This is a genomic window from Desertihabitans brevis (assembly GCF_003327535.1).
GTDB classification, from domain to species: domain Bacteria; phylum Actinomycetota; class Actinomycetes; order Propionibacteriales; family Propionibacteriaceae; genus Desertihabitans; species Desertihabitans brevis.
This window is the reverse complement of the sequence record NZ_QOUI01000004.1, coordinates 171,442-226,641: the sequence shown is the minus strand read 5'-3', so window position 1 is coordinate 226,641 and position 55,200 is coordinate 171,442. Positions and strand designations below refer to the sequence as shown.

The window sequence follows — 55,200 nt, the reverse complement described above, 5'->3', positions numbered from 1 at the left end:
ATTCTGCGACATGACTCTCGTCCTTCCTGATTGGTATGTAGTACGCAATATATCGCGTATCGCACACAGCACCCGAGGTCGGCGGTTTGTTCCCGGAGTGGTTCCTGTGTCCAATATGTTGGATGCCGATCCCTCGCGAGGCCACGCCGGTCGACCGTTCCCTGCTCCGCGACGACGTCTACGTGCGGCTCCGCGACGCGATCGTCGACGGCACGTTCGCCCCGGGTGAGCAGCTGCGCGACGTCGAGCTCGCCGCCTGGCTCGGCGTCAGCCGGACCCCGGTCCGCGAGGCGCTGCTGCGGCTGGGCGCCAACGGGCTGGTGGTCACCTCCCCCGGTCGCTCGACCGTCGTCAGCCAGATCGACGAGAAGTCGCTGCGCGACGCCCGGGACGTCGTCGCCGCCATGCACGAGCTCGCCGTCCGTGAGGTCGCCGGCACGCTCGGCGCCGACGACATCGAGGCGATGCGGGCGGCCAACCGGCGGTTCGCCGACGCCATCGCGCGCGGCGACGTCGCGGCCGCCCTGCAGAGCGACGACCAGCTGCACGCCGTGCCGGTGCGGGCGCTGGGCAACGCCGCGGTGGAGCAGGTGCTCAGCCAGTTCGGTCCGGTGGTGCGGCGGGCGGAGCTGGCCCGGTTCGGCGTCGACGGGTTGGCCTCGGTCGAGCGCCACGAGCAGCTGATCGCCCTGTGCGAGTCCGGCGACGCCGCCGGCGCGGCCTCCGCCGAGCGGGACACCTGGCGCAGCCTCCCCACCACCATCCGCGACGACTGAGCGGTGCACCTCAGGTCGTCTTCACGGTGCCGCCGTCGACGGTGACCTCCTCCCCGAGGACCGAGCCGGCGGCGTCGGAGACGAGGAAGCCGACCACCTCCGCGATCTCCTCCACCGGCGCCAGCCGCCCGTCGGGGACGCCGCCCAGGGAGTCCAGGAGGAGCGTCATGCCCTCCTCCTCGCTGACGCCGCGGGGCGACCTGCACCAGGACGTCGAGCCCGCCGTCCTCGGTGACGGCGTCGGCGACCACCTCGGCGGCGTCCGGACGGGTCACGTCGGCCTGGACGACGCGGGCTGCGCGGGTCGAGCCGGGGGTGGAGCGGCCGACGGCCACCACCTCGGCGCCGGCGTCGGCCAGGCGGTCGACCACCGCGGCCCCGAGGCCGCGGGTGCCACCGACGACGACGGCGCGGCGGCCGGTCAGCGCGAGCGGGCGGGGGTAGCGGGACGGCGAAGAGATGTCAGACATGGCGCCAGCGTGGGGTCTCCCGCCGGGAGAGGGTCAAACCTCTGACGGGGAGGCGGTGGAGCGGATGACGGGAATCGAACCCGCATTCTCAGCTTGGGAAGCTGATGTTCTGCCATTGAACTACATCCGCGAGACGCCGCGGCGGGGACGGAGCCCCTGCGTCGCGGCGACACTCTAGCGCATCGCCTGCCTGGGTGGCGTCCCTGATGCGGCCCGGATCGGTGCCGCTCCCTGCTGACGACGACCACTCCTCGGCATAACGTGGGGCCGTGCAGAACTCCGTCCAGCCCGAGCGCGGCGAGTGGCCCCTGCTGTCGGCCCCGCCGCAGACCCCGGACGTCCGCGACCCCGACCCGGCCAGCCGCCCGGCCCCGCGTCCCGGGGCGCTGCGGGCCTCCGACAGCGACCGGGCCAAGGTCGCGGCCGTGCTGAGCACTGCCTACGCCGAGGGCCGGCTCACCCACGAGGAGCACGAGGAGCGCCTCGACGCCGCGATGCGGGCGCGCACCTTCGACGAGCTGATCCCGCTCACCGACGACCTGATCCCGCTCGACCGGCCGCTGCCGAGCACCTCGAGCCCGGCCGGCCCGACCGTCGACCGCACCTCCCCGTCGGCGTCCCCGGACCGGATGATGGCGATGTTCAGCGGTTTCGAGCGCAAGGGTGTCTGGCGGGTGCACCGGCAGAACCAGCTGCTGGTGATGTTCGGCGGCGGCGAGATCGACCTCACCGAGGCGACCCTGGAGGGCGACGAGATCGAGATCAACGGGCTGGTGATGTTCGGTGGTCTGGAGATCACGGTGCCCGAGGGGATGGCGGTGCGCAACGAGACGATGGCCGTCTTCGGCGGCAGCGAGGTCAAGGTGCCCGCCGCACCGCCCGGGGCGCCGACGCTGGTGCTGCGGGGGCTGGTGATGTTCGGCGGCATCGAGGTCAAGCTTCCGAAGGCGGTGCGCAAGAAGCTCAAGAAGGGCGGCCACACCGGCCACGGCTGCGGCCGCATCGACCGATAGCCACCGTCGGACCCCGCCACTAGGTTGGGACCCGTGGACCAGCTCTTCGCGCCGCCCCGCACCGACTGGCAACGCATCTCCCCCCGGTGGCAGACCTACTCCCTGCTCGGCACGGTGATCGGCTGCGTGCTGGTCTCCACCATCCCGGCCGTGCTGGTCGGCGTGCTCAGCGACCAGTGGTGGATCAGCGCGCTGATCTGGGGCGTGTTCGCGGTGATCGCGGTGGTCGACCTCGCGCTGCTGCGCCGCCGCTGGCGGGCCTGGGGCTACGCCGAGCTGGAGGACGAGCTCTACATCACCCGCGGCGTGATGTTCCGCCGGCTGACCGTGGTGCCCTACGGCCGGATGCAGGTGGTCGACGTCACCACCGGCCCGTTCGAGCGGGCCTTCGGCCTGGCCACCGTCAAGCTCGTCACCGCCAGCGCCAGCACCGACGCCACCATCCCCGGGCTGACCGCCGACCAGGCCACCCGGCTGCGGGACCAGCTCACCGAACGGGCCGAGGCAAGGCTGTCCGGGCTGTGAGCTCCACGCCGGAGACGCCCCCGACCGGCCCCGACCGCACGGCCCCGGGCCCCGTCCCGCCCGGCGCGGGGGCCCAGCCGCCCGCGCAGGTGGACGCCGAGGGCAAGACCTTCGAGCGCCCGCACCCGCTCACCCCGCTGATCCGCGGCTGGGTCGTCCTGGTGGCGATCCTGGTGGCGGTCGGCCGGGAGCTGGTGCCGGACGGGGACGGCGAGAGCTGGCTGACCGACCTGGCCGGCTCGCTGCAGTGGGTGCTGCTGGCGGTGGCGGGCGTGTTCCTCGTCGCGGCGGCGGCCGGGTTCGTCACCTGGCGGTTCACCCGCTTCGTCATCGACGACGAGGAGCTGCGGATCGAGACCGGGGTGCTCACCCGCCGCTCGAAGAAGATCCCGTTCCAGCGGCTGCAGTCGATCGACGTCACCCAGCCCCTCGCCGCCCGCATCTTCGGGCTGGCCGAGCTCAAGCTCGAGGCCGGCGCCGGCGACTCCGGGGCCAGCCTGAGGTACCTCGGCCGGGCCCGCGCCACCCGGCTGCGCGACTACCTGGTGCAGCGCGCCACCGGCGAGCAGAGCAGCATCGCCGAGGAGGGGCCGCAGGCCAGCGCCTGGACCGACCTCAGCAGCGCCGACGAGGTGCTCGTCCGGCTCAGCCCGCGCCAGCTGGTGCTCGGCTTCCTGCTCTCGCTGGACTTCCTGCTGCCGGCGGTGGCCCTCGTGGTGGGGCTGGTCGTCACCGGCGTCCTCGGCGTGATCTTCTTCGCCCTCGGCGGCATCATCCCGCTCGGGATCGCGCTGCTGACCACGGTGAGCATGTACCTGGTCAGCCAGTTCAACTACACCCTCTCCCGCAGCGGGCGGGGGCTGCGGATCTCCCGCGGCCTGACCAGCCTGACCAGCCAGTCGGTCCCGGTGGACCGCATCCAGGGCCTGTCGATCGGGCAGCCGGCCACCTGGAAGGCGCTCGGGCTGTACCGGGTGCGGATGGACGTCCTCGGCCACACCAGCAGCGGCGAGGACGGCAACCAGCAGAGCGGCGCCAAGAGCTCGCTGCTGTTCCCGGTCGCCACCGAGGAGCAGGTCCGCACGGCGCTCGCGGCGATCATGCCCGAGGTCGACCTGGCGGCGATCGAGCTCCACCCCTCCCCGCGCGGCGCCGCCTGGCTGCGGCCGTGGAACTGGTGGACGCTGCGGCACGGCTGGGACGAGCGGGTCGTGGTGACCCGGCGGGGCTGGCTGTACGCGATCACCGAGGTGGTCCCGCACGCCAAGACCCAGTCGGTGCGGCTGACCCAGGGCCCGCTGCAGCGCGCGCTCGGGCTGGCCACCGTGAACGTCGACACCACACCCGGGCCGGTGAACCTGGCGATCGTGCACGTCGACCCCGAGCACGCCCGCCGGACGGCGCTGAGCCAGCTCGACCGGATGCGCGCCGCCCGCGCCACCGCCGCCCCGGGCAGTGCCGCCGGTCCGGTGCTGCGCCAGCCCGCGGAGGCAGACGAGCCGGACCCGCGTGCCCCTCAGGCGCCGTCCCCGCCGGGAGAGCCGACCCGCTGACCCGTCACCCCGGTGTCGGCGGGGTGCTCTAGGGTCGGACCCGTGAGCAAGCCCGTTCTCGGCATCGACATCGGCGGCTCGGGGATCAAGGGGGCCCCGGTCGACCTCAAGAAGGGTGAGTTCGCGGCCAAGCGGCTGCGCATCGACACCCCCGGGGAGTCGACCCCCGACAACGTGGCCGAGGTGGTGGCGCAGATCGTCGAGCACTTCGCCGACCAGATCGGCGACGGCCCCATCGGCGTCACGGTGCCGGCGGTGGTCACCCACGGCCGCACCCGGTCGGCGGCCAACATCCACGCCTCCTGGATCGACTGCGAGGCGGAGAAGGTCTTCGAGGACCGGCTGCAGCGCGACATCTACCTGGTCAACGACGCCGACGCCGCCGGCGTGGGCGAGGTCCGCTACGGCGCCGCCAAGGACCACCCGGGGCTGGTGCTGCTGACCACGCTGGGCACCGGCATCGGCTCGGCGATCATCCACCGCGGGGTGCTGGTACCCAACTCCGAGCTCGGCCACCTCGAGATCGACGGCCACGACGCCGAGAGCCAGGCCTCCTCCGGGGTCAAGGACAAGCTGGGCCTGTCCTACGAGGAGTGGGTGCCGCGGCTGCAGCGCTACTACGAGGTGGTGGAGAAGCTGCTGTGGCCCGACCTCATCGTGGTGGGCGGCGGCGTCTCCAAGGACCACGAGCAGTTCCTGCCGCACCTGCGGCTCAACTCCCCCATCGTGCCGGCCGCGCTGAAGAACAAGGCCGGCATCATCGGCGCCGCCTGGCTGGCCGCCGACCGCCGGGCCCACCCCGAGCCGGTGCTGGACTACCAGACCCCGGGCGAGCCCCGGGTGTCGAAGGCGAAGGCCTCCAAGAGCTGACGCCCCCGGGCGTCACATCCGCCCGGCCTCCGGCCATCACATCCGCTCGGGGGCCTCGATGCCGAGCAGGTCCAGCCCCGCGGCGAGCACGTCGCGGACGGTGACGCAGAGCGCCAGCCGGGACGCCCGCACCTCGCCCTCGCTCCTGAGCACCGGGCACTGCTCGTAGAACACCGACAGCGCCCCGGCCAGCTCGTAGAGGTAGGCGCAGAGCCGGTGCGGCTGCAGGGTCTGCCCGACCTCGGCCACCGTCTCGCCGAAGCGGGTGAGCAGCAGCGCCAGGGTCTGCTCGGCCGGCTCGGCCAGCACGGTGACCGCCTCGCCGACCTGGGCCTGCTCGGCCTCGGCGCGACGCAGCAGCTGGCAGAGCCGGGCGTGGGCGTACTGCAGGTAGGGCCCGGTGTCGCCGACGGTCTGCACCATCCGGTCCAGGTCGAAGACGTAGTCCTTGACCAGGCTGTTGGACAGGTCGGCGTACTTGACCGCGGCCAGCGCGATGGGACGGGCCGCCCGCTCCTCGGCCGCGTCCAGCAGGTCGGCCAGCTTCATCGTGCCGCCGTCGCGGGTGCGCAGCCGCTTGCCGTCGGTGCCGAGCACCATCCCGTAGCCGACGTGCTCGGCCTGCACCCGCTCGGGGAGGAAGCCGGCCTTGCGGGCCACGGCGAAGACCTGGTTGAAGTGGAAGGTCTGCTCGCTGCCGACCACGTAGAGGATCCGGTCCGCCCCCAGCTCGCCGACGCGGCGGCGCACCGCGGCCAGGTCGGTGGCGGAGTAGCCGAAACCGCCGTCGCGCTTGCGCACGATCATCGGGGCGTTGAAGCCCTCGACGAAGACCACCAGCGCGCCGTCGTCGACCACGGCGGCGCCGCTGGCCTCCAGGTCGGCCACCACCCGCGGCAGGTCGTCGTTGTAGGTGGACTCCCCGGCCAGGTCGGCGTCGGTGAGCAGCACCCCGAGCCGGGCGTAGGCCTCGTGGAATCCGGCCAGCGAGATGTCGATCAGCTGCCGCCAGATCGCCAGCGTCTCCTCGTCGCCGGACTGCAGCAGCACCACCCGGCGCCGGGCCCGGTCGGCGAAGGCCTCGTCGGCCTTGAAGTGGTCGTTGGCGCGGCGGTAGAGCTCCTCCGCACCGGCCAGGTCGAGCGCGGCGACGTCCAGCTGCTCGTCGAGGATCTGCTCGACCAGCATCCCGAACTGCCGGCCCCAGTCGCCGATGTGGTTCTGCGCGACGACGGTGTGGCCGAGCGCGCGCAGCACCCGGGCCAGGCAGTCGCCGATGATGGTGGAGCGCAGGTGGCCGACGTGCATCTGCTTGGCGACGTTGGGCGCGGAGTAGTCGATCACCACGGTCTGCGGCGGCTGCGGCTCGACCCCGTGCCGGGGGTCGGCGCGGACCTCCGAGGCGGCGGCCGCCAGCACGTCGGTGCGCAGCCGCAGGTTGATGAACCCGGGCCCGGCGATCTCCGGCGTCTCGCACAGGTCGGACAGGTCGGCCTGCTCCACCAGCCGCTGCGCCACCTCCCGCGGCGGACGTCCCTCCGCCTTGGCCAGCCGGAGGGCGACGTTGGACTGGAAGTGCCCGAACTGCGGCTTGGTCGCCGCGCGCAGCTCGGGGTCGACGCCGGCCACGGCCTGCAGCCGTCCGCTCAGCGTGTGGGGCAGCGAGGACATGGCGGCCATTCTTCCACGCAGGTCGGGGTGCTCCGGCGCTCCGCCGGCCGGCCGGACGGGTGCCGGTCTTGGGTCGGTCGGCGAGGATGGGGCCGTGCCCGTCGTCCCGCACCGACCCGCTCCGCAGCCCGAGGCCCCGGGCTGGCAGGAGCCGGTGCGCTGGAGCCAGGACCGGCCGTGGCACGACGTCCGGCTGGAGCCGTCCCGCCGACCGGCGCGGTCCGAGCCCGGGTCGTCCGCACCCGCGGCACCCACCCCCTGGCCTGGGCCGCCTCGAGCCCGGCCGATCCCCCCGACCGCCGCCGTACCCCCGCGACGTCCGCCCGCGCCGACCCTCCTGATGGACCGGCCGTCCGCACCGGAGCCGACGACTCGGTGGGATGCCCCGCCCACCCCACCCGGTCCGGCCCGCACCTCCCGCTGGCGCCGGACACCGCCGGCACCGGCACCCGTCCGGTCGCGGCCGGCACCCGGGCGTCCGGCGTCCCCGCTGGCGCCCGCACCCCTCCGGCGCCGGACATCGCGGGCCGCCTCGGGGCTCTCGCTGGTGCTCACGCTCCTCGCCTCCCTCGCGGCGGCGTGGGCGGTGCTGCACGGCGCGACCGCTGCCTCCGACGGGAGGGAGGGCGTCGCGCTGGCGATGGCCGTCCTCACCGGCTGCGTCGTGGTCGCCGGCACCGCCCTGGTGGTGGGCGTGATCGCCCTGGCCCGGGAGCGTCCACGGGGAGCGGCCCTGCTCGCCCTGCTCGCGTCGCTGGTGCTGCCGTGGGTCGGGCTGGCGACCGGCGTCCTGCTCGCGGCGCCGGAGCTGGGCGGCGACCCGGGCGAGCCGGCCCGCACGTGGGAGCGGTGGATCGAGGGGCTGGCGTTCCTCGGCGAGCCGGGCACGCTGGTCGGGTGGCTGCTCTCGCTGCTGCCCTGAGCCGGGCCCGCGGCGTCCGCACGCCGACCCGGTGACGAGCGGGGCGAGGGGTACTGAAAGGGTTCAGGCTGGAACCCACCACGACGAGCAGGAGGTCCCCGATGACGCAGGTTCCCCACGTCTCCCTCAACGACGGCACCACCATCCCCCAGCTCGGCTTCGGGGTGTGGCAGGTCAGCGAGGAGGACATCGTCCCGTCCGTGGCCGCCGCCCTGGAGACCGGCTACCGCCACATCGACACCGCAGCGATCTACGGCAACGAGGAGGGCGTCGGTCGCGCCATCCGCGAGTCCGGCATCCCGCGCGAGGAGCTGTACGTCACCACCAAGCTCTTCAACAACCGGCACGCCGACGCCGAGGTCGCCATCCAGGAGAGCCTGGAGAAGCTCGGCCTGGACCGGGTGGACCTCTACCTGATCCACTGGCCGGCGCCGAGCCAGGGCCAGTACGTGCAGGCCTGGGAGTCACTGGTCACGCTGCGCGAGCAGGGCCTGACCACCAGCATCGGCGTCTCCAACTTCCACCGCCACCACCTGCAGGAGATCATCGACGCCACCGGCGTCACCCCGGTGGTCGACCAGGTGGAGATCCACCCCTACCTCACCCAGGAGCCGCTGGTCTCCGACATCCGCTCCTTCGGCATCGAGGTCGAGGCCTGGACGCCGCTGGGCCGTGGTCCGCTGGAGGACCCCGCCATCACCCAGCTCGCCGAGAAGGTGGACCGCACGCCCGCCCAGGTGATCCTGCGCTGGCACCTGCAGAAGGGCTACATCGTCTTCCCGAAGTCGGTGACCCCGTCCCGGATCAAGGCCAACTTCGAGGTCTTCGACTTCGAGCTGGCCGATGAGGACATCGCCACCATCGACGGGCTCAACAAGAACGAGCGCACCGGCGGCGACCCCGACGCCGGCTGACTCCGGCGTCCTTCCGACGGCCCCGGGCACTCCGCCCGGGGCCGTCGTGCGTCCTGCCCAGCACCGGCCAACCCTCCACCCACGCTCGAGGCCTCCGGCACCCCCTTCACCCGGCGTCCCGCGCGGCCTACTGTTCGCGCGTGATCCCCCGTCGCCACCTCCCCCGCCTCGCGCTCGGCGCCACCGCCGGCGCCGCAGCCCTCACGGCGTTCCCGACCGCCGCGCACGCCGCCGACCGCGTCACCCTCGACCGCTGGACGTCCGAGACCGACTGGAAGCGCGGCAGGGGCTCCGGCACCGGCGTCCGCGCCGGCAACGTCGAGTTCGACCGGGCCACCTCGACCAGCACCTACACCGACCCGCACACGAGGACGAAGCGCACCTACGACGTCGCCACCTGGACCTCGCAGACGAAGAGCCCCGGCGCCACCACCGAGCTGGTCGCGTCCTGGAACGCCCACACCCAGCCCGGCACCTTCGTCGAGATCCGGGTCAAGGGGACGACCACCGGCGGCGTGGCGACCAGGTGGTACGTGCTCGGCCGGTGGGCCGAGGGCGAGAGCAGCGCCGACATCCGCCGCACCTCGGTCGGCGGGCAGGGCGACCGGCACGCCAGCGTCGCCACCGACACCCTGGTGATGGCCGACCGGATCGCGCTGAAGAGCTACCAGGTGCAGGTGCGGCTGCACCGGCCCAAGGGCACCACCGCCCGCTGCTGGGTGCGCGGGCTGACCGTGGCGACCTCGGCCATCCCCGACCGCACGAAGGTGGGGACGTCCGCTCCTACCGGGAGGGCCGCCCGGACCCTGGCGGTGCCCACCTACTCCCAGCAGGTGCATGTCGGGCACCTCCCCCAGTACGGCAACGGTGGAGAGGCCTGGTGCTCACCGACGTCGGTGGCGATGGTGCTCGACTACTGGAAGCTCGGGCCGTCCTCCTCGACCACGGCCTGGGTGGGCAGCGGGCATGCCGACCGGCAGGTCGACCACGCCGCGAAGCGCTGCTACGACTACGCCTACAAGGGCACCGGCAACTGGCCGATGTGCACCGCCTACGCCCACAACGAGGGCGCGGACGCCTTCGTCACCCGGCTGCGCTCGCTGCGGGAGGCCGAGGCCTTCATCGCCGCCGGCATCCCGCTGGTCGCCTCGGTCTCCTTCACGAGCGCGGAGATGACCGGCGCCGGCTACAGCACCGCCGGCCACCTGCTCGTCATCGTCGGCTTCACGAAGTCCGGTGACGTGGTCGTCAACGACCCCGCCTCGCACCTCAAGAAGTCCAACAGCCAGGTCCGGACGACGTACAAGCGCAGCCAGTTCGAGAACGCCTGGCTCCCGAAGTCCGGTGGGCTGGTCTACGTCATCACCAAGCCCGGCACCAAGCCGCCGTCCTCCCCCGGGAACTGGTGAGCCGCACCCCTCAGAGCAGGGTGCGGAGGCGCTCCAGCTCCTCGGCCGGCATGCCGTAGCCGTGCTCGGGGGCGGGGTAGGCGCGGCTGCGGACGTCCTCGGCGTAGCGGCGGACGCCGTCGGTCATGGCGTCCTGCAGGTCGGCGTAGCGCTGCACGAACTTCGCGCCCTTGCCCTCGCGGATGCCGAGCAGGTCGTGGAAGACGAGCACCTGTCCGTCGGTGGCCGGGCCGGCGCCGATGCCGATCACCAGGGTGTCGGTGAGCTGGGGCAGCAGCAGCTCGGTGAGCTCGGACGGGATCGCCTCGAGCACGACGGAGAAGCAGCCGGCCTCCTGCAGCGCCCGCGCCTCGGCGACGATCCGCGCGGCCGTGGCGGCGTCGCGGCCCTGGGCCCGGTAGCCGCCGAGGGCGGTGGCGGTCTGCGGGGTGAGCCCGACGTGGCCCATCACCGGGATGCCGGCGGCCAGGATGGCGCGCACCCGGGAGATCCGCTCGGGGCCGCCGCCCTCCAGCTTGACGGCGTCCGCGCCGGCCTCCCTCACCAGCCGCAGGGCGCTGGTGACCGCCTGCGCGTCGGAGACCTCGGTGGAGCCGAACGGCAGGTCGACGACCAGCAGCGGCGTCCGCAGCCCCCGGCGGGCCGCCCGGGCCAGCACCAGCATCTCCTCCAGCTCGACGCCCACGGTGGAGTCCATGCCGAGCACGGTCATGGCCCCGGAGTCGCCGACCAGCACGATGTCGACGCCGGCGTCCTCGGCCGCGCGGGCGCTGGGGAAGTCGTAGGCGGTCACCATCACCACCGGCTCACCGGCGCGCTTGCGGGCCGCCAGCTCGGGCAGGGTGATGGGCTTGCGGGCCGTCCCGCCCGGCGACACCGACCGCACCGTCGACATCAGCGCCCCGCTCTCAGGCGTCCGCGGTGAGCAGCACGCCCACCTTCTCGTCGACCTCGAGGATGCGGTTGCTGGTGCGCTCGACGTGCACCACCCGGGGGGCGTAGGTCTCGAGGTCGGCGCGGTCGTACTGGCCGTAGGAGATGATGATGATGGTGTCGCCCTGGTGCACCAGCCGGGCCGCCGCCCCGTTGACCTTGATCTCGCCCGAGCCCCGCTCACCGGCGATGGTGTAGGTCTCGAAGCGGGCGCCGTTGTCGACGTCGACGACGGCCACCTGCTCGAACTCGAGCATGTCGGCGGCCTCGAGCAGGTCGGGGTCGACGGTGATCGACCCGACGTAGTGCAGGTCGGAATCGGTCACCGTGGCGCGGTGGATCTTCGACTTCAGCATGATGCGCTGCACGGTCGGCGTCCTCCTGTGAGCAGTGCGGGGCGACGGTCGTCGCTCGACCTCCTCAACCCTACGACGACACGCCGGTATTCCGCCCGCCGAGCGGGTCAGGCTGAGGACGCAGGGATCCTGCGCCAGGGTGCTGCTCCGCCGGACCCGCCGCCGCACCGTTGTGCGGGTGGAGTCGCCGGTGGGCGTCACCCTGGCGCAGAATCACCGCGGCGGCTCAACCAGCTCGTTGTCGATCAGGCGGACGGGCCCGACGGGAGCCGCGACGACGACCAGCACCGGACGCCCCTCCGTGCGCCCGACCGGCTCGAAGGTGTCGGGGTCGACCACCTCGAGGTACTCCGGCTCGACGCCCTCGCCGCGCATCACTGCCCGGCCGGCCTCCGCGGCGGCCACGGCGTCGGACTCCCCCGCCGCCAGCCGGGCCACCACGGCGTCCAGGCCGTGCCGCAGGGCGAGCCCGCGGATGCGGTCCGCAGCACCCAGACGGACGTTGCGGCTCGACAGCGCCAGGCCGTCGGGCTCGCGGACGGTGGGCACCGTCTCGATCCGCACACCGAGGTCGAGGTCGGCGACCACGCGCCGCACCACGGCGACCTGCTGGGCGTCCTTCTGGCCGAACCAGGCGACATCGGGGCGGACCATGCCGAACAGCTTCGTCACCACCAGCGCGACCCCGTCGAAGTGGCCGGGCCGGTGCGCGCCCTCCAGCCGTCCGCTGACGCCGCCGACCGAGACCGTGGTGGCGAACCCGGTCGGGTACACCTCGGCCACCGCAGGGGCGAAGAGCAGGTCGACGTCGGCGCCCTCGGCGAGCTCGGCGTCGCGCCCCTCGTCGCGGGGGTAGGCGGCGAGGTCGCCCGCGTCGTCGAACTGGGTCGGGTTGACGAACAGCGACAGCACCACGACATCGGCCTCCGCCCGGGCGGCCCGGACCAGCGCCAGGTGCCCCTCGTGCAGGGCGCCCATGGTCGGCACCAGCCCGATGGTGCGGCCGGCGCGGCGGTGCCCGCCCAGCGCCGCGCGGAGCTCGTCGACGGTGCGGATGGTCTGCATCAGCGTCCTCCCCTGCGGGCCAGCGCGGTGGTGCGCTCGACCATGACGTCGTACAGCGGCAGCTCTTCGGGGGTGCGTTCGGTCACCGCCGCCCGTTGCCGCGCCACGGTCTCGGCGTCCCCGCGCGCCACCGGACCGGTGAGGGTCTCCGCGCTGCCCGTGCGCTCCCAGTTCTCCACCGTGGCGCGGACCAGCGGCGCCAGCCGCTCCCGCGGGACGCCGGCGGAGGCCGCCAGCCGCTCCGCGCCGTCGAGCAGGGTGAGCAGGAAGTTGGACGCCACGCTGGCCGAGGCGTGGTAGGCCGCGCGGTCCTCGTCGGCGACCGTGACCGGGAGCAAACCCACCGCCTCCGCGAGCGTGGTCGCCAGGGCGAGCGCGCGCGAGGTCGTGCCGGCCACCGCGGCGGTCGCGCCGGTGAAGGTCGCCCCGCCGGTCGGCACCGTCATCAGCGGGTGCACCGAGAACGCCTCGTGCGGGGCGAGCGGGGCCAGCGTGGTGGCCCCCGAGACGTGCCCGACGAGCCGTCCGGGACGCACGGGCAGCCCGGCGGCCACCTCGGCGATGGCGGCGTCGGGCACGCAGAGCAGGACCACGTCGGCGGTGGGGACGCCACCGCGGCCCAGGGGGCCCTCCACCTCGACGCCGGCGGCGGTCAGGGCGGCGGCCAGGGCGCGGCCCATCCGGCCGGGGCCGACCAGCGCCAGCGGACCCGGAGGCGGGGACGAGGTGGACACCGGGGCACCGTAGTCGGTCGGGCGGGGGCGGCGATCGGGTGGCCAGCAGATCCGCCCTTCGACAGGCTCAGGGCGCTGGGGTCGGGTCGGCGCGCGGGTGCGGGTCAGGAGGACGGGGAGTCGTCGGAGGGAGGCGGGAAGGGGTCGGTGGGTGGGAGGTCGGTACGGCGGGAGGCGCGGGCGACCATGAAGGCGCCGACCGGGATGGTCAGCAGCTGGAACAGCGCGACCAGGGCGACCAGACCGAGGTCGGTGCGCAGGCGCAGCGCGACCCCGAGCAGCACCAGCAGGACGCCGAGCACCTGCGGCTTGGTGGCGGCGTGCATCCGCGTCAGCAGATCGGGGAAGCGCAGCATGCCGAGCGCGGTGGTCAGGCAGACCAGGGCGCCGAGGGCGATCGCGACCAGCCCGGCGATGTCGAGCACCTGCTCAACCACGACGACCACCCCCCTCCGGCCCCTCGCGGTCCGGTGAGGTGGCGGCGTCCTCGACGGCCGCCGCGCGGTCCACCGGCACCTCCGGCCGTGCCGCGGCGGGCGACCCGGGCGCCGGCTGCGGCCCCGCCGGGACCTCCTCCTCCGGGTCGGGGTCCTGCCCCGCCGCGCCGAGGTGGCCGTCCTCCGGGGCGTCCCGGCCCCGGTCGTGGTCGCCGGCGACGAAACGGGCCACGGCGACCGAGCCGACGAACCCGGTCAGCGCGAGCGAGACCAGGACCGGCAGGGTCGTCGAGCTGCGGCTGCTGGCGATGTGGAGCGCCAGCCCGCAGACCAGGATCGAGATGAGCACCTCGGTGGAGATGGTCCGGTCCAGCACCGACGGGCCACGCACCAGCCGGACCACCACCAGCAGGGCCGCGACGGACAGCAGCAGCGCGCTCCCGCCGATCAGCGCCGTCTGCAGACTCACCGGACCTCCTTCGCGGTGACCGGGGTCGAGGCGTCCGGCGCCTGCAGCCCGAAGGCGTGCATGACCCGGCGCTCGGTGTGCAGCACCCGCTGCGCCACCTCCAGCCGCTCGTCGTCGGTGTGGACGGCGATGGCGTGCAGCCGCATCCGCCGCCCGGCCAGGTCGACCACGACCGTGCCGGGCACCAGGGTGGTCAGCTGCGAGGTGACGGTGCGCAGCAGGTCGTGGTCGCAGTGCAGCTCGACCTCCACCTCCGACCCGCCCGGCGGTGGACCCGGGCGCACCGCCAGCCAGGCCACCTGGGCCGAGCCGACGAGCAGGTCGCGGACGAAGGCGCCGGCCAGCACCAGCACCGCCCAGGGCCGCGGACGCAGCCCCAGGGTGAGCGCGGGCAGCGGGAACACCAGCAGCACCAGCACCGACACCACCACCCCGCCGACGACCACCAGCGGCGTCACCGCGCCCCACATGGCGGTCCAGACGGCGGTGAGCAGGAGCACCGGCACCAGCTGCACCCGGTCGCGGATCACGGCACCTCCCCTCCCCCGAACACCAGGGCGACGTAGCCGTCGGGACGCAGCAGCTCGGCCGCGGCACGGTCGGTCACCGCGAGCAGCGGGCCGGCGGCCACGGTGAGCGCGATCCCCACCAGCACCAGCGCGGCGGTCGGGGCCACGACCCCCGGGGCGAGCGCGAACCGGCGCTCGTACCGGCGCTCCAGCCGGTTGTCCTCGGTCACCGGGGCCACGGTGGGCGGCCGCCAGAACACCCGCGACCAGACCCGGGAGACGGCGTACAGGGTGAGCAGGCTGGTCAGCACCGAGCCCACCAGCAGCGCGACCACCAGCGGGGTGGGCTGCTCGGCGCCGGCCTGCAGCAGCCCGACCTTGCCGAGGAACCCCGAGAACGGCGGGATCCCCCCGAGGTTGAGCGCCGGCACGAGGAACAGCACCGCCAGGCCCGGCGACATCGTGGCCATGCCACCCAGCTTGCTCATCGAGGTGCTGCCACCGCGCCGCTCGATGAGCCCGGCCACGAGGAACAAGGTGGTCTGGATGGTGATGTGGTGGGCCACGTAGTAGATCGAGGCCGACAGCCCGGCCGGCGAGGCCAGCGCGACGCCGAAGAGCATGTAGCCGATGTGGCTGACGAGGGTGAACGACAGCAACCGCTTGACGTCGTCCTGGGCGACCGCGCCGAGGATGCCGACCAGCATGGTGAGCAGGGACGCCCACAGCAGCAGGTCGGGCAGCGGGCTGCCGGGGAACAGCAGGGTCTGGGTGCGCAGGATGGCGTACACGCCGACCTTGGTCAGCAGCCCGGCGAACACCGCCGTCACCGGCGCGGGCGCGGTCGGGTAGGCGTCGGGCAGCCAGCCCGACATGGGGAACACCGCGGCCTTCACGGCGAAGCCGGTGAGCAGCAGCACCTGCAGGACCAGCGCCGTGGCCGGCTCCAGCTCGGCCAGTCGCACCGACAGCTGGGCCATGTTCACCGTGCCGGTGGCGGCGTAGATCATCGCCAGCGCCATCAGGAACACCGAGGACGAGGCCAGCGAGACGAACACGTAGGAGATGCCGGCGCGGACCCGGTCGATGGTCGCGCCCAGGGTGAGCAGCACGAAGCTCGCGGCCAGCAGCATCTCGAAGCCGACGTAGAGGTGGAACAGGTCGCCGGAGATGAACGTCGTCGACACGCCGGACAGCAGCACCAGCAGCGTCGGGTGGAAGATCGGCACCGGTGCGTTGCCGCCGGACTCGCGGTCCATGGCGCCGCGGCCCTGGCCGATGGCGTAGAGCAGCACCGCGAAGGTGACGGTGACCGCGACCAGCACCATCAGCGCGGTCAGCCGGTCCACCACCAGCGTGATGCCTTGGGGCGGCAGCCAGCCGCCGACGGTGACCAGCAGCCGACCCTGCGTGTCGGCCCCCCACAGCAGGGTCACCGCGATGACCAGCACCAGACTCATCGTCGTCACCGACACCGCCCGCTGCAGCCCGGTCCGGGTGCGCACCACCAGGGCGATCCCGGCCCCGACCAGCGGCAGCAGCACCGGCAGCGGCACCAGGGCGGTCAGCAGCGTGTGCAGCATCTCATCGCTCACAGCGCGCCCTCCTGCCCGGGTCGGCGGGCCGGTGGCTCGGGGGTGGACGGGTCGGGGTCGACGTGGTCGGGGCGATCGGCGTCCAGGCCGGCCGCGGCGTCGTCGCTGCCCGGCACACCGGGCTCGGCTCGCTTCCCCGGGGCGGACCCCGGAGGCGCCGCATCGGGATCAGGGTGGGTGCCGTCGTCCTCCTCCGGCACGGTGCCCGGCGGTGCCTCGTCGGGGTCGACGTGGCGCGGGTCGGCGCCCGGGCCGCCGTGGAAGTCGCTCTCCGACATGTCGTTCTCCAGCGCCCGCAGCCCGATCCGCGCGTCCTCGGGGTCGTCCTCGACGACGTCGCTGCGGCTGAGCTGCCAGCTGCGGTGGGCCAGCGCGAGCACGAACCCGGTCATCGCCAGGGTGATGACGATGGCGGTCAGCGACATCGCCTGCGGCAGCGGGTCGGCCATCGGCTGCGACTCGTCGCCCAGGCCGACGATCGGCGGTCGGCCGCGCGGTCCGGCGGCCACCACGAAGAGCAGGTTGATGCCGTTGCCGAGCAGCAGGAACCCGAGCAGGGCCCGGACGACGCTGCGGGCCAGCAGCAGGTGCACCCCACAGCCGACCAGCAGGCCGGCGAGCAGGCAGAGCAGCAGGTTGGGCGTCACCGGCCGACCCCCTCACCGGCGGAGAGCCGGCCGGCGACCGCGGCGTCGGCGTCGCCCTGGTCCGAGCCGACCTGGCCGGGCTCGCTCGGCCGCGGCTGGCGGTCCACGCCCTGCTCCTGCTCGATCTGGACGTCCACCTGCCCGCCCAGGCTGCGCAGCACGTCGAGCACCAGACCGACCACCACGAGGTAGACGCCGATGTCGAAGGCGACGGAGGTGACCACCTTCACCTCGCCCAGCAGCGGGACGTCCCAGATGAAGGTCCAGGTCTCCAGCACCAGCCCACCGGCGAGGATCGAGACCGCGCCGAACCCGGCGGAGAGGAACAGCCCCAGCCCCATCAGCGCACCGGGGGTGACGGGTACCGCGGCCTGCAGCTCTGCGCGTCCACCGGCGAGGTAGCGCATGGTCAGCCCCAGCCCGGCCACGATGCCGGCGGCGAACCCGCCTCCGGGCAGGTTGTGCCCGGCCAGCAGCAGGTACACCGACCACACCATGATCGTGTGGAACAGCAGCCGGGCCAGCACCTCGAAGACGACGGTGCGGCGCCGCTCCGGCACCTGGTCGGCAGCCGGCAGCCAGGACCGGCTCGCGGTGGTCGGACGGACCTGCTGGCGCCGCTGCACCCGGGCCTGCCGGAGCCGCTCGTTGTGCTCGTGCACCTCGTTGCCGCGGACGTAGACCAGGCTGGCGATGCCGGTGGCCGCCACCAGCACCACCGACAGCTCACCCAGGGTGTCCCAGTTGCGGATGTCGACGAGGATGACGTTGACGATGTTGTAGCCGCCGCCGAAGTCGACCGCGGTGACGTCCATGCCCGCCGAGGCCGGGGTGGCGGTGCGGGCCCCGGCCGCGATCAGCGCGACCACGGTGGCCATCACGCCGGCCCCGGCCCCGATCACGGTTCGGACGGCGCGCTGCTTGCGGGTGGCGTCGTCGTTGAACCGTCCGCTGAACCGGCGGAGCACCAGCACGAACACGACCAGCGAGACCGTCTCCACCAGCACCTGGGTGAGCGCCAGGTCGGGTGCACCGTGCAGGGCGAACAACGCCGCCACGCCGTAGCCGGTGATGCCGACGGCCAGCACACCGCGGAACCGGCGCCGCGAGCGCACCGTCACCAGGGCGGCCACCCCCGTCACCGCCACCACCCCGACGTCGGCCGGCGAGGCCCACAACGTCACCGACTCCGGCCACGGGTCCGCGCCGGAGGCCAGCCCGACCACCAGCGCCCCGAGGGTGACCGCCACGGTGGTGCCCAGCACCAGCCCGAGGGAGAGCGGGAGCGACCCGCGCTGCACCCCGCCGGTGACCTCGACGGAGAGCCGGTCCAGTCCGCGCATGAGCAGCCGGTAGCCGTGCTCGGCGGCGGGCACCCGGGGCACCACCGACTGCCCGCGCTCGACGGCCGTGCGGCCCCACACCAGCAGCGCGCCCAGACCGAGGGTCAGGGCCGACAGCCCGAGCGCGGGGGTGAACCCGTGCCACAACCCGAGGTGGACGTCGTGCCCGGCGTGCGGCATCAGCTCGGCGTAGCCCTCCAGCCACGGCTCGACCAGCGTCGACAGCGGACCGGCCAGCAGGGAGAGCCCGGCGAGCAGGGCCGGCACCCCGACCAGCAGCACGGCGTCGCGTCCGGGCGCGTGCACCGGGGTGTCCTCGATGTCGCGGCGGCGTCCGAAGGCGCCCAGGCTGAACCGTGCGCTGTAGGCGACGGTGAGCACCGAGCCCGCCACCAGCACCGCCAGCAGGACGGTGTCCGGCAGCCCGCCGCCCTCGGTGGCGCGGGTGAGCACGGTGTCGTAGGCCATCTCCTTGGAGACGAAGCCGAGCATCGGCGGCACCCCGGCCATCGACCCGGCGGCGATCACGGACGTCCAGAGCAGCAGGGGCATCCGGCGTCCCAGCCCGGAGAGCTCGCGCAGGTCGCGGGTGCCGGTGAGGTGGTCGACGGTGCCGACCACGAGGAACAGGCAGCCCTTGAACATGGCGTGGGCCAGCAGCAGGGTGAGCGCGGTCAGCCCGCCGTTGTAGCCACCGAGCCCGGCGACCACGGTGAGGAAGCCGAGCTGGCTGACGGTGCCGTAGGCCAGCAGCAGCTTGAGGTCGTGCTGGCGCAGCGCCCGGTACGCGCCGATGAGCATGGTCAGCCCGCCGACGCCCAGCACCACCGGCGCCCACACCGGCTCCTCGGCGAAGCCGGGGGCCAGCCGCGCCACCAGGTAGATGCCGGCCTTCACCATCGCGGCGGCGTGCAGGTAGGCGCTGACCGGGGTGGGCGCGGCCATCGCCCCGGGAAGCCAGAAGTGGAACGGCACCTGCGCCGACTTGCTCAGCGCCCCGGCGAGCAGGCAGACCACCGCGGCCGCGACCAGCGGGCCGGACGGCGGGTCGGCGAGGACCTGCGAGATCCGGTAGGTGCCGGCGGCCTCCCCGACGAGCACCATCCCGAGGAGCATCGCCAACCCGCCGAAGGTCGTCACCACCAGCGCCTCGGTGGCCGCCGCCCGCGACACCTTCGAACCGGGGCGGTGCCCGATCAGCAGGTAGGACAGGACGGTGGTGGCCTCCCAGAAGATGTAGAGGACCAGGAGGTCGTCGGTGAGCACCAGCCCGAGCATCGCCCCGGCGAAGGCAGTCAGGCAGCCGGCGAAACGGCCGAGACCGGGTTCGTCGTCGTCGAAGTAGGCCGCGCAGTACAGCAGCACCAGGGCCCCGACGCCGCCGACCACCAGCACCATCAGCCAGGCCAGCGGGTCGAGCACGAAGGCCAGCTGCAGGTCCAGGCTCGGCACCCACGGCAGCACCAGCTGCGGCGGGGACGCCGAGTGCGCGGCGCCGGTCTGCGCCAACGCCCAGACGGCGGCCGCGGCCGGCACCGGGGCCAGCAGCAGGAAGGCGCGACGGCCGAGCCGGGACACGAGCCAGGGCGCGACTGCTGCTGCCACGGCGTGGGCGAGCAGCAGCGGGATCACAGATCTCCTGTCGCAGAGGGCGGAGCGGCCATCCTAGCGGCGGTCAGCCGCTGCGGCCGAGGACGTGATCCGGAGGCGGCGGCGTCGACCGCGGCGGCCGGACAGCGGTCCGGAGGGTCCTGCCGCGACGGCACCGCCCGCAGAGGCGACCCGGCCGCGCGAGGGTCAGGAGGGGGCCGGCTGGCAGCGGGGGCACCAGTAGCTGCGCCGCTCCTGGCCGGGCGGGCCGAACTCCTCGGTGGCGATGAGGGTGCCGCACCGGCGGCAGGGCTTGCCGGGACGCTCGAACACCCAGTGCTCCTCCCCGCGCCGGCGCAGGCCGGTGGTCACCTGGTCGTGCTGCAGCTTGTTGGCCTCCAGCAGGGCGCGGGCCCGGCGGACGACGGCGGGCAGGTCGGGCACGTCACCGACCGGGGTGCGTGGGTGCAGCCCGGAGAGGAACAGCGTCTCCGCGCGGTAGAGGGTGCCGATGCCGGCGAGGTTGCGCTGGTCGAGCAGGGCCTCACCGATGGTGCGCCCGGGGTGGTGGCGGAGCCGGCGCAGGGCCTCCTCGGCGTCGAAGCCGGGGTCGAGCAGATCGGGGCCGAGGTGACCGACGACCTCGTGCTCGGCGTCGGTGCGGATCAGCTCGACCACCGGGATCCGCAGCCCGACGCAGGTGTGCTCGGCGCTGGCCAGGATGATCCGGATCTGGTCGGCCGGGCCGGGCAGCCGCTCACCGGCGCGGCGGATCCGCCAGCCGCCCTCCATCCGCAGGTGGGTGTGCAGGGTGAAGCCGTTGTCGAAGCGGGTCAGCTGGTGCTTGCCGCGCGCCACCACCCCGGTGCAGGTCACCCCCACCAGGTCGGCCGCGGCGAGCTGCGGCACCCGGAGCTCGGCCCGGGTCAGCCGACGTCCGCGCAGCGCGGCGTCCAGCCGGAGGCAGGCCAGCCAGACGGTGTCACCCTCGGGCACGAGTGCGTCCCGGCGGCAGCCACGGCGCCAGCGCGAAGCCGAGCAGCACCAGCCCGGCCACCGTGGCGGCGGAGCCGGCGGCCGGTGTCCAGCCCGCGAACCGGGCGATCCCGCCGGCGAGCGCCACGCCCACCAGCGCCAGCCCGAGCCGGCGGAACAGCGGCACCCGGAGCACCGCAGCCAGCGGCCAGAAGTGCACGCCGACGACGAGGACCACCCACAGCACCTGCAGGTCGGGGTAGCCGACGGCCCGCAGCACCGCCGCACCGGCGACGAAGGCCACCACCATCGCCAGCGTGGTCACCAGCCAGCGGACCTGCTGGCCGCGGCCGGGCGGCCCGTCCGGCCCGGGACGGGCGGGGGTGCCGAGGACGACCGCGGCGAGCACGGCGAGGAAGCCGACCACGCCGAGGACGCGGGCCGCCGTGTCGACCGGCACCGGCAGGGCACCCGCGTTGACCAGCACGAACGACAGCCCGCCGACCGCACCGATCGCCGAGCCGACCCGCGTCCCGATCCCGCCGGGTGCCACCGGTCTCAGAGCTGGCCCTGCTCCGGCGTGCCGGCCGGGATCGGACGCAGCCGGGTGACCTCGACCGGACGGGCCAGCAGACCCTCCAGGCTCTCGTTCAGGGTGGCCACCGCACCGCCGGAGCCGTGCACATCGAGGTACTCCTCGCTGGACCACTTCTCGATCATCACCACGGTGTCATCCGGCGCGCGGTGGATGGCGTAGAGCTGGCACCCCGGCTCGGCGTGCACGGCGGCGATGGCCGGGTGCAGCGCCTCGACCACGGCATCGTGCTTGCCGGGCAGCGGGTGGAAGTAGGCGGTGACGACGACGGGCTCGGACATGGCAGCAACCTAGCCGCTGCCTACAGTGGGCGCGTGCCCGGTCGGACCCGCCTCCTCACCAGCGTCGCCGGGGTCGGCGTCCTCGGCTGGGCCGCGGCCTGCGCCGGCGTCGCGCTCGGCACCCACCGGTGGGTGCACCGCCCCGAGGACGTCCCGCCGCGGGAGGTGGCGGTGGTGCTCGGCGCGCAGGTGCGCGAGGACGGACAGCCCTCGGGGTTCCTGCGGGGACGCCTGGAGGTCGCCGCCGCGCTGGTGCGCTCGGGCACGGTGCAACGGGTGCTGGTCTCCGGCGACGACGGGTCGCACGGCGAGGCCCGCGTGATGCGCCGCGAGCTGGTCGCGGCGGGCGTCCCGGCGGAGGCGGTGACGGTCGACCCGCACGGCTACGACACCTACGACACCTGCTGGCGGGCGCGCCACGTCTACGGGCTCGACCGGCTGGTGCTGGTCTCGCAGACCTACCACCTGCCGCGGGCGGTGGCGACCGCCCGGGCGCTCGGCATCGACGCGGTCGGGGTCGGCGACGACTCGGTCCGCCACCACCGCCGCACCTGGCGCGAGGGCGTGGCGCGCGAGCAGCTGGCCCTGCTCAAGGCGGGGTGGGACCTGCTGAGCCGCCGGCCCGCCCGCTCGACCGGGCGCTGACCCCCCGCGTCCGGCTCAGGACCGGTGCGCGCGGTACCAGCTGATCAGCGCCCGGGTGGACGGGTCGGTGGCCGCCAGCGCGTCCGCGTCCCCGGCCACCGCCGGGGTGAGGTCCTTGGCCAGCTGCTTGCCGAGCTCCACGCCCCACTGGTCGAAGGAGTCGATGCCCCAGACCACGCCCTGGACGAAGGTGATGTGCTCGTACAGCGCGATCAGCTGGCCGAGCACCGACGGGGTGAGGGCGGCGGCCATGATCGAGGTGGTGGGCCGGTTGCCCGGGAACACCCGGGCCGGGACGACCGCTTCGTCGGTGCCCTCGGCCCGGACCTCCTCCGCCGTCTTGCCGAAGGCCAGCGCAGCGGTCTGGGCGAAGAAGTTGGCCAGGAACAGCTCGTGCACGTCGGCCTCGCCGTCGCGCTGGGGGTGCGCGGTCTCGGCGAAGGCGATGAAGTCGGCCGGGATGAGCCGGGTGCCCTGGTGGATCAGCTGGTAGAAGGCGTGCTGGCCGTTGGTGCCGGGCTCGCCCCAGAAGATCTCGCCGGTGTCGGTGCCGACCGGGCTGCCGTCCCAGCGCACGCCCTTGCCGTTGGACTCCATGGTCAGCTGCTGCAGGTAGGCCGGGAACCGGTGCAGGTACTGGGCGTAGGGCAGCACCGCGTGGCTGTGCGCGCCGAGGTGGTTGGTGTAGAAGACGTTGAGCAGCCCCATCAGCGCCGGCACGTTGCGACCCAGCGGGGTGGTGGCGAAGTGCTCGTCCATCGCACGGAAACCGGCGAGGAACTCGGTGAACCGCTCCGGGCCGATGGCGACGGCCAGCGACGTCCCGATCGCGGAGTCGACCGAGTAGCGCCCGCCGACCCAGTCCCAGAAGCCGAAGGCGTTCTCGGGGTCGATACCGAAGTCGGCCACCTTGTCGAGCGCGGTGGAGACGGCGACGAAGTGCTTGGCGACCGCGTCGTCGGTGGCGATGCCGCGGGAGGCGAGGGTGTCGAGCAGCCAGGAGCGCACGAGCCGGGCGTTGGTCAGCGTCTCCAGGGTGCCGAAGGTCTTGGACGCGACGATGACCAGCGTGGTCTCGGGATCGAGGTCGGCGACGGTCTCGGCGCTGTCGGTGGGGTCGATGTTGGAGATGAACCGGCAGGTCAGGCCGTCCTGGACGTAGGGCTTCAGCGCCTCGTAGGCCATCACCGGGCCGAGGTCGGAGCCGCCGATGCCGATGTTGACGACCGTCTCGATGCGCTTGCCGGTGACGCCGGTCCACTCCCCGCTGCGCACCTGGTCGGCGAAGGCGTACACCTTGGCCAGCTCGGCGTGCACCTGGGCGACGACGTCCTCGCCGTCGACGACCAGGGAGTCGCCCTCGGCGCGGCGCAGCGCGGTGTGCAGCACCGAGCGACCCTCGGTGACGTTGATCTTCTCCCCCGCCAGCATCGCGTCGCGGCGCCGCTCCAGACCCACCTCGTCGGCCAGGTCGAGCAGGGCGCGGATGACATCGGGGGTGAGCAGGTTCTTCGACAGGTCGACCCGCAGGTCGGCGGCGTCGAAGGAGAGCTGCTCGGCGCGGTGCGGGTCCTCGGCGAACCAGCGGCGCAGGTCGGGCTGCAGGTCGGCGGCCAGGGCGGCCAGCCGGGTCCAGGAGTCGGTGGTGGTGACGTCGACCGGGGTGTCCATGGTGGCGAGCGTAGTGGCGCCGCCGGACGCTGCCCCGGGCCCCTCGGGCTCGGTGTGGCGGCACCGGGAGCGCTCCGGCTCCCCGGGGCATGGCGGCCCGTCGCCACCCGCGTTGAGCACTGCCGCGAGCGGGCGGTGCTCCGCGCCGCGTCGCTGCCCGCGCGGAGGACCGCGGCGAGTAGGCGGCCCTCAGGCCGGACGCCCGCCCGAGGCCGCAGCGGCGCCGCGAGTGGGCGTCCCTCAGCTCGCAGGTGGGTGCCGCTCAGCGCCACACGACCTGCGTCGAGCACCGCCGCGAGTGGGCGGTCCTCGGGCCGGACGCCCGTGCGATGCCGGATCGGCGCCGCGAGTGGGCGCCCCTCAGGCCTGGCGCCCGTCTGGCACCGGAACGGCGCCGCGAGTGGGCGCCCCTCAGCTCGTGACGGGCCTCCGGCCGCGAACGGTGCAGCGAGTGGGCGGTCCTCGGCCTTCCGCCACCGACTGCCATCAGGAGCGCCGCGGGTGGGCGCTGCTCAGCGCCCCACTTTCACCCCCACCCAGACAGCGCCGCGGGGGACGGCGACCCTGTCCCGCCCTCCGCCGACGGGACCGACGCCACCGCCCGCCCGGGACGGGAGCGGCAGCGGCGCGGTGTGGGAGGGTGCGGCTGTGGAGCCAGCAGCCGAGGCGGCGCGGGTCCGGCGGGCCCGGCCGGAGGAGTCGTCGTCGCGCCCGCTCGGGACCGGCCTGGAGTCGGAGTTCCGGGTCGACCTGGAGCGGCTGCGGTTCGCGCCCTCGTTCTCGCGGCTGGCCGAGGTGACCCAGGTGGTGACGTCGGCGTCCACGCCGGGCGTGGTGCACAACCGGCTGACCCACACCATCAAGGTCTCGGCGGTGGCGCGGGCGATCGCGGTCGGGCTGTGGAGCAGCGCCGACCCCGACCTGCTGGACGACCTGGGCGGGCTCGACCACGTGGTCGCGCAGGCGGCGGCGGTCGCCCACGACATCGGCCATCCCCCCTTCGGCCACCTCGGCGAACGGGTGCTGGACCGGCTGGCCCGGACCCGGTTCGGACTGGCCGACGGGTTCGAGGGCAACGCGCAGACGTTCCGGATCATCACCGAGCTGGAGGTGCTGGGCCCGGGCGACGAGGGGCTCAACCTCACCACGGCCGTCCGCGCGGCCGTCCTCAAGTACCCGTGGGGACGCTTCCACTGGCCCGACCCGCACCCCAGCGCGTGGCCCGAGCCGCCGCGGGGCGCCACCCCCTACCGCGACCGGGTGGACGTCGCCGCGGCGGGAGCAGCGGCCAAGTTCAGCGCCTACGTGCCGGACCTGGCCGAGATGGTCGACGTGCTGGCCGCGTTCCCGATGGTGCCGCCCGGACGTCAGACACCGGAGTGCGCGGTGATGGACCTGGCCGACGACATCGCCTACTCCCTGCACGACCTCGACGACTTCCACCGCTCCGGCGTGCTGCAGTTCTCGCTGGTCTCGGCCGAGCTGCGGGAGTGGACGTCCCGGCGCGCCGAGCTGGCCGCGCTGGAGGCCGCCGAGCTGCGGGCTCGCACCCGGATGCCGGGCGCCGGGCTGGAGCGGCTGCGCCGCCGGCTGGCCGGCAAGGACGCCTGGATCTTCGACGAGGACGCCTTCACCGAGGCCGTCGCCACGGTCGGGGAGGAGTTCGTGGACGGGGTGCTGGCCGTCCCGCACGACGGGTCGATGGCCGCCGAGCGGGCGCTGTCGGGGTTCACCAACCAGTGGATCGACCACTTCGTGTCCTCGGTGCGGCTGGTACCCGACCCGCCGGTGCGCGGCGCCACCGTCACGCTGACCACGCTGGCCTGGCACCAGGTGGCCCTGCTGAAGTTCGTCCACCAGCACTTCGTCCTCAACCGGCCCGACCTGGCGATGCAGCAGCGCGGCCAGGCCGCGGCGGTCACCTCGCTGGTGACCGCCTACGACGAGTGGCTCTCCGACACCGCCGACGCCGGACGGGCGCCGCGCCGGCTGGTCGACCTGGTCGAGACCGCGGCCGAGGGCTACCGCCGGACGGCGCGGGAGCGTCCGGAGTGGCTGGACCACCAGACCGACGAGTCGGCGCTGACCCGGATGTCGCGGGGTCGGGCGATCTGCGACTACGTCGCCTCGCTGACCGACGAGCAGGTGGTCGACCAGGCGTCCCGGCTGCGAGGTGACGGCGGCCGGCTCTGGCCCTCCGGCGGGTTCTGAGCTGTCGGCTGTCAGCGCCCGGGCGCGACCGCGGCGGGCGCGACCCGGCGGGCCGCGCGGTGGAGCTGGTCGGCGACGCGGTCGATGCCGGCGGCGAGCCGGTGCCGGGCCCGGACCAGCGGGTCGGCGGCCGGCTCCTCGGCGCGGCGGCACGCGAGCGCCTCGGTGAGGGCGTACCGCTGGGCGGCGCGGCGGCTGAGAGTGCGGTGGTCATGGACGTCCAGGGGGACGAGCACGGGGATCCTCCTCGGATGGCTGGTGGCGGGTGCTCAGGGTTCGGCGGGGAACCCGCGGGCGAAGACGAGGACGGGTTCGCGCTGCCGGCCGTCGTCGGGGATCTCGCGGCCGGCCCACCGCTCGAACAGCGCGATCAGCTCCTCGCCGAAGGTGGCGAGCTCGTCGTCGGTCATCCGGAACCAGCTCTGGATGGCGAAGCTGGTGTCGTGCTCCCAGCTGCCGGGGGTGGTCGGGTGGTCCTGCCGGCTCTGGGCCCGTTCGAACTGGCGCGCCAGCTGCAGGTTCTCCGCGGCGAGCGCGGCGTCGACGGCGTCCGGGTCGGACATCTGGTCACGCGACCAGCGGGTCCGCCGTCCGGCCCGTCGCCACCAGCGCTCGCGGCGGTCGCGGGCCAGCTCGGGCGCCTCCTCGACCAGGTTGGCCTCGGCGAGCACCTTGAGGTGGTGGCTGATGCTGCCCACCGCCTGGTCGAGCCGGTCGGCCAGCATCGAGGCGGTGCTCGGGCCGTCGACCCGGAGCGCGTCGAGGATGCGGCTCCGGACCGGGCTGGCCAGGGCGGCCAGCGCCCGGGCCTCGGTGAGCAGGTGGTCCTGCGGCTCCGGCGTCATGGTTCAAGAGTAGTTGTACAAGACCGCTTGCACAATGGACCTTGTCCGTGATGTTGGGAGCATGACGAAGGCTCCTGCCCCGGCGGGGACAGGAGCCTGGTCGGCTGGACGTCGTCGCGGGACGTCCGGGGCCCGCGTCAGCGGGTCCTCAGCTCAGCGCAGACCCATCGGGGACTGACGCTGGGCGGCCAGCAGCAGCTCGTTGCGCATCGACGGGTCGGCCCCGGCGATGGCCTTGTCGAGCGAACGGGCGTGGCGGGCGGCGACTCGACGGGCACGCGCCAGCTCACGACGGTTACGGGCGGCACTCACCAACGACATGACGGACTTCCTCTTCTTCCTCGTGCGGACGCGGGGCGACGGCCCCGCACGGGGTGTAACTGTACTTCATGGTGCAGTTATTCCGCACGTGCGTCGCGGTGACCCCCGTCTCAGCCGGGCCTCGGAAACGGGTGGTCGCAGGAGGCCGGGACGGGAGAGGCTGGGGCCCGTGCCCCGACTCGTCACGTTCACCGGTCCCCTGGCCGCGGGGAAGAGCACCGTCGCCGCCCTGGTCGCCGCCCGCCGCGCCGCGGACGGTGGACGGGTGGTGCTGGTCGACGTGGACGAGGTCGCCGCGACGGTGCAGGGAGCCGGGGTGGGCCCGCTCGGGCTCTGGCCGGCCGCGCACGTCGCCCACGCCGCCCTGGTGGCGGGCTGGTTGCGGACCGGGGTCGACCTGGTGGTCAGCGACGGGCCCGGGTTCGAGCCGGAGGAGCAGCAGACGCTGGCCGATGCGCTGGCGCCCGGCACGGACGTCCTGCGGGTGCTCGTCGACGCCCCGGTCGCCGTCACCTGGCCCCGCGCCCAGGCCGACCCGACCCGGGGCGTCTCGCGCGAGCACGGCTTCCACCACCGGCTGCACGAGCGCTACCGCAGCGTCGTCGACGAGATCCCGGTCGACCTGCGCCTCGACTCCAGCCGGCTGAACCCCGACCAGATGGCCGACGCCGTGCTCGCCGTGCTCTGACGCCGACGCAGACGACAGGGGCGGCCGGGCATCCCGCCGACCGCCCCTCCCCCGGGTGCCCGGGCGCGCCCTCAGCGGGCGGTGAGCAGGTCCTCCAGCCCGACCCGGCGGTAGAACTCGGCGCGGACGCGGTCGCCGACGGCGTTGACCACCGCGGCGCCGTCGTCGGCCGGGTCGACGTGCACCCGGAACGGGCGCCGGCCCTTCTCGGCCCCGACCAGCGCGACCACGGCCCGCGCCACCTCCTGCGGGTCCTGGTCGTCGGGGGCGAGCTCGGCCAGCCGGGCGGCGACCTGGCCCATCAGCCCCGCGTACTCGGTCTCGTAGGCCGCGGCCACCGTCTCGTCGGTGGCGTGGCCGGCGTTGGCGAAGTGGTGGGTGCCGACGGTGAAGGAGCCGGGCACCACGATCGAGGTGTCGACCCCGAAGCGGGCGAGCTCGGCGGCGTAGCTGACCGCGAGCGAGTCCATCCCCGCCTTGGCCGCGAAGTACGGGGCGAGGTAGGGCGGCGTCCCGCCGCGGGTGCTGGAGGAGCCAATCCAGACCACGAGGCCGTCGCGCTGGGCCCGCAGGTGCGGCAGCACGGCACGGTTGACCCGCTGGGTGGAGAGCACGTTGACCTCGTAGACCTCGGCCAGCTGCTCCGGGGTGAAGGCCTCGGTGGGCCCGAGCACCATGTGCCCGGCGTTGTGGACGACGACGTCGAGCCGGCCCGAGCGCTGGAGCACGGTGGCCACGGCGGCGTCCACAGAGGCCTGGTCGACGACGTCCATCTCGACGGGGTGCAGCGCGACGCCGTGCCGGGCCGCGTAGGCCGTGGCGTCGGCGGCGGCGCGCTGGTTGCGACCGGCGAGGTCGCGCATGCCGGCGTGGACGGTGTGGCCGGCGTCGGCCAGGGCGCGGACGGTCATGGCTCCGAAGCCGCTGGAGGCGCCGGTGACGAGCACGGTGCGCGGGGTCGGAGCGGTGTGGGTGGTGGTGTCCATGTCGGTTCCTTTCGTGTGCTGGGTGGAGGAGCGGTGCCGCTCAGGCGATGCCGCCGTTGACGTAGAGGACCTGGCCGTTGACCCAACGGGCCGGTCCGGCGAGGAAGGCGACGGCCTCGGCGATGTCGGCGGGCTCACCGAGGCGCTCCAGCGGCGGCTGGGCGGCGAGCCGGTCGACCACCTCCTGCGGCTTGCCCTCGAGGAACAGCGGGGTGGCGGTCGGGCCGGGCGCGACGGCGTTGACGGTGATGTCGCGGCCCCGCAGCTCGCGGGCCAGCACCATGACCAGCGCGTCCACCCCGCCCTTGGTGGCGGCGTAGGCGCCGTAGGTCGGCAGCGCCAGCTTCACCACGCTGCTGGAGAAGGCGATGACCGCGCCGCCGCGGCGCACCCGGCGGGCTGCCTCGCGGGCCACCACGAAGGTGCCGCGGAGGTTGGTGCGGTGCATCCGGTCGAACTCGTCGAGGTCGAGGTCGACCACCCGCGACAGCCGCATCGAGCCCGCACTGTGCACCACGACGTCGACGCCGCCGAGCTCGCGCTCCACCTCGTCGAACATCGCGGCGACCTCGGTCTCGTCGGCGACATCGGCGCCCACGGCGAGGGCGGTGCCGCCACGGTCGCGGACCGTGCCGACGAGCTGCTCGGCGCGGTCGCGGTTGCCGGCGTAGTGGACGGCGACGGCGAGACCGTCGGCGGCGAGCCTCTCGACCGAGGCCGCACCGATGCCACCGGAGGCGCCGGTGACGAGGGCGACGCGCGGGTCGTGCTGGGTGTCGGAGGTCGTGCTCATGGGAGTTCTCCTCTCGTGTTTGTGTACGCTGAGTCCATATAAGCAGATATGTACGCAGCGTTCAATAGGAGGAGACGGACGATGGCGCGTGGCCGGCGACCGACCGAGGAGGTCAGGGAGGACGTGCTGGCGGCAGCGGGGGCGCTGCTGCTGCGGGAGGGCATGGCCGGGTTCACGATCGAGCGCGTGGCGGCCGAGAGCGGGGCCAGCAAGGTGACCATCTACAAGCTGTGGCCCTCGAAGGGCGCCCTCGCCCTCGAGGGCTACTTCCGCACGGTGGAGCCGGTGCTGGCGTTCCCCGACACCGGCGACCTCGCCCGCGACCTGGCCGAGCAGCTGCACGCCTTCGTCCGGCTGCTGACCGACACCCCGGCCGGGCCGGTGGTCCGCGGGCTGATCGCCGAGGCGCAGCGCGACCCCGTCCTGCTGGCGGCCTACCTGGAGCGCTACTCCGGGCCGCGGCGGCGGCTGGCCGTCGACCGGATCGAGGCCGGCCGGCGGGCGGGGCAGGTCCGCGCCGACGTGGACGCCGAATCCGTGGTCGACCAGCTGTGGGGCGCCTGCTACCACCGCCTGCTGGTGCCTGACCAGCCGCTGGACGGCACCTTCGCCGACCAGCTGCTGGGCAACGTGCTGCGGGGCATCACCCCGCGCTGAGCGCGATCAGCGCACGGTGACGTGCACGTGGTCGCGGTGGTTGGCGGTGTCGCCGCCGCGGTTGCTCATGGTGCGCCAGCCCTCGCCGGAGCGCTGGATGGTCCAGATCTTCTGGTCGAAGATCACCTCGGTGACGCCCAGCTCGGAGGCGTGGGCGCGCACGTAGCGGGCGACCTCCCAACCGAGGGCGTTGCCGCTGCTGGAGGAGTAGCCGGGGATCATCGCGTCCACCGCGCGCCCCTCGGGATGGCCGGGGATCGAGTCCGCGCGCACCCCGCCGTAGCTGGTGATGCTGGGGAACTGGTGGCAGATGGCGCGGTGCACGGCGACCGCGTTGGGCTGCAGCCCCGACTCCACGCCCGACCCGCTCGAGCAGGCCCCGCCGGACGGGCTGCCCGACCCGCCGGACGACCCGCTGGTCTTGGGCTCATCCTTGGTCAGGTACTCCTCGGAGACCCAGCCGGCGCGGCCGTCCCGGTCGATCTGGCGGAAGCCGGCGGAGGTGCGATCGGTGATGGTCACCTGGGTGCCGGTCTCGAGCACGTCGACCACCTCACCGGTGGTGCTGGGCGTGGAGCGGACGTTGAGACCGGTGCTGGCGTAGCGCTGCCCGGCCTCCGCGCCGAGGTCGTCGGGGTCGAGCCCGGGGCGGGCGGCGTCGCGGCTGGCGCGGTCGTCGCGGGCCGCGGCCACCTCCGCCGCCTCCTCAGCCTTCTTCGCCTCCTCAGCCTTCGCCTCCTCGACCTTCGTCTCCTCCGCCTTCTTGGCCTCCTCGGCCTTCGTGGCGGCGGCTGCCTCCTTCTCGGCGGCCGCCTCCTCGGCGGCCCGCTTCTCCGCGGCGGCCTCGCGCACCTGGCGCTGCTCGTCGCGGAGCCGGTCGGGCGCCGGCTGGGCGTGCACGACGGGGGCGACGGTGGTGGCCGGGACGGCCTCCAGCCCGGCGTCGGCCGACGGCTGGGCCGCCGCCCCGACGACGCTGCCCACCAGCGCGAGACTGGCCAGCCCGGCACTCAGCTGGGGGAGCCGGCGCCGCACCTGCTGCGGCCACGGCTCTCGAATCGCGCGGCGTGGTCGACCCACCAGTAGTCACTCCCCGAAGACGAACCTGAACAAAACGTGAGGAATCCTAAGGGAAGGGGAGGTGAGCACCAAACCCGCCGCGATCCGGTGCACCCGGCGGTACTACCGTGCGGGCCATGAGCCTCGAGCGACCCGTCGCCCCCGACCCCTACAGCCTGCTGCCGGCCACCGGCTCGTTCCCGGTGTCGAGCTCCTCCTTCGCCGACGGCGAGGCGATGGACGAGCGGCACGCCCAGACGGGTGAGAACGTCGCCCCCGACCTGCGCTGGGAGGGCGTCCCCGAAGGCACCCGCTCCTTCGTCGTCAGCTGTTTCGACCCCGACGCCCCCACCCCGAGCGGGTTCTGGCACTGGGTGCTCGTCGGCGTCCCGGGCGACGTCCGCTCCCTCGAGCCGGGTGAGGTGCCGCCGGGTGCCTTCAGCGTCCGCAACGACGCCGGCACCGAGGGGTTCGTCGGCGCGGCCCCGCCGCCCGGGGACCACCCGCACCGCTACCTGTTCGCCGTCACCGCCCTCGACACCGACGACCTCGGGCTCGACGCGTCGGCGTCCCCGGCGGTGGTGCACTTCACGATGCTGCCCCACATCCTGGCCCGCGGCGTACTCACCGGGACGTACCAGATCCCGGCCTGATGCACTTCTACGAGCCGCGCGAGGGCCACCGGCTGCCGCACGACCCGTTCAACGCGCTGGTGGCCCCGCGACCGATCGGCTGGGTGTCCTCCCGCAGCCCGGACGGCCGGCTCAACCTCGCGCCGTACAGCTTCTTCAACGCCTTCTGCTACACCCCGCCGATCATCGGGTTCAGCAGCACCAGCCGCAAGGACTCCGCGCGCAACATCGAGGCCGGTGGCGAGTTCGTCTGGAACCTCGTCACCCGCGAGCTGCTCGAGCCGATGAACCAGACCTCGACCACCGGCCCGGTCGACGAGTTCGCGGTCGCCGGGCTGACCCCGGAGCGGTCGCGGGTGGTCGGGGTGCCCCGCGTGGCGGAGTCGCCGGTGGCGATGGAGTGCCGGCTCAGCCAGGTCGTCCAGCTGACCGCCGCCGACGGCACCCCGACCGACGCGGTGGTCTGCTTCGGCGAGGTGGTCGGCGTGCACATCGCCGAGCACCTGCTGGTGGACGGCGTCGTGGACACCGCGCTGGCCGACCCGGTGCTGCGCGGCGGCGGGCCGACGGCCTACTACACCCTCGGCGAGCGGCTCGACCTGCGCCGACCCGGCTGAAGCGCCCCGCGACGGCCGGGCGCTCACAGGCTGCGCTGCACATCCGCCCCGCCCTCTGGCCAGGGCTCAGGAGCGGCGCGGCGCCACCGCCGCCGGTGCGTCGCTCCGGGCTGGGGCACCACGCCGCCCCAGGGTCAGCACCGTGCCGAGCACGGCCCCCGCGGTGTTGGCCACGAGGTCGCGGGGGTCCGAGACGCGGTCGAGGGGGATCTGCAGCACCTCGATCGAGAGGGTGAGGACCATCCCGACGGCGACCGCCCCCACCGCGGGGAGGCGGGGGAACGCCCGCCGGAGCAGCATCCCGACCGGGACGAACAGGAGGATGTTGGCCACGAACTCGAGCGGCCCGCCGGTGGTCCAGGTCACCGGGTCGAGCCACGTCGCCAGCGAGAGGACGCCGCCGGAGCCCTCGTTGGTGACCATCTGCCAGGGCACCGGGCCGAGGGTGATGTAGCCGATCAGGGCGAGGTAGAGCAGTCCCGCCACCGCGAACGGGACCGACGCCCCGGTCGGGACGGTCGCGGTCTGTCGGGTGTCGGTCGACATCGAGTGGTCGGTCCTCCAGGAGCTGGCGCGGCGACCGGGTGGCCGCTCTCGCTGGTCAGAACGACAGCCCCAGACGGCGCGTTCCGCTCCAGGCACACCGGGGACCGTGGTCGTAGCCGCGTCGGCCCCAGGGCCCTGCCAGCGTCGCGGCGGCGACGGAGGAGACGCCCGCCAGCTCCTCGACCACCCTCCGACCGATCGGCCTCCGCCGGGTCGCGCAGGTCCGGAAGGAGCCGGTGGCCCGCTTCGGCGGGCGGTCGGCGTCCGCAGCGCCGAGCACCTGCTGGCGGACCGGGTGGTCGACTCGGCGCGCCCGACCCGGTGCTGGGCGGTGCGGGCCGACGGCCCCACGTCACCCTGGGCGAGCGGTTCGACCTGCGTCGGTCGCGTCGAGTGCCCGGCGCCGTCGGGTAGAAAGGGGCACCATGAGCTCCCTCGGCACCCCCGACCCGCACCCCGGCTGGCTGTCGGAGGAGGACCTGGCCCACGTCCGGCACCGGTTGCCGCTGCTCTACGTCGAGGCCATCCCGGTGCGCCAGGACGAGGACGGCAGCGTCACCGAGGTGGGCCTGCTGCTGCGGGCCGACGCCGGCGGGGCGTTCAAGCGGACGGTCGTCTCGGGTCGGGTGCTCTACGCCGAGACCGTGCGCAGCGCGCTGCTGCGCCACCTGGAGAAGGACCTCGGGCCGATGGCGCTCCCCCGGCTGCCTGCCTCGCCCACCCCGTTCACGGTGGCCGAGTACTTCCCGCTGCCCGGGCTCGGCCGCTTCTCCGACGAGCGCCAGCACGCCGTCTCGCTGGTCTTCGTGGTGCCGGTCACGGGGCACTGCGAGCCGCGCCAGGACGCCCTGGAGCTCACCTGGTTCTCTCCGCGGGAGGCGGTGGCCGACGGCGTCACGCAGGAGCTCGAGGGTGGTCGCGGTGCGCTGATCCGGGCCGCGATGGCCCACGTCGGCGCCCTCGACTGAGCCCGCCCGGAGCCCGGCGCCGGCCTCAGTCGCGCTTGCCGAACTGGCTGCGGTAGAGCTCCGGCGGCAGCGCCACCGAGGCGAACGACTGCTCGCCATGCGCGGCGAGCTCGGCCAGCGCGGCGTCGCGGTCGCCGGCTTCCACGCTCTCCAGCAGCGTGCGGTGCCGGGCGGCGTGGTGCTCCAGGTCCTCGTAGTAGGCCTCGCGCACCACCAGGTTGCGGGCCATGCAGAGCAGCTGCTGGCGCTGGATCGAGGCGTAGGCCTCCGAGAGCCGGCGGTGCTCGGCGATCCCCACCAGCGCCAGGTGGAAGCGGTAGCCGGCCTGCACCAGCCCGCCGCGGTCCTCACGGCGGGCGCAGTCCTCCATCTCCTCCACCGCCCGGCGGGGTGCCTCCAGCACCTTCTCGTCCCGGACCGGCACCCCGAGCTCGAAGGCCAGCCGCTCCAGCGCCGAACGCAGCGTGAGGATCTCCCGGACGTCCTCGGCGGTGAGGGTGGCCACCCGGCTGCCCCGTCGGGGCTGGGTGACGATGAACCCCTCGTTCTCCAGCACCCGCATCGCCTCGCGCAGCGGCGGCCGGCTGATCCCCAGCCGTTCGGTGAGGCGCTCCTCCTGCAGCCGCTCCCCGGGGGCGTACTCGCCGGCCAGGATCGCCTTGCGCAGCGAGTCGGTCGCCAGCTGCACCAGGCTCGGTGCGTGCAGCCCGCCGCTCTCCACGGGTGATGTCATCTCGCGGTCTCCTCCTGGTACACGCCCCAGCTGTCGGGACCTCTCCCGCATTCTGGGCCTGTCGAACTCCTCGCCCCAAGCCCTTGACAGCATGTCGCTTATTGTAGACAGTAGTCGCAGACTGTAGACAGTAGTCATCTGATCGTTGGTTCGAACCGTCAAGGAGGACGTGGGGTGGGAGCCGTACACGCCGTGGTCGGTCTGGGCAATCTCGGAGCCGCCGTGGCCGAGCGTCTGGCCTCCACCGGTCACGAGCCGCTGGTGCTCGACCGCGACCCGGCCCGGGCCGAGGCCCTCGCCGAGCACGGCTGCCGACCGGCCGACGACCTCGCCCAGGTGGCCGCCGAGGCCGGGGTGGTGTGGGTGCTGGTGCCCGACGCCGCGGCCGCCCACGACGTCCTCGACGGGCAGGACGGCCTGGCCGCCCGCCTGCCGGAGGGGTCGCTGGTGGTGCTCAACAGCACGGTCGGCCCCGACCAGGCCCGCGAGCTCGCCGAGCTGTGCGCCGGCCAGGGGGTCGACCTGGTCGAGGCCCCGGTCAGCGGTGGCGCCGACGCCGCCCGCGAGGGCGAGCTGCTGCTCCTGCTCGGCGGCTCGGCCGAGGCGGTCGAGCGGGCCCGCGAGGTGGTGGCACCGGTGGCCCGGGAGGTCGTCGCCACCGGCGGCAGCGGCACCGCCTCGGTGGTGAAGCTGGCCAACCAGCACGTCCTCTTCGCCGGGCTGGCCGCCCTGTACGAGGCGGCCGGACTGGCCGCCGCGGCCGGGGTGGGCGAGGACGTCCTGCTCTCGGCGCTGCGCGCCGGCACCGCCCGCTCCTGGGCGGTCGAGACCTGGGGCTTCTACGACCGGCTCAGCCGGGACTACGACGACCGCGACGTCCCCGACGGGCACCGCCCCTGGGTCAAGGACGTCGCCGAGGTGCGGGAGCTGGCGGCGGGGCTCGACGTCGCCGTCCCGACCGCGGCCGTGGTCGCCGACCACCTGGCCACCGCCATCCGCCGCCACGCCGAGGACGAGGACCCCGGGCGCACCGGCGACGACGACAACCCGACTGGAGGTCACCGATGACCCTCGCGACCGCCACCGAACCACCGGTGGCCCTGCCGACCGCGCCCCGACGCGGCCGGGGACGCACCCAGCTCCTGCCGGCCCTGGCGTTCCTGACGCCCTGGCTGGTCGGGATGGTCCTGTTCACCTTCGGGCCGATGCTGTACTCGCTGTACCTCTCGTTCACCCGCTACGACCTGCTCAGCAACCCCGAGTGGGTGGGGCTGCAGAACTACGCCCTGATGGGCTCGGACCCCCGCTTCTGGAAGTCGGTCGGCGTCACCCTCACCTACGTGGTGGTCTTCGTGCCGCTGCTGCAGGTGGTCTCGATGCTGGTGGCGCTGCTGCTCAACAGCCGGCTGCGCTTCCTCACCGGCTACCGGGCGCTGTTCTACCTGCCCTCGCTGATGGGCGCCAGCGTCGCCGTCGCCGCGCTGTGGCGGCAGGTGTTCGGTGCCGACGGCCTGGTCAACGCCGTGCTGGGCCTGGTCGGGATCGAGAACGTCGGCAGCTGGGTGGGTGACCCCGCCCGGGCCCTCGGCACGATCATCACGCTGAACCTGTGGGCCTTCGGCTCCACCATGATCATCTTCCTCGCCGGGCTCCGCCAGGTGCCGCGGGAGCTGCTCGAGGCCGCCGAGGTGGACGGCGCCAGCAAGATCCGCCGCTTCTTCTCGATCACCCTGCCGATGATGACGCCGCTGGTGTTCTTCAACGTGCTGATGGGCACGATCAACGCCTTCCAGTCCTTCACCGGCGCCTACGTCGTCAGTGGCGGCAGCGGCGGCCCGGTCGACTCCACCCTCTTCTACACCCTCTACCTCTACGAGCGCGGCTTCACCCAGCTGCAGATGGGCTACGCCTCGGCGATGGCCTGGGTGCTGCTGATCGTGCTCGCCGTGGTGACGGGGATCTTCTTCCGCTCCTCGCGCTACTGGGTCCACTACGGAGACGAATCATGACCACGACGCTCAGCGCCCCTCCCCAGCCCACCCGCGTCCCCCGCCCCTGGGACGCCCGCACCCAGCGCCCCGCCGGCAACCGTGTGGTCAAGGGCGTGATCAAGCACGCGGTGCTGCTGTGCGTGCTGCTGATCATGCTCTACCCGCTGCTGTGGATGGTCGGCGCCTCGTTCCGCCCGGGCAACCAGACCTTCGCCGGGCTGAGCCTGTTCTCCGACACCTACACGCTGCAGAACTACGCCGACGGCTGGTCGGTGGGCAACCTCAACTTCTCCCGCTACTTCGTCAACTCCGCGATCATCACCATCGGCCAGATCGTCGGCAACCTGGTCGCCTGCTCGCTGACGGCCTACGCCTTCGCCCGCCTGGAGTTCCCGTTCAAGCGGGTGCTGTTCGGGATGGTGATCGCCACCATGCTGCTGCCCCAGCACGTCACGCTGATCCCGAAGTACATCATCTTCAACCAGATGGGCTGGGTCGACACCTACCTGCCGCTGACGGTGCCCCACTTCTTCGCCGTGGACGCCTTCTTCATCTTCCTCATGGTCCAGTTCATCCGGACCCTGCCGAAGTCGCTGGACGAGTCCGCACGGATCGACGGCTGCGGGCACTGGGGGATCTTCTGGCGGATCATCATGCCGATGTCGCTGCCGGCGATCGGCACCACCGCGATGTTCACCTTCGTCTGGGCCTGGAACGACCTGCTCGGCCCGCTGCTGTACCTGCCGAGCTCGGACCTGTGGACGGTCTCGCTCGGGCTCAACTCCTTCCTCGACCAGACCGGCCAGAGCACCTACGGGACGCTCTTCGCGATGGCCACGCTGTCGCTGGCCCCCATCGTCGGGTTCTTCATCGCCTCCCAGCGCCTGCTGGTCGAGGGCATCGCCACCACCGGGCTCAAGTGAGCCACCGCTCCACCACCACCGGCGGCACCACCGCCGCCCCCACACACGTGCGGCACCGCAGCCGCCACGAGGAAAGGACCAACGTCATGACCAAGCCACGCTTCCGCCGGCTCCTCCCCGGCGCCGCGCTGGTGCTCGGCGTCGCGCTGACCAGCACGGCGTGCCTCAACCAGGGACCGGCGGCCAGCTCCGACGGCCAGGGCGAGGTCGGCGGCACCATCCAGGTCGCCTGGTGGGGTGGTGAGTCGCGCAACGCCAAGACCAACGCCGTCATCGAGCAGTTCAACGAGGACTTCCCCGAGGTCACCACCGAGACCCAGTCCGCCGACTACGCCCAGTACTTCAACCGGCTCAACGTCCAGGCCTCCAGCCGCTCGCTGCCCTGCGTGGTGCAGATGCAGGACCGCCAGGTCAACGACTACGTCAAGCGCCAGACCCTGCAGCCGCTGGACGACATGGTCGCCTCCGGCGCCATCGACACCAGCAAGATCCCGCCGGCCGTGCTCGACGGCGGCCGCGGCAGCGACGGCAAGCTCTACTTCATCCCCTACGGCATCGCCTGGGACGCCCTGATGGTCAACACCACGCTGGCCGAGGAGGCCGGGGTAGGTGCCCCGCCGGAGAGCTGGGACTGGGACCAGTTCGTCAGCTATGTGAGCCAGGCCAAGGACGGGTTGCCCGACGGCACCTACGCGGTGGCGGCCGGTGGCGAGGAGCAGAACGCGTTCTACGCCTGGGCGGTCGGGCAGGGCATCGAGGTGTTCAACGCCGAGGGGCAGCTCGGCTTCACCAAGGAGCAGCTGAAGGAGTACTGGAGCCTGTGGCTCGACCTCCAGGAGCAGGGCATCGCGCTGCCGCCGGACATGTCGGCCGAGGAGCCGCCGGGCGCGGACCAGGGCTACCTGGCCACCGGGCAGCTGATGGTCGGCGTGCTGCCGGGCAACTCGCTCTACGTCTCCCAGCAGACCCTCGACGGCCGTGACGGCGGCGAGCTGCAGGCGGCCCGTTACCCCGACGGCCCGGCCGGTATCGGCAACATCCTCGTCGCCTCCGGCTTCGGCATCTCGTCCAACTGCGACAACGTGCCCACCTCCGCGGCGTTCATCGACTTCTTCACCAACGACGTGGACGCCCAGGTGGCCTTCGCCGCCGACAACGGGGCGCCGACCAACACCGAGGTGCTGGACGCGCTGACCGCCGAGGACTCCGAGCTGCCCGACCTCAAGCGGGACGAGCTCGAGCAGTACCGCGCGATCAGCGAGGACAACCCGCCGAAGGTCAACTACCCGCCCGGCTTCAACGCGGTGTTCCAGCAGGCCTTCACCCGCAACTACAACGAGGTCGCCTTCGGCCGGCTGACGCTGGACCAGGCGGTGGACTCCTTCTTCAACGAGACCAACGCCAGCCTCGGCTGAGCCCCGCGACGCCCGGGCGGGCGGCTCCCGTCCGCCCGGGCACCCGCCGGCGCGAGCCGACCCCCACGTACCCCGCCGGCGCGAGCCGGCCCCGACCCACCCCGCCGGCGCGAGCCGGCCCGATGAACCGCCAGGAGATCCGATGCCCTTCCCCGACCAGCCCGCCGGCGCCCTCACCGGGCTCCGGGTGCTCGACCTGACCCAGGTGATGTCCGGTCCGTACTGCACGATGATGCTGGCCGACATGGGCGCCGACGTCATCAAGGTCGAGAACCCCGCCGGCGGCGACCAGACCCGGGTCTCCTGGGGCTACGCCGTCCAGGGCGACGACAGCCGGGCCTTCCTCGCCCTCAACCGCAACAAGCGCAGTGTCCGCATCGACCTCAAGGACGAGGCGGGCCGGGAGGACTTCTACCGCCTGGTGCGCACCGCCGACGTCGTGGTGGAGAACTTCCGCCCCGGTGTCACCGCCCGCCTCGGCATCGACTACGAGACCCTCACGCAGCACAACCCCGCCCTGATCTACGCCAGCATCTCCGGCTTCGGCCAGACCGGCCCCTACTCCCAGCACCCCGGCTACGACCTCATCGCCCAGGGGATGTCGGGGGTCATGAGCATCACCGGCGAGCCGGACGGCGACCCGGTCAAGTGCGGGCTGCCGGTCGCCGACCTCGGCGCCGGCATGTTCACCGCCTTCGGCATCGTCACCGCCTACGCCTCGCGGCTGAAGACCGGGGAGGGCCAGTACCTGGAGGTGTCGCTGTTCGAGGCGGCGCTGGCGATGTCGGTGTGGGAGTCGACGGAGTACTGGGCGACCGGCCAGGTGCCGCAGGCCCTCGGGTCGGCCAACCGGATGTCGGCGCCGTACCAGGCCTTCCGCGCCAGCGACGGCTACCTCACCATCGGCGCCAACAACGAGCGGCTGTGGACCCGGCTCTGCGACGTCCTGGGCGCACCCGAGCTGGTGCAGGACGAGCGGTTCACCACCAACACCCTGCGGATGGGTCACCGGGCCGAGCTGGTCGCCACCCTCACCCCGCTCTTCGCCACCCGGACCGTCGACGAGTGGGTGACCGCGCTGCTGGAGGCCGGGGTGCCGGCCGGACCGATCCGCGACTACTCCTACGTCCTCGACTCCGACCCCCACGTCGCCGCCCGCGGTGCGGTGACCAGCTTCGAGCACCCGGTCGAGGGCACCATCAAGACGCTCGCCTCACCGGTGCGGCTGCAGGGCACCCCGCCCACGGTCCGCTCCGCACCGCCGCTGCTCGGTGAGCACGACGGCCTGCTCGACGAGGTACGGGTGGCGGGGTCGGCCCGTGGCTGAGCCCGCCCGCGAGGCGTCCGGCGCCGGGGAGGTGCGGCTGCACCGCGAGGGCCCGGTCGCCGTCCTCACCCTGGACCACCAGCGCAAGCTCAACGCGCTGACCTGGTCGATGTACGACCAGCTCGAGCAGCACGCCCGGACGCTGGCCGCCGACACCTCGGTGCGGGCGGTCGTCCTCACCGCCGCCGGCGAGCGGGCTTTCGCCGCCGGCACCGACATCGCCCAGTTCACCGACTTCGACGCCGAGCGCGGAGTGGCCTACGAGCACCGGGTCGGCGAGGTGCTGCAGACCCTGGCCGGGGTGCCGGTGCCGGTGGTGGCGGCCGTCCCGGGGCTCGCGGTGGGCGCCGGGCTGGTGCTGGTGGCCGCCTGCGACCTCGTGGTGGCCGCCGAGGACGTCCGCTTCGGCGCCCCGGTCGCGCAGACGCTGGGCAACTGCATCGACGCCGGTGCGGTCCGCCTGGTCCGCGACCGGGTGGGCCGGGCCTGGACCGACCGGATGCTGCTCGGCACCGACCTCGTCACCGCCGCCGAGCTGGCCGGCACCGGTTTCGTCACCCGGCTGCTGCCGGCCGGCACCGACCCCCGCCCGGTCGCGCTCGAGCTGGCCGGACGGGTCGCCGGGGCCGCCCCGCTCACCGTCCGCGCGCTCAAGGAGGTCGGCCGACGCCTCGACGCCGACCCGGCCGCCGACGTCGACGACCTGCTGGCCCGCTGCTACGGCAGCCACGACTTCGCCGAGGGCGTCGCCGCCTTCACCGCCCGCCGCGCCCCCGTCTGGGAGGGCCGGTGACCACCCCAGGGACCCCGACCGACCGAGGAGGACGCCGATGACCATCGATGCCCACCAGCACTTCTGGATCTCCGCCGAGAGCGAGCAGCCCTGGCGCGGACCCGAGCACGGCACCCTGGTCCGCGACTTCACCCCCGACGACCTGCGGACGCTGACCGCCGAGCTCGGCGTCGACGGCACCGTCCTGGTCGAGTCCGAGGACGGCCCGCACGAGAACGACCGGCTGGCGCGCTGGTCGGCCGAGCCGCCGGTCGTCGGCGTGGTGGGCTGGCTGCCGCTGACCGACCCCGAGGCCGCCCGCGCCGAGTGGCGCCGGATGGAGCTCCCGCGGCTGGTCGGCGTCCGCTGCCTGGTCGGGCGCGAGCCGCTGGACTGGCTGCGCCGCGGCGACGTCTGCGACCTGTTCGGCGAGCTGGCCGGGGCCGACCTCAGCTGGGACGTCGTCCCCCTCGACCGCGCCCAGTGCGAGGAGGTGGTCACGCTGGCCGGGGCCGTGCCGGGGCTGCGGGTGGTCGTCGACCACCTGGCCCGCCCGCCGCTGGACGGTGCGGACCGGGCCGCCTGGGAGGCCAACATCGCCCTGCTGGCCTCCGCGCCGGGGATCGCGATCAAGTTCTCGGTCGGGCTGGACGTGATGACCCGCTGGTCCTGGCAGCCCGACCAGCTGGCCGACGTCGGCCGGGTGGTGCTCGACGCCTTCGGGCCGGAGCGGGTGATGGTCGCCACCAACTGGCCGGTGTGCGAGCTGGCCGCCGACTACCGCACCGTCTGGCGCGACCAGGTCACCCTGCTGGAGCGGCTGCTCCCCTCGGCCGCCGACCGCGAGCGGGTGCTCGACGGCACCGCCCGCGAGTGGTACCGGCTGGACCGGGAGCGCCCGTGAGCCTCCTCCCGTTCGAGGGCCACCGGCCCGAGGTCGACCCCACCGCCTGGGTCGCCCCCGGTGCGACGCTGGTCGGCCGCGTCCGGCTCGGCGCACAGGCGTCGGTCTGGTACGGCTCGGTGCTGCGCGGCGACGGCGAGGACATCGTCGTCGGCGAGCGCAGCAACCTGCAGGACCTCACCGTCGTGCACGCCGACCCCGGCCTCGGCGTCCGGCTCGGCGCCGACGTCACCGTCGGCCACCGGGCGATCCTGCACAACTGCACGGTCGGCGACCGCGTCCTGGTCGGGATGGGTGCCGTCGTGCTCAACGGAGCCCGGATCGGCTCCGACGTCGTCATCGGCGCCGGCGCCGTCGTGCCCGAGGGCGCCGAGATCCCACCCGGGACGCTGGTGCTCGGCCTGCCCGGCAAGGTCCGGCGCGAGCTCACCGAGGACGAGCGGGCCCGGATCCGCACCAACGCCGCCACCTACGTCCAGCTGGCCCGACGGCACGCCGCCACCGGCTGACCCATGACCACCCGCCGGCGAGACGTCGGCGGGCCATCCGAGGAACACCACACAGGAGAAGGAGCACGTCCACCATGACGCACCATCCCGTCCAGCAGAAGCCCGAGCTGCCCTGGACCAAGGCCGACCCCGCCCAGCTGGGCTCGCTGTACAAGTTCCTCCGCGTGGTCGACGTGGTGGACGCCCTCGACGGCATCGGCTACTTCAACATCGGCCTGATGGACACCGACGTCCGCCCGCTCTGGGGTGGCATGCGGTTCTTCGGCGAGGCGGCCACCATCCGGGCGGTGCCGTCGAACAAGCCGATGTGGAAGCTGGAGACCACCGCGGACGTCGTGCGCGCCCACGGCATCTGGTTCGAGAAGTACCCGCAGGCCAAGCTGCCCACCGACCTGGCTCCCGGCCACGTCGTGGTGATGGACTCCGGCGGCGGCCAGGAGGTCGGCTTCTGGGGCTCGGAGAACGCGATGGGCGCCATCGTCGGCGGCGCGGTCGGCATCGTCACCGACGGCTACGCCCGTGACACCGGCGAGCTGGAGGCCCAGGGGACGCCGGTCGTCTCGCGCAAGCGGGGCCGCACCATCATCCCGGGCCGGATCCAGGCGATCGAGACCCAGACCACCATCGCCTGCGGCGGCACCCAGGTGAACCCGGGTGACATCGTCGGCGCTGACGACGACGGCGTGGTCGTGGTGCCGAAGGAGGTCGCCGTCGAGGTCGCCACCCACGCCCGCGCGATCCTGCTGCACGACATGAAGGCCCGCCGGCGCCACTACGACAAGCTCGGTCTGCCGGCCGACGAGTCCGTCGACGTCGAGGCCGTCGAGGCCTGGTACGCCGAGGTCTGAGCAGGACCTCCAGCGCCCTGGGCCTGCCGGAGTGCGGCACTCCCGCCCTTCGACAGGCTCAGGGCGCTGGGGCCGGCCCTGGCGCTGGACCGGGCTGGCGGGGACGTCCACCCGCGCAGCAGGCTGATCCCGGACGACCGGACCCGACCACGGCGCGTCGAGCCTGTCGACGCGCCGCACACCACGAGACGGAGAGACACGGATGGACCTCATCGACGACCCCCGCGACCTGCTGCCCACCGACCTGGAGGCCGCCAGCCTGGTCGGCCGCGTGCACGACCCGGACGTCGACGGGCCGTCGGTGGTGGTCGTCCGCGAGCAGGAGGTGGTCGACCTGTCGGCCACCTTCCCCACCATGACCGACCTGCTCGAGCAGCCCGACCCCGCCGCGGCCGCCCGCGCCGCCGAGGGCGGCCGCCGCTGGCCGCTGACCCGGCTGCTCACCGACTCCCTGGACGGAGCCACCGACCGTCCCACCCTGCTGGCGCCGGTCGATCTGTCGGTGCTCAAGGCCGCCGGGGTCACCTTCGCCAGCTCGCTGGTGGAGCGGCTGATCGAGGAGCGGGCCGGCGGCGACCCGGTCCGGGCCGAGCAGCTGCGCGGGGAGCTGGAGACCACCCTGGGCGTCGACGTCAGCACCGTGCGTCCCGGCAGCCCGGAGTCGGTCCAGCTCAAGGCCGACCTGCAGTCGCGCGGGCTCTGGTCGCAGTACCTCGAGGTGGGTCTCGGCCCCGACCCGGAGGTGTTCACGAAGGCCCCGGTGCTCGCCGCGGTCGGCTGCGGCGCACCGATCGGCGTCTCGGAGATCTCCTCCTGGAACAACCCCGAGCCCGAGGTCGCCCTGGCCGTCAGCTCCACCGGACGGGTGGTCGGCGCGACGCTGGGCAACGACGTCAACCTGCGCGACGTCGAGGGCCGCTCGGCGCTGCTGCTCCCCCGCGCCAAGGACAACAACGCCTCCGCCGCGGCCGGGCCGTTCCTGCGGCTGCTCGACTCCCACTTCACCCTCGACGACGTCCGCACCGCCTCGGTCCGGCTGCAGGTCCTCGGGGAGGACGACGGGTTCGTCCTCGACGGCGTCAGCGAGATGAGCCAGATCTCCCGCGACGTGGCCGACCTGGCCGCCTACACCGTGGGCCGCGCGCACCAGTACCCCGACGGCGTCCTGCTCTACACCGGCACCCTCTTCGCCCCGACCCAGGACCGCGGCGAGGACGGCCTCGGCTTCACCCACCACCTCGGCGACGTGGTGCGCATCTCCAGCCCCCGGCTGGGCACCCTGGTCAACCGGGTCACGCACTCCGAGACCGCACCGCGGTGGGAGTACGGGCTGCGCCGGCTCATCGCCAACCTGCACCGCCGCGGGCTGCTCGACCGGCTGGGCGCCTCGTGAGCCCCCGGGTGGCGGTGACCGACCACATCTTCGCCGACCTCGAGCTGGAGACCGCCGCCGCGGCCGAGCTGGGTGCGGAGCTGGAGTCGCACCAGGTCTCCACCGAGGAGGAGACGCTGGCCGCGCTCACCGGGGTCGACCTGGCCTTCGTCAACTTCGCGCCGGTGACCCGCCGGGTGCTGGCGGCGATGGCCCCGGGCGCGATGGTGGTGCGCTACGGCATCGGCTACGACAACGTCGACGTGGACGCCGCCCGCGAGCTGGGCGTCCGGGTGGCCAACGTGCCCGACTACGGCGCCGACACCGTCGCCGACCACGCCGTCACCTGCGCGCTGCTGCTGCTGCGCAAGGTGGTCTCCTTCGACCGGGCGATCGCCACCGGCGGCTGGCTGTCGCCACCCGACCTCGCCCCGATCCGCGCGTTCTCGGCCACCACCGTCGGCCTGCTGGGGACGGGCCGGATCGGGCTGGCGGTGGCCGACCGGCTGCGCCCCTTCGGGTTCAGCGTGATCGCCCACGACCCGTTCGCCGACGCCGAGGTGCTGCGCGCCCACGGGGTGGAGCCGGTCGGCGTGGAGGAGCTGTTCACCCGCTCGCAGCTGCTGTCGCTGCACGCCCCGGCCACCGAGACCACCCGCCGGATCGTCAACGCCGACACGCTCGCGGTGATGCCCCCCGGCGCCGCCCTGGTGAACACCGCCCGCGGCGCCCTGGTCGACACCGACGCCCTGCTGGCCGCCCTCGACTCGGGCCGGCTCGCCGGGGCGGCCCTCGACGTGGTGGAGCCGGAGCCGCTACCGGCCGGGCACCCGCTGCGCGGCCACCCCGGCGTCGTCCTCACCCCGCACGCGGCCTTCTACTCCGAGGAGTCGCTGCGGGCGCTGCAGCGCCTCGCCTGCGAGGAGGTGCTGCGGGCCGGCCGTGGCGAGCCGCTGCGCTGCCCGGTGGTCTGAGCCCCGACGGTCAGGATGCCCCGGGAGGAGGGGGCGGCCCCGGAGCTGTGGGTTCAACGCCGGGGCCTGGGTCCGAGATCCCGGGCCCGGAACCTCCGACCGTGGCCGCACGGTACCCAGGGCCGGTGCCGCCACGCACCGCACCACGCGGTCGGGGGTCGAGGTCGCCGGCGGCCGACGCGTCAGCGACGCTCGTCCGGCGCGCGCAGCGCCGGCGCGACCAGGCCCGCCACCGCCACCAGCACCAGCACGACCAGCAGGGCGCGCAGGACGCCGACCGCCTCCCCGACGAAGCCGATCACCGGCGGCCCCACGAGGAAGGCGCAGTAGCCGATGGTGGCGACCGCGCTCACCCGGGCCGCGGCGTGGCGCGGGTCGTCGGCGGCGGCCGACATGCCCACCGGGAAGCCGAGGGAGGAGCCGAGCCCCCACAGCGCGATGCCGACGAAGGCCAGCGGCACCGACGGGGCGAAGATCGTCAGGGCCAGCCCGAACGCGGCGAGCACGGCCGTGGCGCGGACGACCACCACCCGGCCGAGCCGGTCCAGCAGCGGCACCCCGGCCACCCGTCCGACCGTCATCGCGGTGACGAAGACGACCAGGGCCACCCCGCCGACCTCGTTGGTCACCCCGTAGCCGTCCACCACGGCCAGCGCGACCCAGTCGTTGGCACTGCCCTCGGCCAGGGCCATGCCGAGCACCACCAGACCGATCAGCCAGGTGGTCGGGGTGCCCCAGACCGCCAGCCGCTCCCGCCAGGAGGTCGGCCCGGGCTCGGCCTCGGTGTGCTCCAGCACCCGCTCGGACTGCGTCCAGCGCAGCGAGACGAGCACCAGTGCCAGCAGCAGCACGGCCAGCACGACCATCTGCGTGGTCACCGACACCGCCAGCCGCTCGGCCAGTGCCCCGAGCCCGGCACCGGCCACCGTCCCGAGGCTGAAGAAGGCGTGGAACAGCGGCATCACCGTCTGGCCCAGCGCCCGCTCCGCGACCGCACCGTTGAGGTTCATCGACACGTCGGTCGCGCCCTGCCCGGCCCCGGACAGCACCAGCCCGGCGGCGATCACGACGAAGCTCCCCAGGGCCACCCCGACGCCGGCCACCACCATGCCGAGCGCCATCACCGCGAAGAAGACCGCGATGGTGCGCTGGGACCCGATCCGGCTGATCACGTGGCTGGAGGCGAGCAGCCCCACGATCGAGCCGATCGCCAGGAACAGCACCAGCAGACCCATCGTCGCCGAGCTGGCGTCGAGGACGTCCCGCACCCGCGGCAGCCGCGCCGCCCAGGCGGCGAACCCCAGCCCGGTCGCGAAGAAGATCGCGAAGACGGCGTTGCGCCACCGCACCGTGGTCGCGCGGTCGAGCGTCTTCTCAATCGTTCCAGACACGACCGGCAGTCAACCACACGGGGTCGTCCGCACGGCCCGCCGCGGACGGGTCAGCGGGAGGCCACCCGCGGCTCCGCCCCGGACCAGTCGAGCGTGTGCGTGGCCACCACCGCGCCGCCGTCGAGCCACTCGGCGGTGACCACGTCCGCGACGACGTCCACCCGGACCAGCTCCTCCAGCGCGGTCTGGTCGGCCGCGGCGTCGTCGAGGCCGGTGAGCGCCGCCAGCGCCACCACCAGCCCGCCGTCAGCGGGCCCGGACAGCTCGGGCACCAGCGTCCACGGGCCGAAGGCGGTCCCCGCCGGCGCCCGCTCGACCCGTGCGGCGTCCAGCCCGCGGACGGCGACGAGCCGGGAGAGCAGACCGGCGCCGCGGACCTCGCAGCGGCCCTCGGCGGTGCCGGCGACGAGCCCGTCGAGGGTGCCGGACAGCGCCCAACCGGCCACCCGCACCCGGGTGCCCGGTTCGACCAGGTGCAGCCGGTGCACCCGCACCTCGACCGCACCGCGGGCCAGCACCAGGCTCTCGATCCGGGCCGAGGGCAGGTTGGTGCCGCCACCGGGAGGGGCCGCCGGTGCGGTGCGGTCCTCGAACCGCGGGGCGTGCCAGGACGCCGCCCAGTCCGGCCCGGTGCCCAGCCGGTGGATCCGGCGCCGGACGCTGCGCACGCCGCCGATCTCCAGCTGCACCTCGTTGTCGCTGACGTTGCCGCGGGCGGTCGGGCTGGTCCGGGTGGAGTAGGCGAGCCGGGCGTACAGCGGGTTCGCAGGGCCCGCGTCGGGCTCCCAGGCCCGCACGTCGTCGCTGCCGTGGTTGTGCACCCGGACCAGGCCGTCGCGGGTGGTCTGCACCAGCCACCCGGCCGGGGCGATCTCGAGCGTGCGGTCGGTCGGCGCGGCCGGCTCCTCGGGGGTGCGCCAGAGCTCGGCGTCGGCGCCGAGCAGCAGCGGCAGGAACCCCTTGGACGCCCAGTACGGCGAGGCCGGTCCGGAGTAGGGCTGCACGATGGCCGCGTGCGGGCCGTGCCAGCCGCGGCTCAGCAGGCCCTCGGCGTCCAGCGCGCCACGGTCGAGGAAGTAGCGCAGGCCGGCCGAGAGCAGCCGTCGGGACTGGCCGGGGGTGAGCGGGGTCCACCCGGTCAGCGCGCCGAGGCCGACCGCGGCCAGGGTGGCGAAGCGGTACGTGAGCGAGCGGCCCTGGAAGAGCGGGGCGCCGCTCGCGTCGAAGGTGGCGGCGAAGCCGACGAGGAACTCGCGCAGCCGCGGGCCGAGGTGGTCCAGCCGCTCGCGGTCGCCGGCCAGGTGGGCGTCCAGCACCGGGTAGAGGTGCATCGCCCAGCCGATGTAGTGGTCGAAGGCCTGGTGCTGGCCGTCGCTGTACCAGCCGTCGCCGCGATACCACTCCTCCAGCAGGTCCTCCGCGCGCCCGGTGGCCCGGCGGGTCAGCTCGTCGCCCCGCCCGACCGACTCCAGGAAGCGGGCGACCGTGAAGGGGAAGAGGTACCAGTTGTTGGTCGAGGGCTGGTGGGTGAGCGCACCCCGAAGCCAGGTCGCCAGCCGGTCCTGCGCGTCGGCGTCGAGGACGTCCCAGGACCAGGGCCGGGTGAGCCGCAGCCCGAGCGCGACCGAGGCCGACTCCACCATCGGCTGGCCGCCGCGGCCGATGTCGAGCACCGGCGGCCAGCCGTCGTCCGGGTCGGCGTGCACCCCGGCGCTGCCCGCGGCCAGCCCCTCGACGTAGCCGGCGAGGTGGCCGTGCGGGTCGGCCCCGCCGGCCCCGGCGGTGCGCAGCGCCGAGAGCAGGAAGGTGCGGGCGAACCCCTCCAGGCCGTCCGACACCCAGCCCGAGCGCGAGGGGCTGCCCGGTAGGTCGATCCGACCGCCGCGCGGGGTGCGGTAGCGGGCCGCGGCGGCGAGCAGCCGGTCGGCCACCTGCTCCCAGTGGGCCCGGCCCAGACCGGTGATCGGGGCGTCGGCGTCGTCGGGCAGCTCTGCCTGCAGGTCCATGGGGCCCCATCCTCGCCCACCCGACCCCCGCACCTCCCGCAGGGTGCCGCAGCACCCTTGCGGGCCGGCGTCCGACGGCTGCACAATCTGGTTACCCGCCGGTAACTTCGTCCGGGCGGGGTCCGCAGAGCAGCGACCGATCCGGCCAGGGAGAGCTGATGAGCCACTACAAGCCCCACCTCCGCGACATCACCTTCACCCTGTTCGAGGTGCTGGGCCGCGAGCAGGTGCTCGGGACGGGTCCGGCTGCCGACCTCGACCGCGAGACGGCCGAGGCGATGCTCACCGAGGTGGCGGCGCTGGCCACCGACAAGCTCGCCGCCGCCTTCGTCGAGGGCGACCGCAACCCACCGGAGTTCGACCCGGCGACGTCCACGGTGACCCTGCCGGAGTCGATGCACCTGGCCTTCAAGAGCTGGATGGACTCGGAGTGGTGGCGGGTCGAGCTGCCCGGCGAGCTGGACGGCCAGGACTGCCCGCCGTCACTGCGCTGGGCCGTGCTGGAGCAGGTGCTCGGCGCGAACCCGGCGCTGTACATGTACGCCGCCGGGCCGAAGTTCGCCCAGGTGCTGTGGACCAACGGCACCGAGCGGGACCGCCGGATCGCCCAGCACATGGTGCGTCGGCAGTGGGGCGCCACCATGGCGCTCACCGAGCCCGACGCCGGCTCCGACGTCGGCGCCGGCCGCACCCGGGCCCTCCCGCAGCCCGACGGCAGCTGGCACCTGGAGGGCGTCAAGCGGTTCATCACCTCCGGCGAGCACGACCTCACCGAGAACATCGTGCACCTGGTGCTCGCGCGCCCGGTCGGCGTCGAGGGCGCCGGCGGACCGGGCACCAAGGGGCTCAGCCTGTTCCTGGTGCCCAAGCACCACTTCGACCTCGAGACCGGCGAGCTCACCGGCGTCCGCAACGGGGTGTACGCGACCAACGTCGAGAAGAAGATGGGGATCAAGGTCTCGGCCACCTGCGAGCTGACCTTCGGCGAGCGCGAGCCCGCGGTGGGCTGGCTGCTGGGCGAGGTGCACCAGGGCATCCGGCAGATGTTCCAGGTGATCGAGCACGCCCGGATGATGGTGGGCACCAAGGCGATCGCCACCCTCTCCACCGGCTACCTCAACGCGCTGGAGTACGCGAGGAGCCGCGTCCAGGGCCCTGACCTCACCCAGGCGGCGGACAAGACCGCGCCGCGGGTGCGGATCACCTCCCACCCCGACGTCCGCCGCTCGCTGATGACGCAGAAGATGTGGGCCGAGGCGCTGCGCGCGCTGGTGCTCTACACCGCCTCGGTGCAGGACGACGTCTGGCTCAGCGAGGCGGCGGGCGAGCGCGACGAGCTGGCCGCCCGGGTCAACGACCTGCTGCTCCCGCTGGTCAAGGGCTACGGCTCGGAGCGGTCCTGGGTGGTGCTCGGCACCGAGTCGCTGCAGACCCTCGGCGGGTCGGGGTTCCTCAGCGACTACCCGCTGGAGCAGTACGTCCGCGACGCCAAGATCGACACCCTCTACGAGGGCACCACCGCCATCCAGGGCCAGGACCTCTTCTTCCGCAAGATCGTCCGCGACCAGGGGCAGGCGCTGGGCTGGCTGTCGGCCCAGATCGGGGCGTTCGCCGAGGCGGACGGGCCGCTGGCCGAGGAGAGGGCGCTGCTGCAGCGGGCGCTGCACGACGCCGGCGCCATCGTCGGGCTGATGGTGCAGCACCTGCAGTCGGCCGATCCGCGGACCCCGGGCGGGGACCCGCGCGACGTGTACAAGGTCGGGCTCACCACCACCCGGGCGCTGATGGCGCTGGGCGACGTGGTCTGCGCCTGGCTGCTGCTGCGCGGCGCGGAGGTGGCCATCCGCGCGCTGGAGGCCGGCCCGGACGCCGCCGACCGCGACTTCTACACCGGCAAGGTCGCCAGCGCCCGCTGGTTCGTCCGCACCGTGCTGCCCCACCTGACCGCCGAGCGGACGATCGCCGAGGGCACGACCCTGGAGCTGATGGACCTGCCCGAGTCCGCGTTCTGAGGCGGGCCGGACCTCGACCTGCTACCTGGCTGACCGCCCGACGACGGCGTCCGGACACGGTGGACGCGGGCTCCCGGCCGCGCCGCGCGCCCCCGATAGGCTTCCCGGCAGCATCGCGACGTGACCTACGAGAACGGCAGGATGGCACGCATGTCTGACTACCAGCAGGGCCAGGGCAACGATCCCCGTCAGCCCGAGCACGGGCAGGACCCGCAGGGCGGCTACCCCGGCTACGGGCAGCAGCAGGGCTACGGCCAGGGCGGCTACGGGCAGGCCGGCTACGGACAGGAGGGCCAGCAGCCCGGTAGCGCCCCGTCCGCCTCGTGGGAGCAGCAGGACGCCGGCCAGCGCGGGGAGTACCCGCAGGAGGCCCAGCGCGGCTACGGCCAGCAGCAGTCCGGCTGGGGCGCCCAGCAGCAGGAGTGGGGCGCCTCCCAGCCCTCGGCCGACCAGCCGCAGGCCGGCTACGGCCAGCAGCAGGGCTACGGGCAGCAGGGCCAGCAGTCGGACTACGGCCAGCAGCCGGACTACGGCCAGGCCCAGGCCGGCGCCTACGACCCCCAGGCCGGCTACCCGCAGTCGCAGACCTCCGCCGGCTACCCGCAGTCGCAGACCTCGGCGGGCTATCCGCAGGGCCAGGCCTCGGCCGGCTACGCGCAGTCGCAGGCCTCGGCCGGGTACGGCCAGACCGGCTACGACCAGAGCACCGGCTACGGCACCCCCGGCGCCAGCGGCTACGGCGGCACGGGTCAGGACGCCTACTCCGCCTGGAGCGCCAGCCCGCAGCCGTCGACCCCGAAGGGTGGTCTGCGGGCCATCTTCGACACGACCTTCAGCAGCTACGCGACACCGGCGATCGTCAAGATCGTCTACATCGTGGTGGGCGTGCTGCTGGTGCTCGGCTGGATCACCTACACCATCGCCGCCTTCGCCGCCGCCGGTGCGGAGGACCCGGCCCTCGGTGTGCTCGCCGGCCTGGCCGTCCTGGTCATCGGCGCGGTGGTGGTCGTCGTCTACCTCGCGCTGATCCGGATCGCGCTGGAGGTCTCGGTGGCCAGCATCCGCACCGCCGAGGGCGTCCGCGAGATCGCCAAGCACCTCGGCGCCTCCAGCGACAGCTGACCCACACCTCCCTCCGGCCGGGTCGCCTCCGCGGGCGACCCGGCCGTCGCACGTCCGCACCCCTGCTCCCGTGTATGTCGATACGGCCACGTCCGGCGTGGCGCGGCGTGTCGCCTCCCGCCGCCTGTCCTGCGGACACGATCCCAGGGTCGCGGCGATGAGTCCCCGTCCGTCGGGAGGTCTCGACGGCAGAGGCCCCGGACAGGACCGGGGCCCGGACGAGGAGCCGACGGTGGACACGACACAGCTCGACTCGACGGTGACCCAGACCGAGGAGGTGGCCGGCTGGGTGGACGGCGCCGACCCGGCGACCCCGGTGCCGACCTGCCCCGGGTGGACCCTGACGAACCTGGTGGGCCACATCGGCTCCACCCAGCGGTGGGTGACCCGGCTGGTGGCCGAGGGCATCGGCGACCCGGCGGCGGCCTTCGCCCTCGCCTCGGAGGACGCCCCCGACGACCCGGAGGGATGGCCCGGGTGGCTGCGCACGGGGGCCGCGGAGGTGCGTGGGACGCTGGCCGGCGCGACCAACGGCCCGGACGTCTTCGACCCCTCCGGCGGCGGCGACGGCGTCGTCTTCTGGAGCCGGCGGGTGTTCGGCGAGATCTCGGTGCACCGCATCGACGCCGCGGCCACCCTCGACCGCCGCTACACCATCGACGCGCCGTCGGCGGTGGCCGCGATCGACGACTGGCTCGGCACCATCGCCTCCGCCGGCTGGGCGGCGGTCGTGCCCGGTTTCGCCGACGCGATGCGGGGCACCGGTCAGACGATCGCCTGGGTGGCCGAGGACGTCGACGACGCCTGGCTGCTGCGCCGCACCGACGCCCCGCTCGTGCTCACCTCCGAGCGCGTCGCCGAGGCCGACGTCCTGATCACCGGCCCAGCCGAGCAGCTGCTGCAGGTGGTCAGCCGGCGGCTGCCGCTGGACGCGGCCACCGCCTGCACCGTCCGCGGCGACCGCGCCGAGCTCGTCCACCTCATCGACCACATGGACTGGGTCGCGGGCTGAGCCGGCTCAGGCCTCCGGCTTGAGCAGCGGGAAGAGGATCGTCTCGCGGATGCCCACACCGGTGAACAGCATCACCAGCCGGTCGATGCCCAGACCCAGACCGCCCATCGGCGGGGCGCCGAACTCGAGCGCGGCGAGGAAGTCCTCGTCCAGCTGCATCGCCTCGGGGTCGCCCGCCGCGGCGGCGATCGACTGGGCGGTCAGCCGCTCCCGCTGGATCACCGGGTCGATCAGCTCGGAGAACCCGGTGCCGCGCTCCATGCCGCCGATGATGAGGTCCCAGGCCTCGATCAGCCGCGGGTCGTCGCGGTGCGGGCGGGCCAGGGGCTGCGCCGACGGCGGGTAGTCGCAGACGAAGGTCGGCTGGATCAGCGTCGGCTCGACCAGCTCGCCGAACAGCTCGAGCACCAGCTTGTCCGCGGACGCGTCGTCCTCCACCTCGACCTCGTGCTCGGTGCAGAGCCGGCGCAGCTCCTCGGCCGGGGTGTCGGGGGTGATCTCGACGCCCAGGTGCTCCGAGAGCCCGGGGTAGACCCCGAGCCAGCGCCACTCACCGCCGAGGTCGATGGTGTGCTCGGTGCCGGCGGCGTCCACGTGGGTGACCTGGCGGCGTCCGAGCAGGTCGGCGCAGTCCAGCACGATCCGGCGGACCAGCTCGGCCACCGTGGTCTGGTCACCCCAGGCGACGTAGGCCTCCAGCATCGTGAACTCGGCGCTGTGGGAGGAGTCGATGCCCTCGTTGCGGAAGATCCGGCCCATCTCGTAGACCCGCTCCGCGCCGCCGACCATCGCCCGCTTGAGGTAGAGCTCCAGCGCGATCCGCAGCGTCATCGGCAACGAGAACGCGTTGAGGTGGGTGTGGAAGGGACGGGCCGCCGCCCCGCCGTGCACCAGCTGCAGCACCGGCGTCTCCACCTCGAGGTAGTCGAGGTCGTGCAGGGTCTCGCGGATGCTGCGGGTGATCGCGGCCCGGGTCCGGAGCAGGTCGCGGGCCTCCTGGCGGACGGTGAGGTCGGCGTGGCGCTGGCGGACCCGGGTCTCCTCCGACAGCTCGGTGTGCAGGTTCGGCATCGGCCGCAGCGCCTTGGACGCCATCGTCCAGCTGCTCGCCATCACCGACAGCTCGCCGCGGCGCGAGCAGACCACCCGGCCGCTGACGCTCACGTGGTCGCCGAGATCGACGTCGGCCTTCCAGTCCGCCAGCCGCTGCTCACCGACCTCGGCCAGCGACAGCATCACCTGCAGCCGTCCGCCCGGGTGAGCGGGTGAGAAGCCCTCCTGCAGGGTGGCGAAGCAGAGCTTGCCGGTGTTGCGGATGAACACCACCCGCCCGACGACCGAGACCACCGCGTCGGTCTCCTCACCGGCGGACAGGTCGGGCCAGCCCTCGCGGACCTCGGTCAGGGTGTGGGTGCGGTGGACCGCCACCGGGTAGGCCGGGACGCCGGCCCGCTCCAGGCGCGCACGCTTCTCCCGCCGCACCTGCATCTGCTCGGGCAGGTCGGGGGTCAGCGGCGCGTCGGTCTCGGTCACCCGGGAAGCCTAGCCAGCGGCCACCGCCGTGAGCGACCGGGAAACGGGGCGCCGACCTCAGACCC

The 55,200-nt window shown here is 73.9% G+C and carries 58 protein-coding genes, 1 tRNA gene and 1 pseudogene (2 of these 60 cut by a window edge); 29 read left to right on the top strand and 31 right to left on the bottom strand.

All coding sequences use genetic code 11. From position 1 onward, the window contains the following. On the bottom strand, nt 1-12 hold the beginning of the coding sequence (locus tag DT076_RS08425; RefSeq protein ID WP_114126202.1) for an alpha/beta fold hydrolase. The gene continues 729 nt to the left of window position 1, outside the view; 12 of the gene's 741 nt are visible here — the first part of the coding sequence; it begins with the start codon at nt 10-12; its stop codon lies beyond the left edge, outside the window. Between the two features lie 110 nt (nt 13-122). Here DT076_RS08425 and DT076_RS08420 point away from each other — a divergent pair, with 110 nt between their 5' ends. Then, complete coding sequence (locus DT076_RS08420) at nt 123-776, top strand: GntR family transcriptional regulator (protein WP_114126201.1); 654 nt, start codon at nt 123-125, stop codon at nt 774-776. Nucleotides 777-786: 10 nt separating this feature from the next. On the opposite strand, the gene DT076_RS19625 is transcribed toward DT076_RS08420, so the two are convergent. The 3 genes and pseudogenes from DT076_RS19625 to DT076_RS08410 all read right to left on the bottom strand — a co-directional run bounded on the left by DT076_RS19625 (nt 787) and on the right by DT076_RS08410 (nt 1,376). Further along, complete coding sequence (locus tag DT076_RS19625; RefSeq protein WP_199539052.1) at nt 787-945, bottom strand: SDR family oxidoreductase; 159 nt, start codon at nt 943-945, stop codon at nt 787-789. 82 nt (nt 946-1,027) lie between these two features. Continuing rightward, a pseudogene (locus tag DT076_RS20445) lies at nt 1,028-1,246 on the bottom strand (SDR family NAD(P)-dependent oxidoreductase); the annotation flags it as partial. A 56-nt stretch (nt 1,247-1,302) separates the two neighbouring features. Continuing rightward, nucleotides 1,303-1,376, bottom strand: a tRNA-Gly gene (locus DT076_RS08410). A 139-nt stretch (nt 1,377-1,515) separates the two neighbouring features. On the opposite strand from DT076_RS08410, the gene DT076_RS08405 reads away from it, so the two are divergent. Genes DT076_RS08405 through ppgK form a run of 4 tightly spaced genes read left to right on the top strand, consistent with a single transcriptional unit; the run spans nt 1,516 to nt 5,207 of the window. Further along, the gene (locus DT076_RS08405) at nt 1,516-2,259 is read left to right on the top strand and encodes a DUF1707 SHOCT-like domain-containing protein (protein ID WP_199539051.1); all 744 of its coding nucleotides are present in this window, start codon (nt 1,516-1,518) and stop codon (nt 2,257-2,259) included. A 33-nt stretch (nt 2,260-2,292) separates the two neighbouring features. Then, complete coding sequence (locus DT076_RS08400) at nt 2,293-2,784, top strand: PH domain-containing protein (protein ID WP_233493790.1); 492 nt, start codon at nt 2,293-2,295, stop codon at nt 2,782-2,784. Then, entirely contained in the window at nt 2,781-4,337 is a 1,557-nt protein-coding gene (locus DT076_RS19905) for a PH domain-containing protein (RefSeq protein ID WP_114126200.1), read from the top strand. The genes DT076_RS08400 and DT076_RS19905 overlap by 4 nt, the downstream gene beginning before the upstream one ends. Before the next feature lie 42 nt (nt 4,338-4,379). Further along, entirely contained in the window at nt 4,380-5,207 is an 828-nt protein-coding gene (ppgK, locus tag DT076_RS19900; RefSeq protein WP_114126199.1) for a polyphosphate--glucose phosphotransferase, read from the top strand. Between the two features lie 36 nt (nt 5,208-5,243). Here the strand turns inward: ppgK and argS are convergent, their stop codons facing one another. Then, complete coding sequence (gene argS, locus DT076_RS08385; RefSeq protein WP_114126318.1) at nt 5,244-6,878, bottom strand: arginine--tRNA ligase; 1,635 nt, start codon at nt 6,876-6,878, stop codon at nt 5,244-5,246. Between the two features lie 547 nt (nt 6,879-7,425). On the opposite strand from argS, the gene DT076_RS08380 reads away from it, so the two are divergent. The 3 genes from DT076_RS08380 to DT076_RS08370 all read left to right on the top strand — a co-directional run bounded on the left by DT076_RS08380 (nt 7,426) and on the right by DT076_RS08370 (nt 10,123). Then, nucleotides 7,426-7,800 carry a hypothetical protein gene (locus DT076_RS08380; protein WP_114126198.1) on the top strand — a complete coding sequence of 125 codons (375 nt, stop codon included), beginning with the start codon at nt 7,426-7,428 and terminating at the stop codon, nt 7,798-7,800. Nucleotides 7,801-7,901: 101 nt separating this feature from the next. Next, nucleotides 7,902-8,714 carry an aldo/keto reductase gene (locus tag DT076_RS08375; protein WP_114126197.1) on the top strand — a complete coding sequence of 271 codons (813 nt, stop codon included), beginning with the start codon at nt 7,902-7,904 and terminating at the stop codon, nt 8,712-8,714. A gap of 140 nt (nt 8,715-8,854) precedes the next feature. Beyond that, on the top strand, nt 8,855-10,123 hold the full coding sequence (locus DT076_RS08370; RefSeq protein ID WP_114126196.1) for a C39 family peptidase: 1,269 nt from the start codon (nt 8,855-8,857) through the stop codon (nt 10,121-10,123). Nucleotides 10,124-10,133: 10 nt separating this feature from the next. Here DT076_RS08370 and panB read toward each other — a convergent pair whose 3' ends face one another. The 13 genes from panB to DT076_RS08305 all read right to left on the bottom strand — a co-directional run bounded on the left by panB (nt 10,134) and on the right by DT076_RS08305 (nt 21,652). After that, nucleotides 10,134-11,018: a 3-methyl-2-oxobutanoate hydroxymethyltransferase gene (gene panB / locus DT076_RS08365; RefSeq protein ID WP_114126195.1), complete on the bottom strand. Its 885-nt coding sequence runs from the start codon at nt 11,016-11,018 to the stop codon at nt 10,134-10,136. Between the two features lie 13 nt (nt 11,019-11,031). After that, nucleotides 11,032-11,424, bottom strand: a complete 393-nt coding sequence (panD, locus tag DT076_RS08360) for an aspartate 1-decarboxylase (RefSeq protein WP_114126194.1) — start codon at nt 11,422-11,424, stop codon at nt 11,032-11,034. A 201-nt stretch (nt 11,425-11,625) separates the two neighbouring features. Next, on the bottom strand, nt 11,626-12,477 hold the full coding sequence (gene panC, locus DT076_RS08355) for a pantoate--beta-alanine ligase (RefSeq protein ID WP_114126193.1): 852 nt from the start codon (nt 12,475-12,477) through the stop codon (nt 11,626-11,628). Further along, nucleotides 12,477-13,211, bottom strand: coding sequence for a Rossmann-like and DUF2520 domain-containing protein (locus DT076_RS08350; RefSeq protein ID WP_199539050.1), 735 nt, complete (start codon nt 13,209-13,211; stop codon nt 12,477-12,479). The genes panC and DT076_RS08350 overlap by 1 nt, the downstream gene beginning before the upstream one ends. Nucleotides 13,212-13,315: 104 nt before the next feature. Beyond that, complete coding sequence (gene mnhG, locus DT076_RS08345; protein ID WP_114126316.1) at nt 13,316-13,648, bottom strand: monovalent cation/H(+) antiporter subunit G; 333 nt, start codon at nt 13,646-13,648, stop codon at nt 13,316-13,318. After that, complete coding sequence (locus DT076_RS08340; protein ID WP_114126192.1) at nt 13,641-14,117, bottom strand: monovalent cation/H+ antiporter complex subunit F; 477 nt, start codon at nt 14,115-14,117, stop codon at nt 13,641-13,643. Before DT076_RS08340 ends, mnhG begins: the two co-directional genes overlap by 8 nt. Further along, nucleotides 14,114-14,647 (bottom strand): Na+/H+ antiporter subunit E, encoded by a 534-nt coding sequence (locus DT076_RS08335; RefSeq protein WP_114126191.1) that lies wholly within the window; start codon nt 14,645-14,647, stop codon nt 14,114-14,116. The genes DT076_RS08340 and DT076_RS08335 overlap by 4 nt, the downstream gene beginning before the upstream one ends. After that, the gene (locus DT076_RS08330; RefSeq protein ID WP_233493788.1) at nt 14,644-16,221 is read right to left on the bottom strand and encodes a Na+/H+ antiporter subunit D; all 1,578 of its coding nucleotides are present in this window, start codon (nt 16,219-16,221) and stop codon (nt 14,644-14,646) included. The genes DT076_RS08335 and DT076_RS08330 overlap by 4 nt, the downstream gene beginning before the upstream one ends. Then, nucleotides 16,218-16,868, bottom strand: coding sequence for a Na(+)/H(+) antiporter subunit C (locus tag DT076_RS08325; protein ID WP_114126190.1), 651 nt, complete (start codon nt 16,866-16,868; stop codon nt 16,218-16,220). The genes DT076_RS08330 and DT076_RS08325 overlap by 4 nt, the downstream gene beginning before the upstream one ends. Beyond that, nucleotides 16,865-19,843: a Na+/H+ antiporter subunit A gene (locus DT076_RS08320; RefSeq protein WP_114126189.1), complete on the bottom strand. Its 2,979-nt coding sequence runs from the start codon at nt 19,841-19,843 to the stop codon at nt 16,865-16,867. The genes DT076_RS08325 and DT076_RS08320 overlap by 4 nt, the downstream gene beginning before the upstream one ends. A gap of 165 nt (nt 19,844-20,008) precedes the next feature. Next, complete coding sequence (locus DT076_RS08315) at nt 20,009-20,797, bottom strand: Fpg/Nei family DNA glycosylase (protein WP_114126188.1); 789 nt, start codon at nt 20,795-20,797, stop codon at nt 20,009-20,011. After that, nucleotides 20,784-21,329, bottom strand: a complete 546-nt coding sequence (locus DT076_RS08310) for a hypothetical protein (protein WP_114126187.1) — start codon at nt 21,327-21,329, stop codon at nt 20,784-20,786. The genes DT076_RS08315 and DT076_RS08310 overlap by 14 nt, the downstream gene beginning before the upstream one ends. 5 nt (nt 21,330-21,334) lie before the next feature. Further along, a complete protein-coding gene (locus DT076_RS08305; protein WP_114126186.1) occupies nt 21,335-21,652 on the bottom strand; it encodes a putative quinol monooxygenase in 318 nt (105 codons plus the stop codon). Nucleotides 21,653-21,685: 33 nt separating this feature from the next. On the opposite strand from DT076_RS08305, the gene DT076_RS08300 reads away from it, so the two are divergent. Further along, a complete protein-coding gene (locus DT076_RS08300; RefSeq protein WP_158548082.1) occupies nt 21,686-22,297 on the top strand; it encodes a SanA/YdcF family protein in 612 nt (203 codons plus the stop codon). 15 nt (nt 22,298-22,312) lie between these two features. On the opposite strand, the gene pgi is transcribed toward DT076_RS08300, so the two are convergent. Continuing rightward, on the bottom strand, nt 22,313-23,968 hold the full coding sequence (pgi, locus tag DT076_RS08295) for a glucose-6-phosphate isomerase (RefSeq protein ID WP_114126184.1): 1,656 nt from the start codon (nt 23,966-23,968) through the stop codon (nt 22,313-22,315). A gap of 648 nt (nt 23,969-24,616) precedes the next feature. On the opposite strand from pgi, the gene DT076_RS08290 reads away from it, so the two are divergent. Then, nucleotides 24,617-26,179: a deoxyguanosinetriphosphate triphosphohydrolase family protein gene (locus DT076_RS08290; RefSeq protein WP_114126183.1), complete on the top strand. Its 1,563-nt coding sequence runs from the start codon at nt 24,617-24,619 to the stop codon at nt 26,177-26,179. A gap of 11 nt (nt 26,180-26,190) precedes the next feature. On the opposite strand, the gene DT076_RS08285 is transcribed toward DT076_RS08290, so the two are convergent. The 3 genes from DT076_RS08285 to DT076_RS19345 form a co-directional block, all read right to left on the bottom strand. Continuing rightward, a complete protein-coding gene (locus tag DT076_RS08285; RefSeq protein WP_114126182.1) occupies nt 26,191-26,415 on the bottom strand; it encodes a hypothetical protein in 225 nt (74 codons plus the stop codon). A 33-nt stretch (nt 26,416-26,448) separates the two neighbouring features. Beyond that, complete coding sequence (locus DT076_RS08280) at nt 26,449-27,024, bottom strand: winged helix-turn-helix domain-containing protein (RefSeq protein ID WP_114126181.1); 576 nt, start codon at nt 27,022-27,024, stop codon at nt 26,449-26,451. A 153-nt stretch (nt 27,025-27,177) separates the two neighbouring features. Continuing rightward, entirely contained in the window at nt 27,178-27,345 is a 168-nt protein-coding gene (locus DT076_RS19345) for a hypothetical protein (RefSeq protein WP_158548081.1), read from the bottom strand. A 169-nt stretch (nt 27,346-27,514) separates the two neighbouring features. Between DT076_RS19345 and DT076_RS08275 the strand changes: the two genes are divergently transcribed. Next, nucleotides 27,515-28,033 carry an AAA family ATPase gene (locus tag DT076_RS08275; protein WP_114126180.1) on the top strand — a complete coding sequence of 173 codons (519 nt, stop codon included), beginning with the start codon at nt 27,515-27,517 and terminating at the stop codon, nt 28,031-28,033. A 71-nt stretch (nt 28,034-28,104) separates the two neighbouring features. Here the strand turns inward: DT076_RS08275 and DT076_RS08270 are convergent, their stop codons facing one another. Beyond that, nucleotides 28,105-29,019: an SDR family oxidoreductase gene (locus DT076_RS08270; protein WP_114126179.1), complete on the bottom strand. Its 915-nt coding sequence runs from the start codon at nt 29,017-29,019 to the stop codon at nt 28,105-28,107. Nucleotides 29,020-29,059: 40 nt separating this feature from the next. Further along, complete coding sequence (locus DT076_RS08265; protein WP_114126178.1) at nt 29,060-29,812, bottom strand: SDR family oxidoreductase; 753 nt, start codon at nt 29,810-29,812, stop codon at nt 29,060-29,062. An 81-nt stretch (nt 29,813-29,893) separates the two neighbouring features. Between DT076_RS08265 and DT076_RS08260 the strand changes: the two genes are divergently transcribed. Then, entirely contained in the window at nt 29,894-30,469 is a 576-nt protein-coding gene (locus DT076_RS08260) for a TetR/AcrR family transcriptional regulator (protein WP_114126177.1), read from the top strand. Between the two features lie 6 nt (nt 30,470-30,475). Here the strand turns inward: DT076_RS08260 and DT076_RS08255 are convergent, their stop codons facing one another. Beyond that, nucleotides 30,476-31,549, bottom strand: a complete 1,074-nt coding sequence (locus tag DT076_RS08255) for an SH3 domain-containing protein (RefSeq protein WP_147264104.1) — start codon at nt 31,547-31,549, stop codon at nt 30,476-30,478. Nucleotides 31,550-31,665: 116 nt separating this feature from the next. Here DT076_RS08255 and DT076_RS08250 point away from each other — a divergent pair, with 116 nt between their 5' ends. After that, a complete protein-coding gene (locus DT076_RS08250) occupies nt 31,666-32,181 on the top strand; it encodes a YbhB/YbcL family Raf kinase inhibitor-like protein (protein WP_114126175.1) in 516 nt (171 codons plus the stop codon). Continuing rightward, entirely contained in the window at nt 32,181-32,777 is a 597-nt protein-coding gene (locus tag DT076_RS08245; RefSeq protein ID WP_114126174.1) for a flavin reductase family protein, read from the top strand. The genes DT076_RS08250 and DT076_RS08245 overlap by 1 nt, the downstream gene beginning before the upstream one ends. A 66-nt stretch (nt 32,778-32,843) precedes the next feature. Here DT076_RS08245 and DT076_RS08240 read toward each other — a convergent pair whose 3' ends face one another. After that, on the bottom strand, nt 32,844-33,323 hold the full coding sequence (locus tag DT076_RS08240; RefSeq protein WP_114126173.1) for a VanZ family protein: 480 nt from the start codon (nt 33,321-33,323) through the stop codon (nt 32,844-32,846). A 425-nt stretch (nt 33,324-33,748) separates the two neighbouring features. On the opposite strand from DT076_RS08240, the gene DT076_RS08235 reads away from it, so the two are divergent. After that, nucleotides 33,749-34,291, top strand: coding sequence for an NUDIX hydrolase family protein (locus DT076_RS08235; protein ID WP_114126172.1), 543 nt, complete (start codon nt 33,749-33,751; stop codon nt 34,289-34,291). 25 nt (nt 34,292-34,316) lie between these two features. Here DT076_RS08235 and DT076_RS08230 read toward each other — a convergent pair whose 3' ends face one another. After that, on the bottom strand, nt 34,317-35,024 hold the full coding sequence (locus tag DT076_RS08230) for a GntR family transcriptional regulator (protein WP_114126171.1): 708 nt from the start codon (nt 35,022-35,024) through the stop codon (nt 34,317-34,319). A 174-nt stretch (nt 35,025-35,198) separates the two neighbouring features. On the opposite strand from DT076_RS08230, the gene DT076_RS08225 reads away from it, so the two are divergent. From DT076_RS08225 to DT076_RS08175, 11 genes are all read left to right on the top strand, one after another. Beyond that, nucleotides 35,199-36,092, top strand: coding sequence for an NAD(P)-dependent oxidoreductase (locus DT076_RS08225; RefSeq protein WP_114126170.1), 894 nt, complete (start codon nt 35,199-35,201; stop codon nt 36,090-36,092). Continuing rightward, on the top strand, nt 36,089-37,033 hold the full coding sequence (locus DT076_RS08220; protein WP_114126169.1) for a carbohydrate ABC transporter permease: 945 nt from the start codon (nt 36,089-36,091) through the stop codon (nt 37,031-37,033). The genes DT076_RS08225 and DT076_RS08220 overlap by 4 nt, the downstream gene beginning before the upstream one ends. Then, the gene (locus tag DT076_RS08215; RefSeq protein WP_114126168.1) at nt 37,030-37,938 is read left to right on the top strand and encodes a carbohydrate ABC transporter permease; all 909 of its coding nucleotides are present in this window, start codon (nt 37,030-37,032) and stop codon (nt 37,936-37,938) included. The genes DT076_RS08220 and DT076_RS08215 overlap by 4 nt, the downstream gene beginning before the upstream one ends. An 86-nt stretch (nt 37,939-38,024) precedes the next feature. Beyond that, nucleotides 38,025-39,353: an ABC transporter substrate-binding protein gene (locus DT076_RS08210; RefSeq protein WP_114126167.1), complete on the top strand. Its 1,329-nt coding sequence runs from the start codon at nt 38,025-38,027 to the stop codon at nt 39,351-39,353. 142 nt (nt 39,354-39,495) lie between these two features. Beyond that, a complete protein-coding gene (locus DT076_RS08205) occupies nt 39,496-40,680 on the top strand; it encodes a CaiB/BaiF CoA transferase family protein (RefSeq protein ID WP_114126166.1) in 1,185 nt (394 codons plus the stop codon). Beyond that, a complete protein-coding gene (locus tag DT076_RS08200; RefSeq protein WP_158548080.1) occupies nt 40,673-41,473 on the top strand; it encodes an enoyl-CoA hydratase-related protein in 801 nt (266 codons plus the stop codon). The genes DT076_RS08205 and DT076_RS08200 overlap by 8 nt, the downstream gene beginning before the upstream one ends. Before the next feature lie 37 nt (nt 41,474-41,510). Continuing rightward, entirely contained in the window at nt 41,511-42,356 is an 846-nt protein-coding gene (locus tag DT076_RS08195; RefSeq protein WP_114126164.1) for an amidohydrolase family protein, read from the top strand. Continuing rightward, the gene (locus tag DT076_RS08190) at nt 42,353-42,865 is read left to right on the top strand and encodes a gamma carbonic anhydrase family protein (RefSeq protein WP_114126163.1); all 513 of its coding nucleotides are present in this window, start codon (nt 42,353-42,355) and stop codon (nt 42,863-42,865) included. Before DT076_RS08195 ends, DT076_RS08190 begins: the two co-directional genes overlap by 4 nt. Before the next feature lie 74 nt (nt 42,866-42,939). Continuing rightward, nucleotides 42,940-43,713, top strand: coding sequence for an RraA family protein (locus DT076_RS08185; protein WP_114126162.1), 774 nt, complete (start codon nt 42,940-42,942; stop codon nt 43,711-43,713). Between the two features lie 202 nt (nt 43,714-43,915). After that, nucleotides 43,916-45,106, top strand: coding sequence for a fumarylacetoacetate hydrolase family protein (locus tag DT076_RS08180; protein ID WP_114126161.1), 1,191 nt, complete (start codon nt 43,916-43,918; stop codon nt 45,104-45,106). Next, nucleotides 45,103-46,059, top strand: a complete 957-nt coding sequence (locus tag DT076_RS08175; RefSeq protein WP_114126160.1) for a C-terminal binding protein — start codon at nt 45,103-45,105, stop codon at nt 46,057-46,059. The genes DT076_RS08180 and DT076_RS08175 overlap by 4 nt, the downstream gene beginning before the upstream one ends. Before the next feature lie 182 nt (nt 46,060-46,241). On the opposite strand, the gene DT076_RS08170 is transcribed toward DT076_RS08175, so the two are convergent. After that, nucleotides 46,242-47,450: an MFS transporter gene (locus DT076_RS08170; RefSeq protein WP_233493787.1), complete on the bottom strand. Its 1,209-nt coding sequence runs from the start codon at nt 47,448-47,450 to the stop codon at nt 46,242-46,244. 50 nt (nt 47,451-47,500) lie between these two features. Beyond that, a complete protein-coding gene (locus DT076_RS08165) occupies nt 47,501-49,456 on the bottom strand; it encodes a DUF2264 domain-containing protein (protein ID WP_114126159.1) in 1,956 nt (651 codons plus the stop codon). 158 nt (nt 49,457-49,614) lie between these two features. Here DT076_RS08165 and DT076_RS08160 point away from each other — a divergent pair, with 158 nt between their 5' ends. From DT076_RS08160 to DT076_RS08150, 3 genes are all read left to right on the top strand, one after another. Then, nucleotides 49,615-51,468 carry an acyl-CoA dehydrogenase gene (locus DT076_RS08160; protein ID WP_114126158.1) on the top strand — a complete coding sequence of 618 codons (1,854 nt, stop codon included), beginning with the start codon at nt 49,615-49,617 and terminating at the stop codon, nt 51,466-51,468. A gap of 150 nt (nt 51,469-51,618) precedes the next feature. Then, nucleotides 51,619-52,590, top strand: a complete 972-nt coding sequence (locus tag DT076_RS08155) for a DUF4282 domain-containing protein (RefSeq protein WP_114126157.1) — start codon at nt 51,619-51,621, stop codon at nt 52,588-52,590. A 232-nt stretch (nt 52,591-52,822) separates the two neighbouring features. After that, a complete protein-coding gene (locus tag DT076_RS08150; protein WP_158548079.1) occupies nt 52,823-53,602 on the top strand; it encodes a maleylpyruvate isomerase N-terminal domain-containing protein in 780 nt (259 codons plus the stop codon). Nucleotides 53,603-53,608: 6 nt separating this feature from the next. On the opposite strand, the gene lysS is transcribed toward DT076_RS08150, so the two are convergent. Then, nucleotides 53,609-55,090 (bottom strand): lysine--tRNA ligase, encoded by a 1,482-nt coding sequence (lysS, locus tag DT076_RS08145; RefSeq protein WP_114126313.1) that lies wholly within the window; start codon nt 55,088-55,090, stop codon nt 53,609-53,611. A gap of 102 nt (nt 55,091-55,192) precedes the next feature. Next, on the bottom strand, nt 55,193-55,200 hold the 3' portion of the coding sequence (locus DT076_RS08140; RefSeq protein ID WP_114126155.1) for a class I SAM-dependent methyltransferase. 736 nt of this gene lie beyond the right edge of the window; 8 of the gene's 744 nt are visible here — the last part of the coding sequence; the start codon falls outside the window, past its right edge — the gene reads right to left on this strand; it ends in the stop codon at nt 55,193-55,195.

What these genes read in the sequence shown, in the direction of transcription:
- DT076_RS08165 (WP_114126159.1), bottom strand. Translation starts at nt 49,456, where the DNA reads ATGGACCTGCAGGCAGAGCTGCCCGACGACGCCGACGCCCCGATCACC.
- DT076_RS08245 (WP_114126174.1), top strand. Translation starts at nt 32,181, where the DNA reads ATGCACTTCTACGAGCCGCGCGAGGGCCACCGGCTGCCGCACGACCCG.
- DT076_RS08375 (WP_114126197.1), top strand. Translation starts at nt 7,902, where the DNA reads ATGACGCAGGTTCCCCACGTCTCCCTCAACGACGGCACCACCATCCCC.
- DT076_RS08235 (WP_114126172.1), top strand. Translation starts at nt 33,749, where the DNA reads ATGAGCTCCCTCGGCACCCCCGACCCGCACCCCGGCTGGCTGTCGGAG.
- DT076_RS19625 (WP_199539052.1), bottom strand. Translation starts at nt 945, where the DNA reads ATGACGCTCCTCCTGGACTCCCTGGGCGGCGTCCCCGACGGGCGGCTG.
- DT076_RS08155 (WP_114126157.1), top strand. Translation starts at nt 51,619, where the DNA reads ATGTCTGACTACCAGCAGGGCCAGGGCAACGATCCCCGTCAGCCCGAG.
- DT076_RS08265 (WP_114126178.1), bottom strand. Translation starts at nt 29,812, where the DNA reads ATGAGCACGACCTCCGACACCCAGCACGACCCGCGCGTCGCCCTCGTC.
- DT076_RS08180 (WP_114126161.1), top strand. Translation starts at nt 43,916, where the DNA reads ATGGACCTCATCGACGACCCCCGCGACCTGCTGCCCACCGACCTGGAG.
- DT076_RS08270 (WP_114126179.1), bottom strand. Translation starts at nt 29,019, where the DNA reads ATGGACACCACCACCCACACCGCTCCGACCCCGCGCACCGTGCTCGTC.
- DT076_RS08215 (WP_114126168.1), top strand. Translation starts at nt 37,030, where the DNA reads ATGACCACGACGCTCAGCGCCCCTCCCCAGCCCACCCGCGTCCCCCGC.
- DT076_RS08205 (WP_114126166.1), top strand. Translation starts at nt 39,496, where the DNA reads ATGCCCTTCCCCGACCAGCCCGCCGGCGCCCTCACCGGGCTCCGGGTG.
- panC (WP_114126193.1), bottom strand. Translation starts at nt 12,477, where the DNA reads ATGCAGACCATCCGCACCGTCGACGAGCTCCGCGCGGCGCTGGGCGGG.
- DT076_RS08195 (WP_114126164.1), top strand. Translation starts at nt 41,511, where the DNA reads ATGACCATCGATGCCCACCAGCACTTCTGGATCTCCGCCGAGAGCGAG.
- DT076_RS08420 (WP_114126201.1), top strand. Translation starts at nt 123, where the DNA reads ATGCCGATCCCTCGCGAGGCCACGCCGGTCGACCGTTCCCTGCTCCGC.
- panB (WP_114126195.1), bottom strand. Translation starts at nt 11,018, where the DNA reads ATGTCGACGGTGCGGTCGGTGTCGCCGGGCGGGACGGCCCGCAAGCCC.
- lysS (WP_114126313.1), bottom strand. Translation starts at nt 55,090, where the DNA reads ATGCAGGTGCGGCGGGAGAAGCGTGCGCGCCTGGAGCGGGCCGGCGTC.
- DT076_RS19345 (WP_158548081.1), bottom strand. Translation starts at nt 27,345, where the DNA reads ATGTCGTTGGTGAGTGCCGCCCGTAACCGTCGTGAGCTGGCGCGTGCC.
- DT076_RS08230 (WP_114126171.1), bottom strand. Translation starts at nt 35,024, where the DNA reads ATGACATCACCCGTGGAGAGCGGCGGGCTGCACGCACCGAGCCTGGTG.
- DT076_RS08260 (WP_114126177.1), top strand. Translation starts at nt 29,894, where the DNA reads ATGGCGCGTGGCCGGCGACCGACCGAGGAGGTCAGGGAGGACGTGCTG.
- DT076_RS08185 (WP_114126162.1), top strand. Translation starts at nt 42,940, where the DNA reads ATGACGCACCATCCCGTCCAGCAGAAGCCCGAGCTGCCCTGGACCAAG.
- DT076_RS08210 (WP_114126167.1), top strand. Translation starts at nt 38,025, where the DNA reads ATGACCAAGCCACGCTTCCGCCGGCTCCTCCCCGGCGCCGCGCTGGTG.
- DT076_RS08250 (WP_114126175.1), top strand. Translation starts at nt 31,666, where the DNA reads ATGAGCCTCGAGCGACCCGTCGCCCCCGACCCCTACAGCCTGCTGCCG.
- argS (WP_114126318.1), bottom strand. Translation starts at nt 6,878, where the DNA reads ATGTCCTCGCTGCCCCACACGCTGAGCGGACGGCTGCAGGCCGTGGCC.
- DT076_RS08160 (WP_114126158.1), top strand. Translation starts at nt 49,615, where the DNA reads ATGAGCCACTACAAGCCCCACCTCCGCGACATCACCTTCACCCTGTTC.
- DT076_RS08240 (WP_114126173.1), bottom strand. Translation starts at nt 33,323, where the DNA reads ATGTCGACCGACACCCGACAGACCGCGACCGTCCCGACCGGGGCGTCG.
- DT076_RS08305 (WP_114126186.1), bottom strand. Translation starts at nt 21,652, where the DNA reads ATGTCCGAGCCCGTCGTCGTCACCGCCTACTTCCACCCGCTGCCCGGC.
- pgi (WP_114126184.1), bottom strand. Translation starts at nt 23,968, where the DNA reads ATGGACACCCCGGTCGACGTCACCACCACCGACTCCTGGACCCGGCTG.
- DT076_RS08220 (WP_114126169.1), top strand. Translation starts at nt 36,089, where the DNA reads ATGACCCTCGCGACCGCCACCGAACCACCGGTGGCCCTGCCGACCGCG.
- DT076_RS08280 (WP_114126181.1), bottom strand. Translation starts at nt 27,024, where the DNA reads ATGACGCCGGAGCCGCAGGACCACCTGCTCACCGAGGCCCGGGCGCTG.